The sequence below is a fragment of the Paraburkholderia sp. Ac-20336 genome (assembly GCF_017105025.1).
GTDB lineage: Bacteria > Pseudomonadota > Gammaproteobacteria > Burkholderiales > Burkholderiaceae > Paraburkholderia.
In genome coordinates, this window is the sequence record NZ_JAAGPS010000022.1 from 1 (window position 1) to 56705 (window position 56705).

At 63.6% G+C, this 56705-nt stretch carries 54 protein-coding genes and 2 pseudogenes; 25 read left to right on the forward strand and 31 right to left on the reverse strand.

Annotated features, from left to right (window positions below; translation table 11 throughout):
• Together GXB81_RS10100 and GXB81_RS10105 are read right to left on the reverse strand one after the other, a co-directional pair.
• A partial coding sequence (locus GXB81_RS10100; protein ID WP_205989031.1) for a hypothetical protein occupies window positions 1-625 on the reverse strand: 625 nt, incomplete at its 3' end.
• Between the two features lie 55 nt (window positions 626-680).
• Window positions 681-920, reverse strand: coding sequence for a hypothetical protein (locus tag GXB81_RS10105; RefSeq protein ID WP_205989032.1), 240 nt, complete (start codon window positions 918-920; stop codon window positions 681-683).
• Between the two features lie 275 nt (window positions 921-1195).
• Between GXB81_RS10105 and GXB81_RS10110 the strand changes: the two genes are divergently transcribed.
• The 4 genes from GXB81_RS10110 to GXB81_RS10125 all read left to right on the forward strand — a co-directional run bounded on the left by GXB81_RS10110 (window position 1196) and on the right by GXB81_RS10125 (window position 5454).
• On the forward strand, window positions 1196-1915 hold the full coding sequence (locus GXB81_RS10110; RefSeq protein WP_167038764.1) for a FadR/GntR family transcriptional regulator: 720 nt from the start codon (window positions 1196-1198) through the stop codon (window positions 1913-1915).
• Between the two features lie 99 nt (window positions 1916-2014).
• A complete protein-coding gene (locus GXB81_RS10115) occupies window positions 2015-2782 on the forward strand; it encodes an SDR family oxidoreductase (RefSeq protein WP_205989033.1) in 768 nt (255 codons plus the stop codon).
• 101 nt (window positions 2783-2883) lie between these two features.
• Window positions 2884-4182 (forward strand): MFS transporter, encoded by a 1299-nt coding sequence (locus GXB81_RS10120; RefSeq protein ID WP_205989034.1) that lies wholly within the window; start codon window positions 2884-2886, stop codon window positions 4180-4182.
• A gap of 24 nt (window positions 4183-4206) precedes the next feature.
• On the forward strand, window positions 4207-5454 hold the full coding sequence (locus GXB81_RS10125) for an enolase C-terminal domain-like protein (RefSeq protein WP_205989035.1): 1248 nt from the start codon (window positions 4207-4209) through the stop codon (window positions 5452-5454).
• A gap of 106 nt (window positions 5455-5560) precedes the next feature.
• Here GXB81_RS10125 and GXB81_RS10130 read toward each other — a convergent pair whose 3' ends face one another.
• Window positions 5561-6292 carry a PepSY-associated TM helix domain-containing protein gene (locus tag GXB81_RS10130; RefSeq protein WP_205989036.1) on the reverse strand — a complete coding sequence of 244 codons (732 nt, stop codon included), beginning with the start codon at window positions 6290-6292 and terminating at the stop codon, window positions 5561-5563.
• Window positions 6293-6346: 54 nt separating this feature from the next.
• Window positions 6347-8584, reverse strand: a complete 2238-nt coding sequence (locus GXB81_RS10135; protein WP_205989037.1) for a TonB-dependent siderophore receptor — start codon at window positions 8582-8584, stop codon at window positions 6347-6349.
• A 468-nt stretch (window positions 8585-9052) separates the two neighbouring features.
• Between GXB81_RS10135 and GXB81_RS10140 the strand changes: the two genes are divergently transcribed.
• Window positions 9053-10048 carry an aldo/keto reductase gene (locus GXB81_RS10140; RefSeq protein ID WP_167038776.1) on the forward strand — a complete coding sequence of 332 codons (996 nt, stop codon included), beginning with the start codon at window positions 9053-9055 and terminating at the stop codon, window positions 10046-10048.
• Between the two features lie 25 nt (window positions 10049-10073).
• Here the strand turns inward: GXB81_RS10140 and GXB81_RS10145 are convergent, their stop codons facing one another.
• On the reverse strand, window positions 10074-10640 hold the full coding sequence (locus tag GXB81_RS10145; protein ID WP_205989038.1) for a YbhB/YbcL family Raf kinase inhibitor-like protein: 567 nt from the start codon (window positions 10638-10640) through the stop codon (window positions 10074-10076).
• A 239-nt stretch (window positions 10641-10879) separates the two neighbouring features.
• Here GXB81_RS10145 and GXB81_RS10150 point away from each other — a divergent pair, with 239 nt between their 5' ends.
• On the forward strand, window positions 10880-11326 hold the full coding sequence (locus GXB81_RS10150; protein ID WP_205989039.1) for a hypothetical protein: 447 nt from the start codon (window positions 10880-10882) through the stop codon (window positions 11324-11326).
• A gap of 56 nt (window positions 11327-11382) precedes the next feature.
• Here GXB81_RS10150 and GXB81_RS10155 read toward each other — a convergent pair whose 3' ends face one another.
• The 4 genes from GXB81_RS10155 to GXB81_RS10170 form a co-directional block, all read right to left on the reverse strand.
• The gene (locus GXB81_RS10155) at window positions 11383-12198 is read right to left on the reverse strand and encodes an ROK family protein (protein WP_205989040.1); all 816 of its coding nucleotides are present in this window, start codon (window positions 12196-12198) and stop codon (window positions 11383-11385) included.
• A 135-nt stretch (window positions 12199-12333) separates the two neighbouring features.
• Complete coding sequence (gene zwf, locus GXB81_RS10160; protein WP_205989041.1) at window positions 12334-13953, reverse strand: glucose-6-phosphate dehydrogenase; 1620 nt, start codon at window positions 13951-13953, stop codon at window positions 12334-12336.
• An 81-nt stretch (window positions 13954-14034) separates the two neighbouring features.
• Window positions 14035-16755: a glucosidase gene (locus GXB81_RS10165; RefSeq protein WP_205989042.1), complete on the reverse strand. Its 2721-nt coding sequence runs from the start codon at window positions 16753-16755 to the stop codon at window positions 14035-14037.
• Window positions 16756-16806: 51 nt separating this feature from the next.
• Window positions 16807-18816 (reverse strand): amylo-alpha-1,6-glucosidase, encoded by a 2010-nt coding sequence (locus tag GXB81_RS10170; protein WP_205989070.1) that lies wholly within the window; start codon window positions 18814-18816, stop codon window positions 16807-16809.
• An 811-nt stretch (window positions 18817-19627) separates the two neighbouring features.
• Between GXB81_RS10170 and GXB81_RS10175 the strand changes: the two genes are divergently transcribed.
• Window positions 19628-20017 (forward strand): hypothetical protein, encoded by a 390-nt coding sequence (locus GXB81_RS10175; RefSeq protein ID WP_205989043.1) that lies wholly within the window; start codon window positions 19628-19630, stop codon window positions 20015-20017.
• Between the two features lie 413 nt (window positions 20018-20430).
• Here the strand turns inward: GXB81_RS10175 and GXB81_RS31750 are convergent, their stop codons facing one another.
• Both GXB81_RS31750 and GXB81_RS10185 read right to left on the reverse strand, forming a co-directional pair.
• Window positions 20431-20556: a hypothetical protein gene (locus GXB81_RS31750; protein WP_275691441.1), complete on the reverse strand. Its 126-nt coding sequence runs from the start codon at window positions 20554-20556 to the stop codon at window positions 20431-20433.
• Between the two features lie 150 nt (window positions 20557-20706).
• Window positions 20707-21951 (reverse strand): aromatic ring-hydroxylating dioxygenase subunit alpha, encoded by a 1245-nt coding sequence (locus tag GXB81_RS10185; RefSeq protein WP_205989045.1) that lies wholly within the window; start codon window positions 21949-21951, stop codon window positions 20707-20709.
• A gap of 294 nt (window positions 21952-22245) precedes the next feature.
• Here GXB81_RS10185 and GXB81_RS31375 point away from each other — a divergent pair.
• Window positions 22246-22338: pseudogene (locus GXB81_RS31375) on the forward strand (IS5/IS1182 family transposase); the annotation flags it as partial.
• Window positions 22339-22510: 172 nt separating this feature from the next.
• Window positions 22511-22918 (forward strand): DUF1493 family protein, encoded by a 408-nt coding sequence (locus tag GXB81_RS10195; RefSeq protein WP_167038792.1) that lies wholly within the window; start codon window positions 22511-22513, stop codon window positions 22916-22918.
• Window positions 22919-22929: 11 nt separating this feature from the next.
• Here the strand turns inward: GXB81_RS10195 and GXB81_RS10200 are convergent.
• Window positions 22930-23106 (reverse strand): annotated as a pseudogene (locus GXB81_RS10200) (transposase); the annotation flags it as partial.
• Window positions 23107-23243: 137 nt separating this feature from the next.
• The gene (locus GXB81_RS10205; protein ID WP_205989047.1) at window positions 23244-24053 is read right to left on the reverse strand and encodes a class I SAM-dependent methyltransferase; all 810 of its coding nucleotides are present in this window, start codon (window positions 24051-24053) and stop codon (window positions 23244-23246) included.
• A 356-nt stretch (window positions 24054-24409) separates the two neighbouring features.
• On the opposite strand from GXB81_RS10205, the gene GXB81_RS10210 reads away from it, so the two are divergent.
• Window positions 24410-25669, forward strand: coding sequence for a multidrug effflux MFS transporter (locus GXB81_RS10210; protein WP_205989048.1), 1260 nt, complete (start codon window positions 24410-24412; stop codon window positions 25667-25669).
• A gap of 64 nt (window positions 25670-25733) precedes the next feature.
• Here GXB81_RS10210 and GXB81_RS10215 read toward each other — a convergent pair whose 3' ends face one another.
• Complete coding sequence (locus tag GXB81_RS10215; RefSeq protein WP_205989049.1) at window positions 25734-26477, reverse strand: hypothetical protein; 744 nt, start codon at window positions 26475-26477, stop codon at window positions 25734-25736.
• A gap of 371 nt (window positions 26478-26848) precedes the next feature.
• Between GXB81_RS10215 and GXB81_RS10220 the strand changes: the two genes are divergently transcribed.
• The gene (locus GXB81_RS10220; RefSeq protein ID WP_167038800.1) at window positions 26849-27265 is read left to right on the forward strand and encodes a DUF4279 domain-containing protein; all 417 of its coding nucleotides are present in this window, start codon (window positions 26849-26851) and stop codon (window positions 27263-27265) included.
• Between the two features lie 98 nt (window positions 27266-27363).
• Here GXB81_RS10220 and GXB81_RS10225 read toward each other — a convergent pair whose 3' ends face one another.
• Together GXB81_RS10225 and GXB81_RS10230 are read right to left on the reverse strand one after the other, a co-directional pair.
• The gene (locus tag GXB81_RS10225) at window positions 27364-28674 is read right to left on the reverse strand and encodes an MFS transporter (RefSeq protein WP_167038802.1); all 1311 of its coding nucleotides are present in this window, start codon (window positions 28672-28674) and stop codon (window positions 27364-27366) included.
• 289 nt (window positions 28675-28963) lie between these two features.
• On the reverse strand, window positions 28964-30055 hold the full coding sequence (locus GXB81_RS10230) for a tartrate dehydrogenase (RefSeq protein ID WP_167038804.1): 1092 nt from the start codon (window positions 30053-30055) through the stop codon (window positions 28964-28966).
• Between the two features lie 124 nt (window positions 30056-30179).
• Here GXB81_RS10230 and GXB81_RS10235 point away from each other — a divergent pair, with 124 nt between their 5' ends.
• The 8 genes from GXB81_RS10235 to GXB81_RS10270 all read left to right on the forward strand — a co-directional run bounded on the left by GXB81_RS10235 (window position 30180) and on the right by GXB81_RS10270 (window position 35973).
• On the forward strand, window positions 30180-31106 hold the full coding sequence (locus GXB81_RS10235) for a LysR substrate-binding domain-containing protein (protein WP_205989050.1): 927 nt from the start codon (window positions 30180-30182) through the stop codon (window positions 31104-31106).
• A gap of 161 nt (window positions 31107-31267) precedes the next feature.
• Window positions 31268-31702 carry a hypothetical protein gene (locus GXB81_RS10240; protein ID WP_205989051.1) on the forward strand — a complete coding sequence of 145 codons (435 nt, stop codon included), beginning with the start codon at window positions 31268-31270 and terminating at the stop codon, window positions 31700-31702.
• 13 nt (window positions 31703-31715) lie between these two features.
• Complete coding sequence (locus GXB81_RS10245) at window positions 31716-31958, forward strand: RNase A-like domain-containing protein (protein ID WP_205989052.1); 243 nt, start codon at window positions 31716-31718, stop codon at window positions 31956-31958.
• Entirely contained in the window at window positions 31951-32241 is a 291-nt protein-coding gene (locus GXB81_RS10250) for a contact-dependent growth inhibition system immunity protein (protein WP_167282467.1), read from the forward strand. The genes GXB81_RS10245 and GXB81_RS10250 overlap by 8 nt, the downstream gene beginning before the upstream one ends.
• A gap of 125 nt (window positions 32242-32366) precedes the next feature.
• Entirely contained in the window at window positions 32367-33665 is a 1299-nt protein-coding gene (locus GXB81_RS10255) for a TAXI family TRAP transporter solute-binding subunit (RefSeq protein ID WP_205989053.1), read from the forward strand.
• 121 nt (window positions 33666-33786) lie between these two features.
• On the forward strand, window positions 33787-34896 hold the full coding sequence (locus GXB81_RS10260) for a DMT family transporter (protein ID WP_205989054.1): 1110 nt from the start codon (window positions 33787-33789) through the stop codon (window positions 34894-34896).
• 185 nt (window positions 34897-35081) lie between these two features.
• On the forward strand, window positions 35082-35285 hold the full coding sequence (locus GXB81_RS10265) for a DUF3562 domain-containing protein (protein ID WP_167038815.1): 204 nt from the start codon (window positions 35082-35084) through the stop codon (window positions 35283-35285).
• A gap of 226 nt (window positions 35286-35511) precedes the next feature.
• On the forward strand, window positions 35512-35973 hold the full coding sequence (locus tag GXB81_RS10270) for a GNAT family N-acetyltransferase (protein WP_167282473.1): 462 nt from the start codon (window positions 35512-35514) through the stop codon (window positions 35971-35973).
• Window positions 35974-36086: 113 nt separating this feature from the next.
• On the opposite strand, the gene GXB81_RS10275 is transcribed toward GXB81_RS10270, so the two are convergent.
• From GXB81_RS10275 to GXB81_RS10340, 14 genes are all read right to left on the reverse strand, one after another.
• Entirely contained in the window at window positions 36087-37490 is a 1404-nt protein-coding gene (locus GXB81_RS10275) for an MFS transporter (protein ID WP_167038819.1), read from the reverse strand.
• Between the two features lie 25 nt (window positions 37491-37515).
• The gene (locus tag GXB81_RS10280) at window positions 37516-38781 is read right to left on the reverse strand and encodes an FAD-dependent oxidoreductase (RefSeq protein ID WP_205989055.1); all 1266 of its coding nucleotides are present in this window, start codon (window positions 38779-38781) and stop codon (window positions 37516-37518) included.
• Window positions 38774-39739 (reverse strand): VOC family protein, encoded by a 966-nt coding sequence (locus GXB81_RS10285; RefSeq protein ID WP_205989056.1) that lies wholly within the window; start codon window positions 39737-39739, stop codon window positions 38774-38776. Before GXB81_RS10285 ends, GXB81_RS10280 begins: the two co-directional genes overlap by 8 nt.
• Before the next feature lie 22 nt (window positions 39740-39761).
• Entirely contained in the window at window positions 39762-41252 is a 1491-nt protein-coding gene (locus GXB81_RS10290) for an aldehyde dehydrogenase (protein WP_205989071.1), read from the reverse strand.
• Between the two features lie 43 nt (window positions 41253-41295).
• On the reverse strand, window positions 41296-42126 hold the full coding sequence (locus GXB81_RS10295; protein WP_205989057.1) for an aspartate dehydrogenase: 831 nt from the start codon (window positions 42124-42126) through the stop codon (window positions 41296-41298).
• Window positions 42119-43777, reverse strand: a complete 1659-nt coding sequence (locus GXB81_RS10300) for a thiamine pyrophosphate-binding protein (RefSeq protein WP_205989058.1) — start codon at window positions 43775-43777, stop codon at window positions 42119-42121. The genes GXB81_RS10295 and GXB81_RS10300 overlap by 8 nt, the downstream gene beginning before the upstream one ends.
• A complete protein-coding gene (locus tag GXB81_RS10305; protein ID WP_205989059.1) occupies window positions 43770-44579 on the reverse strand; it encodes an SDR family oxidoreductase in 810 nt (269 codons plus the stop codon). The genes GXB81_RS10300 and GXB81_RS10305 overlap by 8 nt, the downstream gene beginning before the upstream one ends.
• Window positions 44579-45454: an IclR family transcriptional regulator gene (locus GXB81_RS10310; protein WP_167038833.1), complete on the reverse strand. Its 876-nt coding sequence runs from the start codon at window positions 45452-45454 to the stop codon at window positions 44579-44581. The genes GXB81_RS10305 and GXB81_RS10310 overlap by 1 nt, the downstream gene beginning before the upstream one ends.
• 23 nt (window positions 45455-45477) lie before the next feature.
• On the reverse strand, window positions 45478-46356 hold the full coding sequence (locus tag GXB81_RS10315) for an alpha/beta fold hydrolase (RefSeq protein WP_205989060.1): 879 nt from the start codon (window positions 46354-46356) through the stop codon (window positions 45478-45480).
• An 83-nt stretch (window positions 46357-46439) separates the two neighbouring features.
• Window positions 46440-46988, reverse strand: coding sequence for a cupin domain-containing protein (locus GXB81_RS10320; RefSeq protein ID WP_167038837.1), 549 nt, complete (start codon window positions 46986-46988; stop codon window positions 46440-46442).
• A 26-nt stretch (window positions 46989-47014) separates the two neighbouring features.
• A complete protein-coding gene (locus GXB81_RS10325; protein ID WP_167038840.1) occupies window positions 47015-47782 on the reverse strand; it encodes an SDR family oxidoreductase in 768 nt (255 codons plus the stop codon).
• The gene (locus GXB81_RS10330; protein ID WP_167038842.1) at window positions 47775-48866 is read right to left on the reverse strand and encodes an aromatic ring-hydroxylating dioxygenase subunit alpha; all 1092 of its coding nucleotides are present in this window, start codon (window positions 48864-48866) and stop codon (window positions 47775-47777) included. Before GXB81_RS10330 ends, GXB81_RS10325 begins: the two co-directional genes overlap by 8 nt.
• A gap of 48 nt (window positions 48867-48914) precedes the next feature.
• Window positions 48915-49226 carry a recombinase-like helix-turn-helix domain-containing protein gene (locus tag GXB81_RS10335; RefSeq protein WP_167038843.1) on the reverse strand — a complete coding sequence of 104 codons (312 nt, stop codon included), beginning with the start codon at window positions 49224-49226 and terminating at the stop codon, window positions 48915-48917.
• Between the two features lies 1 nt (window position 49227).
• Complete coding sequence (locus GXB81_RS10340) at window positions 49228-49542, reverse strand: non-heme iron oxygenase ferredoxin subunit (protein WP_167038845.1); 315 nt, start codon at window positions 49540-49542, stop codon at window positions 49228-49230.
• A gap of 445 nt (window positions 49543-49987) precedes the next feature.
• On the opposite strand from GXB81_RS10340, the gene GXB81_RS10345 reads away from it, so the two are divergent.
• Window positions 49988-51061 carry a porin gene (locus GXB81_RS10345; protein WP_167282486.1) on the forward strand — a complete coding sequence of 358 codons (1074 nt, stop codon included), beginning with the start codon at window positions 49988-49990 and terminating at the stop codon, window positions 51059-51061.
• 107 nt (window positions 51062-51168) lie between these two features.
• Here the strand turns inward: GXB81_RS10345 and GXB81_RS10350 are convergent, their stop codons facing one another.
• Complete coding sequence (locus GXB81_RS10350) at window positions 51169-52140, reverse strand: IclR family transcriptional regulator (protein WP_205989061.1); 972 nt, start codon at window positions 52138-52140, stop codon at window positions 51169-51171.
• Between the two features lie 222 nt (window positions 52141-52362).
• Here GXB81_RS10350 and GXB81_RS10355 point away from each other — a divergent pair, with 222 nt between their 5' ends.
• From GXB81_RS10355 to GXB81_RS10375, 5 genes are all read left to right on the forward strand, one after another.
• Complete coding sequence (locus tag GXB81_RS10355) at window positions 52363-52668, forward strand: hypothetical protein (RefSeq protein ID WP_205989062.1); 306 nt, start codon at window positions 52363-52365, stop codon at window positions 52666-52668.
• Window positions 52669-52774: 106 nt separating this feature from the next.
• Window positions 52775-54487, forward strand: a complete 1713-nt coding sequence (locus GXB81_RS10360) for an acid phosphatase (RefSeq protein WP_205989063.1) — start codon at window positions 52775-52777, stop codon at window positions 54485-54487.
• Between the two features lie 219 nt (window positions 54488-54706).
• On the forward strand, window positions 54707-55069 hold the full coding sequence (locus GXB81_RS10365; RefSeq protein WP_167038856.1) for a DUF3564 domain-containing protein: 363 nt from the start codon (window positions 54707-54709) through the stop codon (window positions 55067-55069).
• A gap of 448 nt (window positions 55070-55517) precedes the next feature.
• Window positions 55518-56267, forward strand: coding sequence for a DNA/RNA non-specific endonuclease (locus GXB81_RS10370; protein ID WP_205989064.1), 750 nt, complete (start codon window positions 55518-55520; stop codon window positions 56265-56267).
• Window positions 56260-56520 (forward strand): hypothetical protein, encoded by a 261-nt coding sequence (locus GXB81_RS10375; RefSeq protein WP_167038860.1) that lies wholly within the window; start codon window positions 56260-56262, stop codon window positions 56518-56520. The genes GXB81_RS10370 and GXB81_RS10375 overlap by 8 nt, the downstream gene beginning before the upstream one ends.
• Window positions 56521-56705: the final 185 nt, after the last annotated feature.

Below are 56705 nucleotides of genomic sequence, written 5' to 3' on the forward strand. Positions count from 1 at the left end.
CGGCCACCATGCTGTCGATCATGATCGGAGTGCCGCCGTAACCTGATTTCTGTAGAAGATCGACTGCCAGTTCCCTGACCTTTTCGAATTCACTTTCCAGTGACTGCGTGCTGGACAGATAGCCTGGCGGCCTAACCCTGCCAGTACGCCAGAGATTGAGCACCCAGACGTACTGCGCGATGGCTATGCGTTTGATACTCGCCAGCATCAAGGGATCGTCAGGTATGGTGGTTTTTCTGGCGAGCTCAACTGCGACAAGTCCATCATCGCTATCTGCGACTACAGCGCCCGGCCACTGATCGATCCGTGTATCCGGGAAATTGTCTGGATGTTGCTGCGCCATCGCGTAGCTCCAGAACCATTGCTGGCAATGTCGCGACTCGTGGTAAATCGTATCGACAAATGCCTTGAGCGTTCTGAAGCGCAGATAGCGTTGACCCGCATCCTCGTCCGCTAACCGGCTCATAAGAATGAGGTCTTTAAGATCATTGAGATACAGGAGCAGACTCCAGTTCGCGGAATCAAAGAAGCCCTGCTCGGAGGCTGAACTTTGCGCTACATCCAGGGAGATTGCCTGAGGTACCGCTTTCCCTGGCATACCCCCAGCCTCCGGTCGATCGGTCATCGCCTTCGTAATGAGCGGCTTTATCGCTTCAATCAGAAAGTCTTGTCCCGATCGGTCAATCGGCCACCTGAGCACCTTCTCCGGCCCCCCCTTTCCCAAAGAAAGTATTCCCCCACTGAATCTTCTCGAACAGCGACTCCACCGCAAACGCGTAATCCCTGGCAACCGGAAACATAAGCTTCCCCTTGCGCTCCGGATCCAGGTCAGAAAAGCGCATCCCCCAGCGCTCGGCCGAGCAGAGTGCATAGGTCGGGATTCTGCCGGCGCTGGTGAGGCCTGGCTGATTGATCTCCACGATATGGTTGCCAACCTTGTGTGTGCGTCTAGCGGGCATTCCTGGCTTTCTCCTGTCAATCGGATTTCGTGCTGACGCCCTTGGCGCGACGGGCGAACCCACAGTATCGAAAGCCCCCACCCCACGGTCTATAGGAATTGGACTAATTTTTATCTCAAGTAAGCAATCAACCTGACGAGCCACGCCCCCACCTCTCGCCAGGGTCAACCCTGATTGCGAGGAAAATGCACCACGCTTATCTTTCTACATCATACGTATGACATAGAGAAGGTAGCATGGCGACCCTGCATCGACAGGTTCTCAATCAGATGGGCGAGCAAATCTGCTCCGGCAAATTCGCTCCGGGCGACGTTCTTCCGTCCGAACCAGAACTGGCCGAACAACTGCAGGTGAGCCGGATCACGATCCGCGAGACCATGAAGTCGCTGTCGGCAAAGGGCATGCTTCAGGTCCGGCGCCGGTACGGCACGGTCGTCCTGCCCCGGTCGCAGTGGCAATTGTTCGATCCGGACGTGATGACCTGGCGGGCTCGCGCGAGTAGCGCCGATGCGAGCCTGATCCAGGACCTGATGGAATTGCGTCTGATCATCGAGCCCAATGCGGCCAGGCTCGCCGCCTTGCGCGCCACGGCTGAAGACAAAAAAGCCATCCGCCGCGCCTATAACGCGATGGAGCGGGCGGTTGCCGGCCACGGCGAATATGTGCCGGCCGACCTCGCATTTCATGGCGCGATTCTCACCGCTTGCCACAACCAGTTCGTCGAACAGATGCAGAACGCGCTATCGGCGATTCTGCGCACGAGCTTCGAATTGAGTTCCGAAATCGCCGGCGGCCCCGCGCGTTCGCTGCCGATGCACGAGGCCCTGTGCGTCGCGATCGAGCAAGGCGACGGCGTTGCCGCCGAACAGGCGGTGCTCACGCTGATCCGGCGCGCGGAACAGGATTTCGAGGATCGGGCCAAACTCGCATCGACGGTGAACGGCAAGCCGGCCTGAGCCGATTCGCCTCTACGACGACGCATGCATCGCGCCCGCATAACGGGCCGCGAGGGGCGCCCGTACGCCCGGTTTCGACACATTGAAAAGGAAGATGAGATGACCCAGCTTTTTGACTTGACCGGGCGCACCGCGCTCGTGACCGGCTCGGCCCGCGGTATCGGCTTCGCGCTCGCGGAAGGTCTCGCGACGGCCGGCGCGCGCGTCGTACTGAACGGCACGCGCGCGGACACGGTGGCGGACGCGGTCGAGCGTCTCGCCGCGAAAGGATTGGACGTGCAGGGGCGCGCCTTCGACGTGACCGACGAAGCAGCAGTCGTGGCGGCCTTCGAGGCGTGGGACGCGGCAGGCGTGCAGATCGACATCCTCATCAACAACGCGGGCATTCAGTTTCGCAAGCCGCTCGTCGAACTCGAACTCGCCGATTGGCAACGCGTGGTCGACACCAATCTGACGAGCGCGTTCATCGTCGCGAAGCATGCCGCGAAGCGCATGATCGCGCGCGGCACCGGCGGCAAGATCGTCAATATCGGCTCGCTGACGAGCGAAGCGGCGCGCGCAACCGTCGGCGCCTATACCGCGGCCAAAGGCGGCATCAAGATGCTGACGCGCGCCATGAGCGCCGAGTGGGCGTCGTCGAACATTCAGGCGAACGCGATCGGGCCGGGCTACATCCTGACCGACATGAACAAGCCGCTGATCGAAAATGCGAGTTTCGATGCGTGGGTGAAGAGCAGCAACCCGTCCCAACGCTGGGGCAAGCCGGAAGAACTCGTCGGCACTGCGGTCTATCTGTCGTCGCCGGCATCGAGCTACGTGAACGGGCAAATCATCTTCGTCGACGGCGGCTGGCTCGCCGTACTCTGAAGCGGAACACCTTCGGAAAACCCCATCAGGACAGGACACGACTCACCCGAGCGGGTGAGTCGACCATTTAATTAGTATGCCGCATTAATCCAGGAGACATCATGGAAGACGTCAAACCCGTTGCAACACAAAGGTGGTGGTATCTCATGCCCATCATCTTCATCACGTACAGTCTCGCCTATCTCGACCGCGCCAATTACGGTTTCGCCTCGGCGGCCGGCATCGACAAGGACCTCGGCATTTCGCACGGCATGTCGTCACTGATCGGCTCGCTGTTCTTTCTCGGCTATTGCCTGTTTCAGGTGCCCGGCGCGATCTATGCGCAGCGCCACAGTGTCAGGAAGCTGATTTTCTTCAGCCTGATCCTGTGGGGAATCTGCGCGGCCGCAACCGGCGTGGTGAGCAACATTCCGATGCTGATGGCGCTGCGCTTCGTCCTCGGCGTGGTCGAGGCCGCCGTGATGCCGTCGATGCTGCTCTACATCAGCCGGTGGTTTACGCGCAGCGAACGCTCGCGCGCGAACACCTATCTGATCCTCGGCAACCCGGTAACGGTGCTGTGGATGTCGGTGGTATCGGGCTACCTCGTGCATAGCTTCGGATGGCGCGAGATGTTCGTGCTCGAAGGCATGCCCGCGCTGGTCTGGGCCATCGTGTGGTGGTTCACGGTCCGGGACCGTCCCGCCGACGCGCCCTGGATGAGCGACGCCGAAAAGGCCGAACTCGAAAGGCGCCTCGTCGCCGAGCAGGCCCATATCGCGCCGGTGCGCGACTACAAGGCAGCCTTCCGTTCGCCGACGGTTCTGAAGTTCTGCTCGATTCATGCGCTGTGGAGCGTCGGCGTGTACGGCTTCATCATGTGGCTGCCGTCGATCCTCAAGATGGCAGCGCAAATCGACATCGTCTCGGTCGGCTGGCTCGCGGCCGTGCCCTATGTCGGCGCCATCGTGCTGATGCTGATTGCGTCCTGGCTCTCGGACAAGACCCGCAATCGCAAACTGTTCGTCTGGCCGCTGCTGTTGACGGGCACGCTCGCGCTGGTCGCATCGTTCCTGATCGGCAGCGCGCATTTCTGGATTTCGTTCTGGCTGCTCGTCGTGGCAGGCGCCACGATGTACGCACCATATGGACCGTTCTTCGCGCTCGTGCCGGAACTGATTCCCGGCAACGTGCTCGGCGGCGCGATCGGCTTCATCAATGCGAGCGGCGCACTCGGCGCATTCCTCGGCGCGTGGCTGGTCGGCTACCTGAACGGCGCGACCGGCAGCCCCGCCGCTTCCTATGTCTTCATGGCGGTCACGCTGCTGTTGTCCGTGATCCTGACGATGCTGCTTCCCGGCGCTCCGGCGCAACGCGCACAGCGCGACGGGGCACTGCCGGCCGCCACGGAAACCCACTAACTCCGCCGCTACCGAGAAACTGAAATGGCTACGCTTATTACCGATGTCAAGGTTATCCTGACCGCACCCGAAGGCATCAACCTGATCGTCGTGAAGGTCGAGACGAATCAGCCAGGCTTATATGGCCTTGGATGCGCGACGTTCGCGTACCGTCACCTTGCCGTCAAGTGTCTGATCGAGGAGTATTTGCGGCCGTTGCTGATCGGCCGCGACGCCGAAGCGATCGAGGAAACATGGCAACTGATGCACCAGAACGCGTACTGGCGCAATGGCCCGATCGAAAACAACGCGATTTCCGGCGTGGACATGGCGCTGTGGGACATCAAGGGCAAGATGGCGAACCTGCCGCTGTACCAGCTTTTCGGCGGCAAATGCCGCGAGGGCGTGCCCATCTACCGTCACGCCGACGGCCGCGATCTCAGCGAGCTTTGCGAGAACATCCAGAAGTACCGCGAGCAGGGCATCACGCATATTCGCTGCCAGAGCGGCGGCTATGGCGGCGGCGTGTATGGCAAGGCGCCATCGACCGCACCGGCCGGCGCCCTCGATGGCGTGTATCTGGATAGCCGGAAGTACCAGCGCGAAACGCTCAAGTTGTTCGACGGCATCCGCAGCCGGGTCGGCTTCGACGTCGAACTGTGTCACGACGTGCACGAAAGGCTGAAGCCGGTCGAGGCCATCCGGTTCGCGCGCGAACTCGAACAATACGAACTGTTCTTCCTCGAAGACACCATCGCGCTGGAAGAAGGCGAATGGATGCGCCAGTTACGGGAAAAGACCACGACGCCGTTGGCACAAGGCGAACTCTTCAACAATCCTTATGAATGGCGCTTCCTGATTACCGAACGTTTGATCGACTTCATTCGGGTCCATCTGAGCCAGATCGGCGGCATCACGGCGGGCCGCAAATTGCAGATCTTCGCCGAGCAGTTCGGCGTGAGAACGGCCTGGCATGGTCCCGGCGATATGTCGCCGCTCGCGCATGCGGCGAACATCCATATCGATCTGGCGTCGCGCAATTTTGGCGTTCAGGAGTGGTCGGGAACCGAGCCGCCGAATTTCGTGATTCAGGAACTGAAGGGACCGAAGGCCGCATTGCTCGACGTATTCCCGGGCTTGCCCGAATTCAGGAACGGTCACGTGTACGCCAACGACAAGCCGGGACTCGGCGTGGACATCGACGAAGCACAAGCTGCCCAATATCCGTGCGAAAACACGGTCACGACGTGGACTCAAACGCGCTTGCGCGACGGGGCCCTGCAAACGCCATGATGCAACAACGTAGGTAAGCGCGTGCGACGAGCCCGGATAAACGGGCTCGACGCGCTTCGGAAACATCGAACATAGCCTGCGCTGCATAGCCAGGCCATGCGCGCATTTACATCATGCCCATGCACACGGCAGCCGCAATCGATCCAAGCACGAGCACCGCGCCGACGGTCTTGCGCCTGTTCAACTCGGTCCACAGCAACACGCCGGTCAGCGACAGCAGAATGATGCTGCCCGCGAGCGTATCGATCAACAACACCCAGCCAACGCTCAGGCCGACGCCCTTGTGCAGGTTCGTCAACATCGCGAGGAAGGTGTTGGCGCTGCGCTTGACCGTCACATAGTTATTGCCGACCCAGTACTCGGCCGAGGTATTCTCCTTCGGCGACGCGAAATTCAGTTGCCAGTGCTCGGGCTGCATCACGTTACGATCGCCCCACGCAACCGGATGCCCTGACTCCTTCTGCACGCGGCCCGGATTGCCCGCGATTTTCAACTCATGCCTGAGCCACTTCGCGAGTTCGCGCGGCGACTCGGGCGCCGGTTGCGGCAACGGCACCTGCACGACGGACACCTGCGGCTCGCCGGTCGATACCCTGAGGGGCCCGCCGCGATGGTTCAGAAAGAACCCGGTCGTGCCGAACAGCAGACCGAGCGCGGCGCCCCACAAGCCGATCCAGCCATGCACCTTGCGCAGCCATTTGATGAACGTCGCGCGACGCGAGCGCTGCCGGCGCAGCTTCAGTTCATCGCCATCGAGCCGCCGCGGTTCGTGCGCTTCGTGCGTCTCGTATTCGCCGACGGCGGGCGGTTGAAGGTCGATTGTGTCCGATACGCTCACGTTTCACTCCAGGTACGCAACAGATTGTGATGGCTCAGCGATGCGCTTGCCGCGTCAGAAGCGGTAATCGAACGTCGCGAGCAGCGTGCGGCCGATGCCCGGCACCGAACGTCCGCCATCGGACGGAATCAGCGCATCGAAGTAGTACTTGTTGGTCAGGTTCAGCAGGTTCAGGCGCACGTCGAATTTCTTCGCGTGATAGGCAGCGGTTGCGTCCCAGCGCGTATAGCCCGGCACCTTCACGTAGTTCGTGTTCGACGCATAACGCGGCGACATATAGATCGGACCGCCGCCGATTTCCCAGTGCGGCGTGATCGCATAAGTCGTCCAGAGCGTCAGCGTGTTGCGCGGCGTATTGGCCGGCGTGTGACCCTGAGTGCCGTCGGCGGCCTTCAGGATGATCGCGTCCATATAGGTGTAGCCGCCGAAAATCTGCCACTTGTCGGTGAGGTGCCCGGTCACGCCCGCCTGAAAACCGTCCACGCGAATGTCGCCGGCCAGCGAGTATTCGGTCGGCGAGACCTGGGTGCGCGCGTTGTCCATCTCTTCGCGGAACAGCGCCGAGGTCAGCGAAATGTTGCCGCCGAACAGGTCCCACTTGCCGCCCACTTCATACGACTTCGTCGATTCCGGCGCGAGGTTCTGCGTGAGGTTCGTCACCGTCAGCGTTTCGAGCGACGGGTTGAACGACGTGCCGTACGATACGTAGTACGACTGCCAGTCGGTCGGCTGATAGATCACGCCGGCGCGCACGCTCGTGAAGTAGTTGGTCTGACTCGCGTAAGCCGGCGCACTGATCGTGTTATGAATCTCGGCCGAAAAGCGATCCCAGCGCAGACCGCCGATCACCTTCCATTGCGGCGTCAGCGTGATCGTATCGTTCAGGTAGGCGGCAATTTCGTTCGCACTCGAATCGGCATAGTTGCCGACCGTGGTCGTCACGTTCGACGGCGTGCCCATGATCGGCGGATTGAGCATCGGCACGATCGGCAGATTGTTGCGCGTATAGGCCTGGTTCGTATAGCTGTCGTGGCCCACTTCGACACCGGCGATCACGTCGTGTTTGATCGGCCCGGTATTGAATTTGTATTCGAGCATCGTGTCGTTGTAGATCGCGTGATTCTCGATCACGCGGTCATGACTCTGCAGCTTGATGAACAACTGCGAGGGAGACAGCGTCGTGAAGTTGCCGTTGGTCAGCGCGGTGGCCGACGGCGAACCGGGCAGCACCGCTTGCGGCGCGGTTTCGCGCGCGTCGGTCATCGAGTGCGAGAGCTGCGTCTGGTTGGTCAGCGTGAGGTCGTCGGAGAACTTGTGCTTGATCGCCGCCGTGAAGATCTGCACGTCCTGGATCGTGCGGTCGCTCGTCAAACCGTAGAACGTGTTCTTCGGCACCGGCGAGGGCCGGCCGTTCAGCGCCTGGATGCCGTAGTCGGGCATGTCGTCGTTGTGCTGGATCAGCGCGGACAGCGTGATCTCGGTCGGCGTGCCGATGCCGAAGCGCACTTCCGGCGCGATGCCGAAGTCCTTGCTTTTCATGACGTCGCGCGTCGAGCCGAGGCTCTGGCCGAATGCGTTCAGGCGGATCGCCGAGGTGTCGGTGAGCTTGTGGTTCACGTCGACGGTCGAGCGATAGCGGTCGTCGGTGCCGATCATGCCGGAGACTTCCGCCGAATCCGTCAGGTTCGCCTTCTTGCTGACCTGGTTGATGACGCCGCCGGTCGAGCCGCGGCCGAACAGCATCGACGACGGGCCGTACAGCACTTCGAGCGATTCGAGATCGAACGTGTCGCGGTAGTACTGGTTGCGATCGCGGAAGCCGTCGAGATAGATGTCGTTTTGCGCGGTGAAGCCGCGCAGGTTGATGTTGTTGCCGATCTGCCCGCCTTCGGCCGCGCCGATCGTCACCCCCGGCGCGTTGCGCAGCGCGTCCGTAAACGACGTCGCGCCTTGCGAGGCGAGCAGGTCGCGATTGATCACGGTGACGGTCTGCGGAATGTCGCGCAACGCGGTCGGCGTTTTCGCGCCGACGCTCGAGCGCTCGGCCTGGAAGTCCTGCTGAACGGCTTGCCCCTGCACCCCGATGGTCGGCAGCGTCTGTCCGTCGGCGGTCGGCGCGTTGGTCGCGTTGTTCTGGGCGAGCGTCGTCGCGCTATGCGGCGCTGTTGCCGGCGCGCTCGCGGCAGCCGGTTGCAGTGCGCTTTGCGGAGCGGTCTGCGCGATCACCGGGGTCGCGAAAGGAACGGTAAAAGCTAGCGCAAGCGCTGTCGCGAGCGGCGTGTGGTTGAGCATGGATATCCCGTCAGGAATGCGCTTGTCGAATTCGCATGTCCGGCATGCAATTCATGACAAAGCCGCAATTGGCTGGCTGCCGCTCTCCATTTTTCGACCGGAGATGACGGGATGGCTGGCTTGGTTTAAATGAGAATCACTATCATTCCATATGCATGATGTGCCAGCAATCTCGACCTGTATTACTTCGCGTAAGGAATTTATTTCCACGCTTTACTAACGAAAGTATTTTGTAATTTTTAAGGCTGATCTCGCCCAGTTTTATTACGTTTAGTAATGTCTAATTCATGCCTCTCCTCACAACAGCAAGGCCTTGATTCATTCAAACATTACAAATTTACTTTCAAATAAATAACAAACGCGAGTGACGGTTGAACGCACGGGATCGCAAGTCCGTTTATCCTTTTTACAACACCGCTGTCCGGTTACGCTTATGCAGGTTTCCGTTCCCCTCTCTGGAGTCGATCTATGCAATACCGCCAATTCGGCCGCACCGGCCTGACCGTTTCGCGCCTGTGCCTCGGCACCATGACCTTCGGCCTGCAAACCGAAGAAGCGGCCTCGCACCGCATCCTCGACACGGCCGCCGATGCCGGCGTGAATTTCATCGACACCGCCGACGTCTATCCGCTCGGCAGCAGCGAGAACGTGGCCGGGCGCACCGAGGAAATCGTCGGGCGCTGGCTGAAGGGCAAGCGCGAGCGCTTCATCGTCGCGACCAAGGCGGTCGGCAAGATGGGCCCCTCGGCATGGGATCAGGGCGCCTCGCGCAAGCACCTGCTCGATGCGATCGACGCATCGCTGCACCGCCTCGGCACCGACTACGTCGACCTCTACCAGCTCCATTCCGACGACGCGAAAACGCCGCTCGACGAAACGCTCGAAGCACTCGACGTGATCGTGCGTTCGGGGAAGGCGCGCTATATCGGCGTCTCGAACTTCCTCGCCTACCGGCTCGCGCGCGCCTTGGGACGCGCGGACGTGCTGCGCGCCGCGCGTTTCGTGTCGGTCCAGCCGCGCTACAACCTGCTGTTCCGGCAGATCGAGCGCGAACTGCTGCCGCTCGCCGCCGAGGAGCAACTGGCCGTGATGCCGTATAACCCGCTCGCGGGCGGCCTGCTGACCGGCAAGCACCGTCACGACACGGCACCCACCGAAGGACGCTTCACCGGGAGCGTCGGCAAGGCCGGCGCGATGTATCAGGAGCGCTACTGGCACGAACGCGAGTTCGAGACGATCGAGCGGCTCAAGTCGATCGTCGCGCCGACCGGCGAGTCGCTCACGAAGATTTCGCTCGCATGGGTACTCGCCAATCCACTGGTCACGTCGGCGATCATCGGAGCGAGCCGCGCCGAGCAGCTGACCGACACGCTCGCGACCGTCGACTTCGTGCTCGATAGCGAAATCAAGGCACAACTCGATGAGGCGAGCGTGCAGTATCGCTGGGGGGATGCGGCGCGCTAGTTCGGCGCTTCAGCGCTGAAGTACTTCAGCGTCCATAGCGCAGCACGGTACTCGTCGCGGCGATCACATGATCCTTGATCGCCGCGAGGAACGCGTCCCGCGTCAAGCCGGCCGGCAGCGCGCTGGGCGGCAGATCGAGCGCATAGACCTGCGCGATGTAGTGATGCGGCACCTCGCCGACCGGCGGACACGGCCCGTAATAGCCGGGACCACCGGTGCGATTGGTACCCGCGACGCTGCCCGGCGGCGCTGCCTCGCCCGCAGCGAGCCCCATCGTGGTCGGCGCGATGCCGTACACGATCCAATGCACGATGCTGAGGCCCTTCGCGCCGTCGGGATCGAAAATCGTGACGGCGAAACTCTTCGTGCCGACCGGCGCGTTCTGCCATTGCAGCGCCGGCGACACGTTGCCGCCACCGCAATTGTTCGCGCTCGCGGCATGGCGCGCATCGAGCGTGCCGCCATCGGCGAGTCCAGGCGACGACAGAGCGAACGCCTGCACCGCGTAGGCATGTGCGCTCGCCCAGGCAAGCAGCGCGCAAACGCCGACTGAGGAGAGGCGCCGGACGATGTTGAGATTGCTTCGGATCATTTAAGTCTCTCTGGCTGGAAAATCGTTGAGGGCTTCGGCAGGAACGCGCACGCGCGGCGGCTTCGGCGGCCTCTCTCGCGAGAACGTTGTTTCGAGACAGAACCGCTGGCATAGTGCGCCAATCTCACACTCCACTCACTCTGTCGCCGGGCATTCCGGCCGCAGCCCTATAGGTATTGAACAATGGGTACTGAACAATGCGGGTAACGTCCTCGCTCCTTGCGGTCTTCATGATTGGCATGATCGGTACGCTGCCCGGTGCGGCCCGCGCCGGGTCGCTTCCCGGTTTCGCGGATTGCCCCGTCGCCGTCGCGGCAAAACACGGCCCCGTGCCACGCCTGACCTTCACCGACGCCCAGGCCAGGCGCTACAGCAGCGTCATCCGTGACGCCGCGCGGGGGCCGGTGAATTTCGCGGGCCACTACATTCTCGCGACATGGGGATGCGGCGCTGGATGCGTGATGGCCGCGGCCATCGACGTAAAAACAGGCCGCGTCACCTCGTTGCCGTTCACCGTTTCCGACTGGCCGATCGACGTGACCGAGCCGCTCGCCTATCGCGCCGACAGTTGCCTGCTGATCGTGCGCGGCAGTCGCAACGAAAGCGCGGAACACGGCACCTACCACTACGCATTCGACGGCAAAACGTTCAGCCTGCGCAAGACCGCGAGCGAGTTCAAACGCTAGCTAGCCAGCCCGCGCGACAACGCAACGCGAGGCACCCGCCTCGCGCAGTCCACCACTTATCGCCACTTGAACGGGCCAGTACGCTGATTCGCTTCCGGCAGCTGCCGCGTCTCGCGCACCGACAGCGGATGCCACAACCGCGCGCCGCCCTCGATCCCCGCGTCGTTCGAGACGGTCGCCACGTTCGCCGGCAATTCGAACTTGAGACGCGCCGCATTGCCGCCGCCGATCCACAGCTTGTCGTAATTCACGAGCGCATTGAGAATGCCGATCACTTTCTCGACGCGCCGATTCCAGCGCTTGTTGCCGACCTTCGCGCGCGCCGCCTCGCCGATGTATTCGTCGTAGGCCACCCCCTTCTTGCTTACCGGATGATGCGCGAGTTCGAGATGCGGCATCAGCTCGCCATCGCGAAACATCGCAGTGCCCGCGCCCGTGCCGAGCGTCAACACGAATTCGAGGCCATGCCCTTGGATCGCAGCGAAGCCCTGCATTTCGGCGTCGTTGATCATGCGCACAGGCAAGCCGCCGAGGCGCCGCGCGAGCGCATCCGCGAGCGGAATGTCGTGCCAGCCTTCGACGCCGAAATGCGGCGCGGTCAGGATGCGGTTGTTGCGCACCACGCCCGGAAAGCCGATCGACATCAGCGTGGGCGGCGCCTGCTTGACGAGCGGCGCGACGAGTTGCGCGAGCGCATCCACCAGTTGATCGGGCGTGCACGGATGCGGCGTGGCCACACGCACGCGCTCCGTTTTCATCCGGCCATCGGCATCGATGATCGCAGCCTTCAGTCCCGTACCGCCGACGTCGATCGCGAGAATGTTTTCGCCGCCGCCCTTCGAGACACTCTGTTTCGGTGTGGCCTGTTTCATTGCGCTCCGTTTTGCCGCGCTCTGCTTCACTGCACTCTTCTTTACCGCGCTCTTCTTGCGTGTCGCCACGATATCCCCCCGAATGTGGTTGATACGATTGCCTATCTGCATTGGCAGAATTGGCGGATGCCGCGCTCACTTCTTCTCCACCGCGCTTCGCTGCAATGGCCGCCATGCATGACCGTCGCGCGCGAGCAGCGCATCGGCCGCGGCCGGCCCTTCGCTGCCGGCCGCATAGCCGTGTACGGCAAGCGCGCCGCCGCGCTTCGGATGCAGCACGTCGTCGACCGCGCACCAGCTCGTCTCGATGCTGTCGGCGCGCTGGAACAGCGTGGCGTCGCCGAGCATGCAGTCGTAGAGCAGCGTTTCATAGCCGACGTTCGCGCGCTCCGCGAAGAAGTCGGCGTAATCGAACGACGACTGCACCGCGCCGACCTGCATGACCGGCCCCGGCGTCTTCACGTTGAAGTCGAAGCTCGTGCCGTGTGCGGGATCGATGCGCAGGGTCAGCACGTTCGGCGTAAGCGCATCGACCGGTGTATCGCGAAACAGACGGAACGGCACCGGCTTCAGTTGCACCGAGATTTCGGTGCGGCGCACGGCAAGCCGCTTGCCCGTGCGCAGATAGAACGGCACGCCCGCCCAGCGCCAGTTCTCGACGAACACGCGCGCCGCCGCATAGGTTTCGGTCGTGCTGCCGGGCGCGACGTCCGGCTCCTCGCGATAGCCGATGCCGGCCGGCCCTTTTTCGTACTGGCCGAACACAACGTCGTCGGGCGTGAGCGGCTGGATCGCGTCGAAGATGTCGGCCTTTTTGTCGCGCACCGCTTCGGCATCGAACGAATTGGGCGGCTCCATCGCGACCATGCCGAGCAACTGGAACAGATGGTTCGGCACCATGTCGCGAAACGCGCCGGTCTGCTCGTAAAACTTGCCGCGCCCTTCCACGCCGATCGTTTCCGCCGCGGTAATCTGCACACTCTCGATGTACTCGCGCCGCCAGATCGGCTCGAATAGCGCATTCGCGAAGCGCACCGCGAGAATGCTCTGCACGGTGTCCTTGCCGAGAAAATGATCGATGCGATACACCTGCGATTCCTGCGCGTACTGCAGGATATGCGCGTTCAGATCGCGCGCCGAGGCGAGATCGGTGCCGAACGGCTTTTCGATCACGAGACGGCGAAAGCCGCCGTTCGCGCTCTCGCCTTCCTTCAGCAAACCGGCCTTGCCGAGATGCTCGACGATCGGTTTGAAAAAGCGCGCGCCAACCGCGAGATAGAAGATCACGTTGCCACCCGGCGATTGCGCGAGTTTCTGCTTCAATTGCGCGAACGTGTCGTCGGATTCGAACTCGCCCGCCATGTATTCGAGGCGTTGCGCGACCCAGTTCCACGCGTCGTCGTCGAGCTTGCCGGCGTGGAAGGTGCTGGCTTTATCGGCGGCGAACTGCTGTAGCGACGTGTGCAGATCGTCGCGCCACGCGCCCGTTTCGCGCGCGCCATGATTGACGCCGACAATCTTCATGCCGCCGTCGAGCAGACCGTCGAGCGCGAGGTTGTAGAGCGCGGGCATCAACAAACGCTTGGTCAGATCGCCGCCCGCGCCGAAGATCACGAGCGTGCAGGGCGGCGCCGGATTCTTGCCGGCCGGCGAGGGCAACGCATCGTGCGGACTCGCGCTGACCTTGCAGCTACGCGCGGGCGTCGCGCCGGTTTGAGCGGAAGAAGCAGCGGGGGTATTCAATGGAGTCGACATGGGATTCACTCGTGCAAGCCAATGGACCGGATATAGCGATATATGAAAGACCACACGCGCACCCGCACAGTTCAATCGCGTTCACGCGACCGGCGCAAGCGCCGGCTCACCAGTGAGCGGCACGTTGCCCGAGGCGGCCATCGCGCGCGGCTGCAATAACAACGCGACGAGCCCGCTCCAGCCGGTCTGATGCGAAGCACCGACGCCACGGCCGTTATCGCCATGAAAATACTCGTGGAACAGCACCAGATCCTGCGAGCGCGGGTCCGCCTGCAACAGCGGATACGCGCCCATTACGGGCCGCTCGCCATCCCGGTTCTTCAGAAACAGCGTGGTCGCGCGGCGCGCGAGTTCGTCCGCGATCTCGGCCAGCGAGAACTTCTGCCCCGAGCCGGTCGGATATTCGACGCGAAAATCGTCGCCGTAATAGCGGTGGAATTCGTATAGCGATTCGATCAGCAGATAGTTGACCGGCATCCACACCGGCCCGCGCCAGTTCGAATTGCCGCCGAACACGCGCGTGTCCGACTCGGCCGGCAGATATTTGACGCAGAAGCTGTTGCCGTTGTGTTGAAACACGAACGGCTGATCGCGATGAAAGCGCGACAGCGCCCGCACGCCATGATCGGAAAGAAATTCGCTTTCGTCGAGCGCACGCCGCAACAATGCCTTCATGCGATGGCCGCGCAGCAGCGAGAGCAACAGCGCATTGCCCTTGCCGGGCTCGTTCCAGCGCGACACGAGCCGCGCGAGATCGGGGCGATGTTCGAGAAACCACACGAGCCGTTCGCGCAGCCCCGGCAAGCCGCCATGCAGACGCTCTTCGAGCACGTGTACCGCGAACAGCGGAATCAGCCCGACGATCGAGCGCACGCGCATCGGAATGTTGCTGCCGTCGAGCAGGCGCAGCTTATCGTAGAAGAACTCGTCCTGCCCGTCCCACAGGCCGGTCTCGCAGTCGTCGTCGCAACTCACCGCTTCCGCGATATACAGGAAGTGCTCGAAGAACTTCACGCCGATATCGACGAACACATGATTCGCGTACGCGAGTTCGAGCGCGATGCGCATGAGGTCGAGCGCATACGCGGCCATCCACGCGGTGCCGTCGGCCTGATCGAGATGACCGCCGGTCGGCAGCGGCGACGAGCGATCGAAAATGCCGACGTTGTCGAGCCCGAGAAAACCGCCCTGGAAAATATTGTGGCCGTCGGCGTCCTTGCGGTTGACCCACCACGAAAAATTCAGCAGCAGCTTGTGAAACACGAGTTCGAGGAAATCGCGATCGGCCTTGCCGGTCAGCGCGCGATCGATCTCGTACACGCGCCACGCGGACCAGGCATGCACGGGCGGATTCGCGTCGCCGAGCGCCCATTCGTAGGCGGGCAGTTGCCCGTTCGGATGCTGATAGCGGTCCTTCACGAGCAGCAGCAACTGCTTCTTCGCGAACGCGGGATCGATCAGCGCGAAGGCGGCCGCGTGAAACGCGAGGTCCCATGACGCGTACCACGGGTACTCCCACTTGTCGGGCATCGACACGATGTCCGCATTGCACAGATGCCGCCAGTCCACGTTGCGGCCGTGCTTGCGCTCGGCGGGCGGGCGCGGCTGCAACGGATCGCCGTCGAGCCAGCGCTGCACGTCGTACTGGTAGTACTGCTTCGACCACAGCATGCCCGCGAGCGCCTGGCGCTGTACGAGGCGCGCATCGGCATCGGCGATCTCGTGTTGCAACGCGCCATAGAATGCGTCGGCCTCGGCGAGGCGGCGCGCGAATACCGCATCGGCGTCGAGCGGCGCTTCATCGCCGGCCGCTTGCGTGCGCCAGCGCAGATAGACGACCGCGCGCGCATGCGGGCCGAGTTCGAGCGCCGCATGCACGCCGGCCTTGGTGCCCGCATCGTGACGGATCGCATTTGCGTCGCCGTGCACGAGGTAATCGTTGAAGCCGTCCTTGAACGGGCCCGCGCCGTCGACGTTGAAAAGACGCTTCACGTTGGTGTCGTTTTCGCAGAACAGCCACGCAAGCGGCGCATCCTTCGACCACGCGGTCACGATAATCGGCTCGTGCAAAGGATGATGGCCGACGAGATGAAGCGTGCCGTCATGATCGGCGCCCATCACGAGCTTCGGCTTGTTGCCGTTCTCCTTCCACGACCACGAATTGCGCGCCCAGATTTGCGGCAGCACGTCGAGCGAGGCGGCTTCGTCGGCGCGATTCTCGATCGTCACGCGCATCACGATGTCGTCGGGCGTATGTTTCGCGTATTCGACCTGCACGTCGAAATAGCGCGCGTCGTCGAATACGCCGGTATCGAGAATTTCGTACTCCGGCATGTCGCCGCCGCGCCGCGCGTTTTCTTCGATGAGGTCCTGGTACGGATACGCCGCATGCGGGTACTTGTAGAGCATGCGCATATACGAATGCGTGGGCGTGCCGTCGAGATAGAAGTACAGCTCCTTCACGTCCTCGCCGTGATTGCCCTGCGCATTCGTGAGGCCGAACAGGCGCTCCTTGATGATCGGGTCCTTGCGGTTCCAGAGCGCGAGCGACACGCACCAGCTCAGGCGGTCGTCGCCGAAACCGGCAAGGCCGTCCTCGCCCCAGCGGTATGCGCGGCTGCGCGCATGGTCGTGCGGGAAGGAGTCCCACGCGGTGCCGTCGGCACTGTAGTCCTCGCGCACCGTGCCCCACTGGCGCTCGCTCAGATACGGCCCCCAGCGCTGCCAGCGGCCGCACTCGGCCGAATGCAGCCGTGAACCTTCGACGGTGGCAAGCAGATTGGCAGCGCGCAGCGGTGGCATGACGGAGTCCTTGCAACAGGCCTGGCGGTCGGCCCCACATCGTAGCGCGGTTTACGCGCCGCCGCGCCCGAATCGGGCCAGCAGGTTTTCGACGCGCAGCAATTCGCCGAGCGACCACGCCTGAAACGGCGTGCCCGCCGGTGTGTGCGGTGCATCACCGTCGGCGATTTCGGACAGATGATCGAGGCCTGCGCAATCGAGATGCGCGTACAGCGGAGCGAGAAAACGCGCCCTCGCCTGAGCGAGATTCGGCGCGCTCGCGCCGTTCACGCGCAGCCATGCTTCGACGAACGGCCCGATCAGCCACAACCAGACCGTGCCCTGGTGGTAAGCGCCGTCGCGTTCGAGCGGCGAGCCGCCGTAGTGTCCGCGATAGGCGGGATCGGATGGCGCGAGCGAACGCAGGCCGAGCGGCGTGAGCAATTGCGCTTCGACCTGACCGAGCACCGCGCGCGCCGCCGCGCCTTCGAGCAGCGGAAACGGCAGACCGCCGATCGCGAAGACCTGGTTCGGCCGGATCGCGCGATCCACCGTGCCGGGTACGTGATCGACGTCGACGTTGTCGAATAGCGCCTGCGTGGCGGGGTCGACGAAGCGCTGGCGAAATGAGAGCGTGGCGCGCTCGGCCGGTTGCCGCCACCGCGGGTTCCATGCCGAGGCGATACGCAGCGCGTTGATCCACAGCGCCTGCACCTCGACCGGCTTGCCGATGCGCGGCGTGACGACCCAGTCGCCGACTTTCGCGTCCATCCACGTAAGCTGCACGCCGGGGACGCCGCAGCGCAGCAAGCCGTCGTCGGCGCAGGCGGCGATGTTGAAGCGCGTGCCGTTCGTATAGCCGGTGAGGATCGCTTCGGCCGCCTGTTGCAGATGCGCGCGCGTCGCGGCGCTCGCATGCTGCGTCGCGAGATACTCGTGCAGGGCGACGACGAACCAGAGCGACGCATCGACCGAGTTGTATTCGGGCGCGTCGCCATAATCGGGGAAGCGGTTCGGCAGCATGCCTTCCGAGAGCGTGCCGGCCCATTCGAGCAGGATCGCTTCGGCGTCGTCGAGACGGTTCGACGCGATCAGCAGGCCGCGCATCGCGATGAAGGTGTCGCGGCCCCAGTCGGTGAACCACGGAAAGCCCGCGAGCATCGTGCGGCCTTCGTTGCGCGTGACGATATAGGCATCGGCGGAACGTTGCAGGCGCGAGCCGAGTGCGTTGCGGCGTTGCTGTTCGGTTTGGGCGAGATAGGCGGCGTGAGTGGTGGCTGTGGTTTTGTCGTTGGCAATTGGGATTGATGTTGCCGTGTCCGACTTCCCCGAAGCGCTCGAAGCACTCGAAGCGCTGAGGATCATCACCGCTTCGCCGCTTGCGATGTCGAAGCTGAAGACGCCGGGCGTCGCGAGGTCTTCGCGGTAATCGAGCCCGCGCTCCTGTTCCCGCACGTAGCAGAAGTTGCGATACCAGTCGGGCGCATGCGTGTAGACGCCGTTCGTCGCCGCGCCAACGACAGGCAAACCGCCATACGGCTGCCAGCTTACGCACGACTGGTCGCCGCTGATTTGCGCGCTGAAGTTGAACGCGGGGTTCTCATGATGCAGCGCATGATAATCGCGGCCCGACAGCAACGGCCTGACCTTCAGCACGGGCACGCCAAGATCGCCGAGGCCGTTGCCTTCGAGCCGCCAGCGCAGCACTGTTGCGCCGGTTGCCTTGCTGACGAACGCTTCAGTTATCGCCACCGTCCGTGCATCGACCCGCACCCGCCACGTCGGCCACGGCACGGTATCGAAGCTATCGAGACTCCCGCGCAGGTCCGGGTAGATCACGTCCGGCCCATAGCGCTGCATGCTCAACGGAAAGCGTTGCCCGTGCGCTTCGAGCCACACCTCCACGCCATTGACGAGCACCATGCGCCCGCCCGGCGCGCGCGTCGCGCTCAACAGCAACGCGTGATAACGACACGTGCGCAGCATGCCGGCCGTGCCCGAGGCGAAACCGCCGAAGCCGTCCGCTTCCAGCCATTCGTCTTCGAGATGCGAGAGGTCGAAGGGTGATCCGATGCGTGTCATGAAGTCGGTCGCGCTCATGCGAAATCGTCGATTGGCGTAGTGTGCCAAACATTCACGCAGAGGGTGTTCACGGGACCGTTCTTCTTGCCGGTACTTTCTACTCTCGCCTCTGTCTCCACCGCGCGCCGGATCTACTGACGGGCCGACGGCATCCAGACGCAAGCCCGCGAGGAGGATTCGGACGAGGACTGCCCGCAGGTGATCATCGGTGTAAAACCAGACTGCGGCAGAGAACGCGTAACGCTCAGCAACAGTTATCGCGCATCAGTTTTTGCTGGCTGGCAAATTCTCATGGCGATCCGCGAGTGCATGTGAAATGGGAATCTCAAATAGTGCTTCTCACAGATGTTCATATGTTCGCCTCGGTCGAGAGCAATCTCGCCTCCGTCGGATATAACAGCTCTTTTTCGCACCTATTGAGGCAACCTAAGTGGCAAATCCCCATCGGCTTGGCAGCAACTTCGATCTCCCGAGGAGTGGTTACGGTGCACCCTCAGCGCATTCGACACATCAACAAGCGACTGGCAGCACTCAGAGATTTCCCACGGCGGCGCCTGCCATGGGGACGCTATCCGGATTGCCGGCGATGGAGACACGCCAGCAGACTTCCACGCGAGCTAACCCAGTCGGCCGTCATGTACAGATTTCTTCGATTGAAAATTCTCGGGTCCGTCAGGAAGCCGAAAATCTTCGCGCGGGCATTGAGAATTTTGGCGAATCTGGCCGCCGATAACCGCCTCGAGCAGCAAGACAATCCACGGAATACGAGGACTGGACGACCCGACTCGGTGCCGTAGAAGAAGTCGTGGATATGATCCAGAATCAAGTCAACGACGGGTCAATCATGCCCGGGGATGCGGTACGGGTAACAGCTGGCGAACATACCACCGGCATCATGACCGTCAGCGTCTCTCCGAAAGAGGAAGACGCAAAGGATGCTTTCTGGATCGACAACATCGTCACGCACCCTGGTGCTGCCGGAGCAGGTGAGTTGCTGATCGAAAAAGCCGTTGCGATGTCGGCAAGCAAGGGGTTTGGCGGTACCGTCAGGCTGATGGCGTTCTCGGGGCAGACTTTCTACAAATCGGTCGGCTTCAAGGATCTCGGCGGAGGGCTCATGGAACTTCGCCAGTGGTGGAGTGCCAACGAGGAACAACGGCCACTGTATAACAAGTTGATTCGCGCATTTGCGGCTCGCTAAAGCGGATGCGATTTCAACGTCCCGACGCACGACGACTGTGGGTTGGTGTGTGCCGGGACGCGTTGGCCATATGCTGTCGTCCTGCACGTGATTTGGCTTAGGCTTGACACATAAGAATCCCAAAGTGCCAAAGCTGGCCGAGTGTCATTCGTGGCAGGATCGGTTCCGTCGGATCGGATTAAATCCGCAGTAGCGCCCGGACGATGGGTAATCTCTGCCGCGCCCCAGGGGCGGAGACGACTCGGACAGGCCTTCCTCCATCCGGCGCATCATTCTCCACCTGGCTGGCGCCGGCAATCTGCAACTACGATCGAAACGCCATACGGGACAACGGCGCGGGCAATGACGGTCGGAGCCGTTTCAGCAGCCGAAGTGGCATTCCCATCGCCATCGCTCGCGGAGCAAGCAGTGCCTCAGCGCGTCTGAACCAACAGATTCAGCGCGATCGCAACGATCAAAGCCACACCGCCGATGAGGCCGAGCAATTGCAGCAGAGTGAGGGATTTACGCGAATTGGTGGGGGTTTGTTGCGTAGTCACGAGCGTTTCTTGAAGTTCGGAAAAAGCGCAATGGTACACGGGCACGCATGCGACCCGTCTCGACCGGCGCAAACTCGCGTGCAATCAAGCACCGCTTGCCCCGATCGCCACTCGCGAGCGGCGTGCAACGCACGCCGCACACTGCCCCGCTCAGGTCTTCGCAATCGGGTTGCCGTGCCGCGAATCCAGGAAGCGGATCACCGCGGTATCGCCCGTACCCGCGCCCACCACCTGATCGGGCGCCCCGCATTCGCGCAGCAGCGCGCGCAGTTCGTTGATGACCGGAAACACCTCGTGATTCCAGTCCGCGCCCTGCGCATCGTGCGCGCGCTGCTCCGCCTCGACGATCTCGCGATCCTCCTTGAAAATACGCTCGGTAAACCACACGAGCAGCGGCCACAGCAACGTCATCGCGCCCGGAATGCCGGGCTTGCGAATGGATAGCAGCCCGAACGTCCGGTTGGTGCGCTGCTCGCGATCGAGCGGCACGTAGACGATCCACAGGTCCATCACGAGCGTCTGCTCGGCATTGCGGATTTGCAGCGTCTGGTACGGATACTCGGTGCGGATCGTCATCACGTCCTTGTCGTTGTTGCCGCCGGTCTTGCGATTCTGGCCGAACACGATCGCCTCGCCGAGCGGCTGCTGCCCCTCCATGCGCGCAAACGTGTAATCGACTTCGACCCAGCCCTCGCCGCGCCGCCGTCCGACCGAACGCGCACGCATCTTGCCCATCTGCCGGCGATGCAGGAACTGATGGTTCATGTCCATCAGGTTCTCGTGCATGAACGAGTAATGGCAATTGACCGGACGGCCGAAGCGGCGCGTCCTGTACTTCGGGTCCGACACCGAGCCGAAACCGGGCAGCGGCCGCTGGTCCGCCAGCGCGGCATCGCCGGGAAACACGAAGATCAGCCCCTCGACTTCCCGGCACGGATACGAGCGCACGCCGTTCGGCAGCCGGTCGCGGCCGAGGTACGGCACGTCGATACACTTGCCCGAGCAGTCATAGGTCCAGCCGTGATAGCCGCAGCGGATCGACTCGCCATCGACGACACCCTGGTGCAGCGGCACCTGGCGATGCGCGCAGCGGTCTTCGAGCGCGAACACCTTGCCGGTCTCTGTGCGCGCGAGCACGATCGGCTCGCCGGCAAAGGTCACGCCATGCGTCTTGCCGCGCTTCACTTCGTGCGACCACGCAAGCGGATACCAATGGTCCGGGTGAATGGCAACGCGGCGCAGATCGCGCACGGGCGCCTCATGGGCGGCACGGCCGGGGGCATGCGCACCGGCTGGCGATGCGGCAGAAGCGGCATTCTGCGACGGCGCCTGAAGAGGCTCCGCGGTGACGGCCGCATCGGCGATATCGTGTTCGAGCGGGGGAACAGCATGCATGGATCAAGCCTCCGTTCGCGGGCAGATGGAAGGTTGCCGCCCCGCATATCGAGGCCGGCGTCCTTGCCAGTCTACTTGAAGCGGCTAAAGCGTGGCGTCGCTGGCGGCACACCCGGCATGACCTGGCGCAAACGCTCCGCGACGTCGACGCACACGTGTGAACGAACGACCTGCGGCGTACCGGTGCCATGAAAAAAACGGCCTGTGAGGCAACGGTGAAAAATAGTCTCGGGAAGTGGCCTTAGAGTGGCTAACACAACCGGGACATGAGGCTGAAGGCCATATCCTGACAGCATGTCCGGACGCAAAATCAGTAACGAGTTATGCGCGGCGCTGGGGCCGCTGATTCCGGTGTTCGCACCGTCGTCCAAAGGCGGGCGACGCCGAACGGTGTTTGATCCCGTTTCTTGCGTGAGGTGGATATATACAACACACCTGGCCGCTGTCGTTGGCCGAATGGTTCCGGTTCTTGACTTCATGGTGTTCGGCTATGATGCGACGCTCATCATGTATCGCACCATGAAGCGTTACAACGAGATCGTCAAACCGGCGGACAGACTTGGCGAATGATCCACAATGGGAAGCGCTCGTTGCATTCACGCGTGAAGAAATACCTTGGGCCGGAAAAACCGAGCCGCTCACACCATCAACAAGCATCAGTGACGATCTGCGCATCGATGGTGACGATGCGTTCGAATTCATCGATCAGTTTTTTGAGCGGTTCGATGTTGCGGGCGGTGAAAACTTTCCCGTTCTTCGCTACTTCGGCCCCGAAGGAAATGCGTTATTTGCCCTGCTCATCGTTCCCGTGCTTGTGGTGGCGTTCGTTCGTTTCGTGCTCAGGCTTAAGCCAGTCAACCTGTTACCCCGTAAGCCCACGCTGACTCTCGGCATGCTGCTCGATGCGATACGCGTAGGCCGATGGGATACCAAAGCCATTGAACGCGCACACAAGCCGCCCATTTAGCCTTTTGTCAGAAGTGCCTGCGGCAGGTCTTCCCATGGCATCCCCGTTTGCAGGACATACAGGATGCCATTCAAGGCCGCACGGTCATCTACCGTGCGGCGTCACCCGCCTTTGGGCGACGGTGCGAACACCGGAATCAGCGGCTCCAGCGCCGCGCATAACTCGTTACTGATTTTGCGTCTGGACATGCTGCCAGGATATGGCCTTCATAGCCTCATGTCCCGGTTGTGTTAGCTACGCTTAAGAAGCAGCCTCAGGAAACGGCCTCGATTCAGGGCTCGTTTTCAGGGCTCGTTATCCGACACGAAGCCGAAGCGGAGTCGCCTCACGCGCCACTCACCGGCCGCCGCGCGATCAACGCGATCGATTCGATCCGCTCGTCGAGCCAGCCTTCATCGTTTGCATGGGCTTCCAGCAGTACGTCGATGCGCGCAAGCAATTCATCGAGCCGCGCGCCAAGCCGTTCGCGCGACAGACTCGACATCGACATGGCCCGCGCCCGCAGCGCTTCGACCGACACGCGCCGCGTTTCGATAACCGCAATCCGTTCGAGCGCCGAAAACGCCGACTGCGCGAGCACCGTCTCGTGGCTCTCCCATGTTTCGGCCCTGCGCTGCTCGCGCGCCGGATCGTCGCTCGAATATTCATCGAGCAGCGCGCGATAGGGCGCGAGCCATGCAATCGACGCATCCGCCACGGGCGAAGTCGAGAACAACGCCAGCGCGCCCTGCGCTTCGATCAGCGCATCGAGCCGCGCGAGCGTGTCGGGCCGGTCCATCCAGTGAAATGCGCGGCCGATCACCGCGAGCCGGAACGATCCGAGCGCGGGCGACAGATCGTACGAACTGCCGTGGCGATACTCGATGTTCGGCGCGAGCCCCGCGCCGAGGCCGGCCGCGATGCGCAGCATTTCCGCTTCGGGATCGAGCGCGAGACCGGTGCCGACCCACGACGAAAACGCCACCGACAACTGCCCCGGCCCGCAGCCGAGATCGAGCAGCCGATGCGAGCCGCGCAATTCGCATGACTGCGCGACGCGCCGGATCAATTGCGGAGAATACGCGGGACGGCCCAGCAGATAGTGGGGCGCGCTGAACCTGAAGCGGTCGGGGACAAAGGGAATCGGGGCGGTCATGGCGGTTCCGTCCGGTGAGGGTGATAGCGAGGCGATCGGGAAACTCGCCGTACGGGGGTCCATTATCGGCGCACGCACCATTGCTGCGCAGTTTCGCGGGCAACGCCGAGGGCGCGCCGGCATCGGCGGCATCGAGTTCGCCCTGCGCGTTCGCCCATGCGAATCGCCACCTCGCCCGGCCGCCCCACAGGCCGCCCAATCCATTCCCCCACCAGGGAAATCCCGTCTTCCCCGCAAACCACAGGCACAATACGCACCAACCATGTGCCGCGCCTCCGCTTTCGTTCGGGATTTGTTCCAAATCCGAACACGTCCACGTCGATGCCGCGCCGCCAGAATCCCCTTTTTACGCAGTCATGACCCCCGATACCCCTACGTCCGTCCTTCCCCAGTCCGCGCCGAACTCGCCGCGCTTCCTGCTGTACATGATTTGCCTGTTCGCTTCCGCCGGGCAGCTCGCCATCGACATCTACGTGCCCGCGCTGCCCGCGATGGCGCGCTACTTCGCCACCTCGCCGCAGGCCATCCAGACGAGCGTCACCGGCTACATGATCGCTTACGCGTTCGGCCAGCTGATCTTCGGACCGGTCTCCGATGCGTACGGCCGCAAACGCGTGCTCGCTTTCGGGCTCGTGGTGTTTACGATCGGCTGTCTGCTGTCGCTCACGGCGCCGAATCTGGAAACATTCGTGTTCGCCCGCTGCCTGCAGGGCTTCGGCATCGCGACCACCAACCTGCTCTCGAAGGCGATCATCACCGATTCGTTCGCGGGCACCGCGCTGATGCACGCGTTCACGTACATGTCGATCGCGTGGGGACTCGCGCCGATCATCGCGCCGGTGATCGGCGCGCATCTGCAAACCCTGTTCGGCTGGCGCGCGTGCCTCGTCTTCCTGCTTCTCTATTCGATCGTGATGTGGGCGATGCTGTGGCGCTATCGCGAGACCTTGCCGAAGCCCGTGCATCTCGAACCGCGCACGCTGATTGCGAACGCGCGCAAGGTGATATCGAGCCCGGTGTTCCAGAGCTGCTTCCTCGCGCAAGGGTTGTGCTACAGCATCCTGCTCGTGTTCAACATCATCGGACCGTTCATGGTGCAGAACACGCTGCACCGGCCGCCGACGTTCTTCGGCTATCTCGCGCTCGGCATCGGCATGATGTATTTCCTCGGCGGCCTGTCGAACCGTCTGCACGGTCCGCGTCTGCCGAGCGCCGAGCAACGGCTGCGCATCGGCGCGCGCGTGATGGCGGGCGCCTCGCTCGCGATGCTGCTGCTCGCGCTGACGGTCGGCCTGCGCGTGTGGACGCTCTCGATACCCGTCCTGTTGATGGGCCTCTGCGCGGGCGCGATGTATCCGACGCTGATGGCCAAGGGCAATTCGCTGTTCCCGCACATCGCGGGCCTGACGAGCGCGATCCTCGGCTGTGCGCTGCTGCTCGTGTCGTCGGCGCTGATGGGACTCGCCGGCTTCGTGTCGGTACAGATTCTCACGCCGCTCGCGGTGTTCTTCGTGATCGTCGCGTTCGTCGTGGTGCTGATGGTGACGAAGCTGCTGCGCCATCTGGAGCAGGCGCGGCCGGAGGCTGCTGTGTGTGCGGCTAGTGAGGTTGCGTGAGCACCGGCACACGCGACGCAACGCAGTAAGCCACTCATCTCGCATCCAAACTGGCAGCCCGCAATCAATGAAGCGTGCCGCCCAACCGCTCGATCCTGCGCACCTGGCGCGGCAACACGATATACATCCCCCACGCCGCGATAAAAACCGCACGCAGCAGATTCTCCGCATGATGCGGCAACGCAATGGCCAAGCCGGCCATCGCGAGGCTGGCGGGCACGGCCCACGCATACGTCGTTACCCCGAGCAGCGTGGCCTGCCAGAAGCCGAAGCGGCCCGATCCGCGTATCGCATGCGCAACGAGTCCGCCGCGCACCATGTACCCTGCAAGCGGCAAGCTCGCGAGCATGTAAATCAGGAACAGCACGATCGCCGGCATTGCCGCGATCGCAAGCGACCATGCCCGTGAATTCCTCGCAAAATCAGGCGTGAGCACGTCGAATGAGAACGTCATGAGCGGCACCACCGCCCTGGGAATCAGAAAGTGAAAAGCGAACATCGAGATCACAAGGAGCAGGATGCCGGCAAGGTACTGACGCCACGCGCACGACCACCACACGTACAGACGCCGGCCGAAGCTCATGCTCCTGCCGAGACGGAAGGGCGCGCCGCCGTCCTTTAGCGCGGCAAAGCCGGCCAATACGGCAAATAGCACGACCGCTATCGCGAGAATATAAGAACTCCATACAAAGAACGCCGGATGCGTTCCGCTCGTAACCGAAGCTGGTCCCGGCGTAGAAAAATTCTGCAGATGTTGAGCGACATAGTCCGACGGGTCGAGCGCCTGCGAAGAGTCGTGCGTTGCCATCTTGTCTCCCTGTTTTGTGACGTCACGGTGCAAGGCCAGTGATTCGAAACGCAGCGCAGCGGGCAAGCCGCGAGTGCTTCCTATGCCTCAGCATAGATGCCAGGCGGCCTATTTGTCATACATTTTCGATCTGGCTGTTCCAGAGTGCTTCGGCGTCGCATGCATGATGATCGAATGAGTGAACCTCACACGCGCCGATGCGATGCACGTAGTTCACAACGAAGACGAAAACATGATCGACACCACGGCATGCACTGATGCCCCGGTTGTGTGCTTCTGAACGGGATGACCGCTTCGGCGGAGTTTTTTGGATGGTTTCATGCTGCACAATCGCAAACTTCCACGATTGGGCAAACTAACGAAATCGGCCAATGACCAACCATCCTCTGGCATATGCGACGTTTCACGTCATGGGCGATGCAGTCGTGCCCATGTTCTGGACCGAGTACTTCGGCTTGTCGCCCGACACGGCTATAGCGAAAGGAGAGCCTTTTGTGACGCCATCGGGGCGCCTGGCCGGCCCCGGTCGTGTCGGCCTGTGGGGCTCGAGCAGCAAGCGATTCATACACAGTAACGACCTCACCCCGCATCTTCGCTTTCTCGTCCAAAGACTGAATCTCGCTCGCGTCGATCTTCCACAAGTCGTCGCCGAAAAAGAGGTAAAACTGCGCTTTTTCTGCTACTGGAACACTCGAAGTGGCGACCGTGTAACGGATATCCCGCAGGATATCCGCACGATGATGGAAGCCCTTGGCGGGACCATCGAGATCGACGAGTACCGCGATTAGAATCACTGCGCGGGGCTGGCCTTGACGGCCCAGCGCGCCCCGAAAAATCGAACGCGGCGCCACTCATCCATGCGGTGGAACAGCCTGCCTGAAACGCGCTAATGCCCGTGCCGCTCCCCCATCGCCACGGCATCCTGCTTCGACTGCCGGCTCAGCATCAACGTCACGACCGCCGACACCGCCAGCGTCGCGCCGACCACATAGAGGCCCGCGGCATATCCGCCCGTCACGTTCTTGAGCCAGCCAATCGCGAACGGACCGACGAAGCCGCCGAGATTGCCGACCGAGTTGATCATCGCGATCCCCGCCGCCGCGCCCGCACCCGACAGGAACATGCTCGGCATCGCCCATAGCGGCGCCTTCGCCGCGCTGATCCCGACGTTCACGACCACGAGTGCGAGCACGATCATCAACGCCGTGCTCGCATGGCCGGCGAACACGAAGCCGACACAAGCCAGCGCGCACGGAATCACGACGTGCCACGTGCGCTCCTCGGTGCGGTCCGAGTGCCTCGCCCACAACACCATCGCGATCACCGCGAGCACGCTCGGCACGCCGGCCAGCAGCCCCGTTTCGAACGAGCCGAAACCGTATTGGCGGATAATCAGCGGCGCCCACAAGCCGAGCGTATACAGTCCCGCCGAGGTGCCGAAGTAGATCAACGCGAGCGCAAGCACGCGCGGATCGCGCAATGCGCTGAGCGCACCCGCCGTGTGGCCCGCATGCGCATGCCGCGCGTCGGCTTCGAGCTTCAGCTTCGCGATCAGCCAGTCGCGCTCTTCCGGCTGAAGCCATTGCGCTTGCGCGGGCTTGTCGGTCAGATACTTGAGCACGAAAAAGCCGAGCACGATCGCGGGCAACGCTTCGAGTATGTAGAGCATTTGCCAGTCGGCGAGTCCGGCGAGGGGCGGCAGCTTCATGATCGCGCCGGAAATCGGCGAGCCGATTGCGGTGGAGATCGGCGCGGCGGCCATGAACCACGCGGCCGCAACCGCGCGCTGGCGCGCCGGAAACCACAGGCTCAGATACAGGATGATGCCGGGAAAGAAACCCGCTTCCGCAACGCCGAGAATGAAGCGCAGCGCGTAGAAACTGTTCGGTCCGACGACGAACGCGGAGGCGAGCGACACGAGCCCCCACGACACCATCACGCGAGCGATCCAGCGGCGCGCGCCGACCTTGTGAAGGATCAGATTCGACGGCACTTCGAACAGAAAATAGCCGATGAAGAAAAGCCCACCGCCGAGTCCGAAGGCGGTCGGCGAAAGCCCGATGGCCTTGTTCATCGACAACGCGGCGAAGCCCACATTCACGCGGTCGAGAAAACTCACGAAGTACAGTAGCATGACGAACGGGATGATCCGCAGCATCAGCTTGCGGGTCACCCGGCTTTCGAGTTCGGAAGTCATTGTCTCCTCCTGCGGCACGCAGCCGTGAGCCGCGCGCGGCTTGCACGCTGGCCGGCTCCGGGTCGCGCCAGTCGGGTTGGGATGGTGTTCTGGCCGTGTCATGGCGCGGTATAGCCGCGCGTCGGCCTTGTCTGAAGCGAATACGGTCCGTGCGTTCAGGTCGCGCTCGGGTCGCGCTTAGGTCACACTTAGGCAACCGCCGGATCGAGCACCGGCCAGGCTTTGGCCGGTGCTCGATCGCGCGCTCAGGTCGCGCCTGAGGTGCGCTCCGTTCGCACCTCGCATGCACTCACGCGGCGTTCGGCACCGACGCCGCTTTCTCGATGAACGCGCAAACGGCCGCCGTCACCTGGGCGGTCGTGGCCGTGCCGCCGAGGTCGCGCGTATGCAGCGACTCGTTCGCGGTGACCGCTTCGACGGCCTGCATCACACGCTTTGCTGCGTCGAATTCGCCGAGGTGTTCGAGCAGCATCACGACCGACCAGAACGTGCCGACCGGATTCGCGAGCCCCTTGCCCATGATGTCGAACGCGGAACCGTGAATCGGCTCGAACATCGACGGATAGCGGCGCTCCGGATCGATGTTGCCGGTCGGCGCAATGCCGAGGCTGCCGGCAAGCGCGGCCGCGAGGTCGCTGAGAATATCGGCGTGCAGGTTGGTGGCGACGATCGTGTCGAGCGTCGCCGGACGATTGACCATGCGCGCGGTCGCCGCGTCGACGAGTTCCTTGTCCCACGTGACGTCCGGAAACTCCTTCGAGATCTGGAGCGCGATCTCGTCCCACATCACCATTGCGTGACGCTGCGCATTGCTCTTCGTGATGACGGTCAGCAGCTTGCGCGGACGCGACTGCGCGAGCCGGAACGCGAAGCGCATGATGCGCTCGACACCGGCGCGCGTCATGACCGACACGTCGGTCGCGGCTTCGATCGCATGGCCCTGATGCACGCGGCCGCCGACGCCCGAATATTCGCCCTCCGAATTTTCGCGGACGATCACCCAGTTCAGGTCTTCGGGCTTGCAGTACTTCAGCGGCGCGTCGATGCCGGGCAGGATGCGCGTCGGGCGCACGTTCGCGTATTGATCGAAGCCCTGGCAGATCTTCAGGCGCAACCCCCACAGCGTGATGTGATCGGGAATGTCCTTGTCGCCCGCCGAGCCGAACAGGATCGCGTCCTTGTCGCGAATCGCGTCGAGCCCGTTCTCCGGCATCATCACGCCGTGCTGGCGATGGTAGTCGCCGCCCCAGTCGAAGTTCTCGAACTCGAACGTGAAGGCGCGCGTGCTCTTCGCGAGTGTATCGAGCACCTGCGCGCCGGCCGGCACGACCTCCTTGCCGATGCCGTCGCCGGGAATGGTTGCGATGCGATAGGTTTTCATGTCTCCGTCCTGTGCTGTGTGAAGGGTGTGATCGCACTCTAGCGCTGTCTCGCGGGTAAAAACCGGTGCTAGACTCAAAGCATCTTTAACCTGCATTCACAAATAAAAGGGGGCTGAGGACGCGATGAGCGCTACCGTCCAGCCATCAGATCTGAGCTTTTTCTCGACGCTCGCCGCCTCCGGCAGCCTGAGCGCGGCCGCGCGCGAACTGGGGCTGACGGCCGCTGCGGTCAGCAAGCACCTCACGCAGATGGAGCAGCGCGCGGGCGTCGCGCTCGTCAATCGCACGACGCGCCGCATGATGCTGACGCCCGAAGGCGAGCTGTATGTCGAGCGCGCGCGGCGGATTCTCGATGAAATCGACGAACTGGCCGAACTGCTCGGCTCGGCGAAGAAGACACCGAAAGGTCTGCTGCGCGTGAACGCAACGCTCGGCTTCGGGCGCAGCCACGTCGGGCCGGCCATTTCGCGCTTCGTCGCGAAGTATCCGCAGGTGTCGGTGCAGTTGCAGCTCTCGGTCACGCCCCCGCCCCTGACCGACGACAGCTTCGACGTCTGCATCCGCTTCGGCGAGCCGCCCGATACGCGCGTGGTCGCGCGCCGCCTCGCGGCGAACCGGCGCCTGCTGTGCGCGGCACCGTCGTATATCGCGGCGCACGGCGTGCCGCAGACCGCGCATGATCTGACGCGCCACAACTGCATCGGCATCCGTCAGGGTGACGAAGCTTATGGCGTGTGGCGCCTGACTTCGGGACGGGGCGCGGCACGCAGGACGGAAGCGGTGCGCATCAAGGGCTCGCTGACCACCAACGACGGCGAGATCGCCGTGAAGTGGGCGCTCGAGGGACACGGCATCCTGATGCGCGCGGAGTGGGACATCGAGCAGTATCTCGCCGACGGCTCGCTGGTCCAGTTACTGCCCGATCACGACACGCCGAACGCGGATATCTTCGCGGTGTATTCGCCGAGGCATCAGATGTCGAATCGTATTCGCGCGTTCGTGGAGTTTATTGCGCGGGATCTGGGTGGTGAGGTGAGGGTGGCTGGGTAGGGTGGTCGGGTGAGAATGAGCGGCTGTGGTTGTGTTTTCCGAGTTGTCTTATTGATGCTGGTCTTGCGGCCCCTGAAGCTACAAGCTTCGGGGACACTTCTTCGTGCTTCCTATCGTCGCAACAAGCAATATTGCAAACGACCGCGCGGAGTATGTCGTAGATGATTATCAGGCTAATCGATCTGGTGCTTGTACTACTGCCAACCAGCGCTCTCGCATGCAATACCTCTCAGAACCTCCCAGGTCAAAACATCGACGTATATTTCGAAAGAAATTCGGCTCAGATATCGGCAGATCAAGTTTTAAAGATGGCGAATTGGGCCATCGACATGCGCCTCAGGTATCCCATTCAAGAGGTACTGTCCATCGGCGGATTGGCTGAAGCAAATGAAAAAGAACCGGAGAAATTGGCACTGCAACGGGCCGATTCGGCAAAAGCCATGTTGATGCAATTCGGTCTGACTCAGGTTCTATACGATGTTCGCGCCAGAATCTACAAGCCTCTTGTCCACTTGACCGAACCACCTGAAAAGATCAGGCGCGTTGAGATCGAATTATCCCCGGGTTGTCGTGGCAATTGCTGCGGCGAAAAGTAATGCGTCACAAGCCATGCATGAGGCAAAAGCACTCAACCCGGAATTGGGCGGACACACGCTGAAGCACGTCGACAAGGACGAAGCATGGCTCAAGGAGCAACTGAGGCGAGGCCCGTATATTCCCGCTGCATCATCATTCACAGATATCAGGCAGGCAGAGTGGGCCATCGCGGAAGCGATGCGCGCCAATGTCACGAAAATAGAGACGTGGGCAACAGTACCGCGCCACGACTTGGTACTATTCGATCATGAATGATGGAGCTTATAGCCATCTCGAACAGCTGGTCATGGCTCGATTCCATGAGGACTATTCGCTCTATGGGAATTCGATACCTGAACTGGTTCTCTCCTATAAAGCGGAAATGACCGAAGACGAAAGAATCGCGACGCTGGAAGAGATAGCCCGATTCCAGAAGGCCAATGTGAATTGTCTGGACAGGGCGTTTGACGATCTTTTTGGCTGCCATTGCGACCCGGCTCTTTGGGACCACACTACGGCCTCGTTCCTTGACGAATTGAAACATCTTCTGAGCGAGTAATCCGCGGGTTGTCGCAGCCGTGGGCGCGCCGCGTCCAGCCATCACCCACCCAAGCCGAACCTGAACCGAAACAGGTAACGATGCCGAGACCCCACCCCGCGCTTCAACGCAGTCAAAAAGCCCCCATGACGCGGGCACGCAAGCGCCTGCTGATCGTCGGCGCGATCCTGCTGATCGTCGTCCTCGGCTGGATACTCGCGCTCGTGCTTCAGCCCGCGTTCCAGCGCACGATCGTTATCACGACCGGTGCCGATGGCGGCATCTATCGCGGCTTTGCCGATCGCTACGCACCGCTGCTGAAGCACGAAGGCATCAAGCTCGACATTCGCAGCTCGTCGGGCTCGATCGAAAATTATCAGCGGCTCACCGACCCCGACAGCGCCTACGAAGTCGGCTTCATCCAGTCGGGCACGACCAACCCCAAGGACACCGACAACCTGCAAACGATCGCCGCCGTCTCGTACGAGCCGATCTGGGTGTTCTATCGCGGCGACGCGACGATCGACCTTCTCTCGCAACTGCGCGGCAAGCGCATTTCGCTCGGCGTGCCCGGCAGCGGTCTGCTCAACGTATCGCAGGTCCTGCTCGGCTATAGCGGCATCACGAGCCGGAACTCGACGCTGCTGCAAATGGATGCGAACGCTGCTTATCAAGGGCTCCAAAGCGGTCGGATCGACGCGGCGTTCTTTATCGGCAGACCCGACGCCGACATGCAGCGCACGCTGCTCACGAGCAACCTGAAGCTGATGAGCTTCGCGCAGGCCGACGCGCTCGTGCAGAAATTCCCGTCGCTCTCGAAGATCGTCCTGCCGCGCGCCTCGGCCAGCGTCGCCGACGATCTGCCGCGCGCCGACGTCACGCTGCTCGCGGCCACGGCGCTGCTCGTCTCGAAGGACACGCTGCATCCGGCGCTCCTCTATCTGCTGCTCGATGCGGCGCGCACGGTCCACGGCGGCGAGGACTACTTCACGCCGATCGGCACGTTTCCGAATCTGCACACCCAGGAATTCCCGATCTCCGACGAAAGCATCCGCTACTTCAAATCGGGCCGGCCGTTCCTGTACCGCTATCTGCCGTTCTGGCTCGCGAGTCTCATCGAACGGCGGCTGCTGATCCTGCTGCCGTTCATGGCGCTTCTGATCGGTCTCATACAGGCGCTGCCGCGCACGCTCGAAGCGCGCATGAAAAAGCGGCTCGAGGTCTGGTATCGCGAGATCAAGGCGCTCGAAGACGAGGTATGGAAAAACTTCGCGCCGACTCGCGCGCAAATCGCGCAATGGCGCGACGAGATCGAGAGCATCGACGCAAGCGCGAGCCAGATACGGATTCCGTATCGCTACTTTCAGGACGTTTACGCGCTCAAGCAGGCGATCGGCATCGTGCGCGACCGGATCGCCCACGCGGCGGAGAGGGCGCAGAAGTAGACGCTCACGCGCGCGGGCCTTGCAGCTTACGGCGCGGTAACCGCTTGCGCCCGATCCTCGCGCCGCTTCGCCAATCGCGGTATCGTGTCCGCCTTCCCCCTGCTCAAGCGCCGATCCGCCGATGCCGTCCCGCCATAGCGCCGCCTTTACCGCCCTACTCGCCGCCGCGCTGTTCGGCGCGACCACGCCGCTCGCGAAAGCGCTGCTCGATTCGCTATCGCCGTTTCTGCTGGCGGGCCTGTTCTATCTCGGCAGCGGAGTCGGCCTTGGCATCGCGATGCTGGCGCGCCGCGTGGTGCGTCGAACGACGCGTCGTTCGGCCCAGCGCTCGACATCGCCCGCCGCCGCCCAGCCAACAGAACCGCACCGCTTTCCGCTGCGCGACGTACCGTGGCTAGCCGGCGCGATCGTCGCGGGCGGCGTCGCCGGGCCCGCGCTGCTGATGCTCGGCTTGAACACCACGCCGGCCGCCACCGGCTCCCTGCTGCTGAATCTCGAAGGCGTGTTCACCGCATTGATCGCATGGATCGTATTCCGCGAAAACGTCGACCTGCCGGTGTTCGTCGGCATGCTCGCCATCGTCGCGGGCGGCGTCGTGCTGGCCTGGCAGCCCGGCGCGGCGGACCTGCCGCCGGGCGCGCTGCTGCTCGCCGGCGCATGCGCGTGCTGGGCCGTCGACAACAATCTCACCCGCAAGGTGTCGACGCACGACGCGACCTTCATCGCCTGCGTGAAGGGGCTCGTTGCGGGCCCGGTGAACGTGGCGTTGGCGTTCGCCGTTGGCGCGAGCTGGCCGCACGGCACGACCGCGTGGAGCGTCGCGCTCGCGATGCTGACCGGCTTCGCGGGATATGGCGCGAGCCTCGTGCTGTTCGTCGTCGCGCTGCGCAATCTCGGCTCCGCGCGAACCGGTGCGTACTTCTCCGTTGCGCCGCTCTTCGGCGTCACGCTGTCGTGGCTGCTCTGGCCCGAACTGCCGACTTCGCAATTCTGGGTAGCGGCCGCGCTAATGACGCTCGGCGTGTGGCTGCATGTGCGGGAACGCCACGAGCATGCGCACACGCACGAGGCGCTCGACCACACGCATCGCCATCGGCACGACGCGCATCATCAGCACGAGCACGATTTCGCATGGGACGGCGAGGAACCGCATACCCATCCGCATCACCATGCGCCGATCACGCATGCTCATAGGCATTTCCCGGATATCCACCACCGCCACACCCATTGATTTTCCGCGCGCTCCCATCGGGCAACCGTTTGCTGCGACGCAAGATAAAAATCTCTGTGGAACGGGTCGTGCGATAGGCCAATTCAATTGGCATAGTAGCGGGTCGCGTCCTGTAATGGACTCCTGCCGTTCACGTTGTGTTTACGTTCCGTCCACCCAGCCCGCCGCCCCATCCGGAGAGATCCATGTCGCAGCCTCAGCCCAATGTAGACGAACTGGTGAGAAGCATCGCCGAAGAAACCGACACGCCAGCCGAAACGGTATCCCGCCTGTATGCGGATACGCTCGCCAATTACCGGCAGGACGCGCGCGTATTCGATTACGTGCCGCTATTCGCCGCGAAGAAGGTACGCGCCCAGCTTCGTCACAACCCGGATCGCGGTCACTGAAGGCACCTTGACCGCCTGGTTGCACCCGCAGTGACAGCACCGGCGCGCGGTCACGCGCGCACCCACCCTAAAAAAACACACGCCGCGCGGAACCATTCGACCCGTGGTTCCAGATTTTGCGCGCCTCGTGGAGCTAACAATGGCGCCACGAATTTTCTATGCTGACGGTTCGATCGTTCCCGGCAGGCATGCTGTTGCCCGCCTCATTCGATAAGGAACCGCACCTATGTCCGCCCAGATCCTGATTCGCGCCGTCATCCGCGAAGATTTCGACGCATGGCTGCCGCTATGGGATGCGTACAACGCGTTCTACGGCCGCTCGGGCGAGACCGCGCTGCCGCGCGACATCACGCGCATCACCTGGCAGCGCTTCTTCGACGGCTACGAGCCGATGCACGCGTTCGTCGCCGAGCGCGACGGGCAACTGGTCGGCCTCGTGCACTTTCTCTATCACCGTCACACGACGCTGGCCGGACCGATCTGCTATCTGCAGGACCTCTACACGCTCGACACTGAGCGCGGCAAGGGCGTCGGCCGCGCGCTGATCGAAGCCGTGTATGCGCGCGCCCAGGCCGATGGCGCGGAACGCGTCTACTGGCAAACGCACGAGACGAATCAGACCGCGATGAAGCTTTACGACAAGGTCGCGGACAGGTCGGGCTTCGTCGTGTATCGCAAGGCGCTGTGACGCACCACGCGTCGCAATTCCGCAGCGAACGCAAAAAAAGCAGCCGGAAAGACGAAAGGCGCACCACAGGGTGCGCCTTTTCGTTTTCCTGAACCCACATCAGCAATGCGATATCAGGCTTCGAGTTGCTCCAGCACCTTGCCCTTGGTTTCGATGCCGAGGAAGTGCACCGCGATCGCCGCGACGAACGGCACGGCAGCGAGGATATAGAACGCCACTTCGAGATTGCCGCCGATCATCGTCTTCGACACGATGGCCGGCGCGAAGATCGCCGCGATCTTGAGCCAGGCGCCGCCCACGCCGCAACCCATCGCGCGGATGCTCGTCGGGTACAGCTCCGGCGTGTACACGTAAGCGGTGATGAAGCCACTCGCGAGGAAGCCGAGTGCGAATGCGCAGAAGGTTGCGACCACGTACACCGACGAGTCGTGCAACACGCCCGCCATCGCCAGCGACACCGCGCACAGGATGAACGAGATGTTGATGATCGGCTTGCGCCCCACCGCGTCGACCAGCAGCGCGCAGACGAGCGAGCCGACCACGCCGAGCACCGAAGCCGCCACGGCCAGGTTCAGCGCAAGCTGCAACGGCGCGTGATAGATCGTGCGGTAGATCGTCGGCAGCCAGGTGGACAGACCGTACTGGATAAAGCCGCAGGTCACCCACAGCATCGCCACGGCAATCGTGCGCTTCAGGTAGGCCGGGCCGAACAGGTCCGAGACGCTGCGCTTCGGATGGCGATTGACCATCTCGTCGAATTCGGCCGAGCTTGCCACCGGCGGCAGCGGCACCTTGGCGGCCCGTTCGAATGCGAGCACGGCGGAATCGGCTTCGGCCATCCGGTCGCGCACGGCGAGCCAGCGCGGCGATTCCGGCACGAGCTTGCGCAGCGCGAAGAACAGGATCAGCGGCATGCCGCCGATGAAGTACATCGCCGGCCAGCCGAAACGCGGCACGATCCACGCCCCCATCGCGCTCGACGCGAGCAGCCCGATCGGGAAGACGATTTCGTACAGCAGCACGAAACGCCCGCGGCCATGCGCGCGGCTGATCTCGTTGATATAGGTCGCGGCCACCGGCAATTCGCCGCCGAGTCCCAGCCCCTGGATAATGCGCAGCACGACGAATACGGCGAACGTCGGCGCAAAACCGCACGCAATACTCGTGATGCCGATGATGCCCGAGCTCAGCGCAATTGCCTTCACGCGTCCGCCGCGCTCCGCATACCACGGAAACAGGAACGCGCCGATCAGTTGTCCTATGGAGCCGGAGCCAAGCAAAAAGCCGACGTCCCACGGCGTCAGGTGCCACTTCGCAATCAGCAGCGGCAGCGTCGTCGCGATCGCGATCACGTCGAAGCCGTCGAAGAACGTCGCGAGACCGATCAGGATACGGGCGCGTACTTGCAGCGCGTTCCCCGGCAGGCGCTCGAGCCTCGCGATGATCGAGCCCTGCGTCACGGCGCCTGAAACACCGGCGCTGCTGCGGTCTCCTGTTGAGTTATCGATGGTTCTCATGCCAAGGTGCCGTCCGTAAAAATGGTTAGGCAAGCGCCGTAGAGGCGTCAGTCAGGGTGGCAAGGTCGATGATCCGGCCTTGATTCATCCACTTGCGCGAGAGCTTCAGTTCGCGCGGAGTGTTGATCGCGATCACGCCGCGAATCGTGTTGTCTTCCAGATAGAACAGCGTCGCGCGCCGCGTCGACAGATCGCCGCGCACCGCGAGTGGCGCATCGGCCGGAATGTCGCCGAGAATCTGCAGGTTCACGTCGTACTGATCGGACCAGAACCACGGAATGTCCGCATACGCTTCGAAGTTGCCGAGCAAGGCCTTGGCCACGGCAATCGCCTGGTTCTGCGCGTTGGCCCACGACTCCAGCCGCACGCGGCGCTTGAGCCATGCGCTCGGATGATTCGCCACGTCGCCGCAGGCGAAGATGCGCGGGTCGTCGGTCGCGCCGAAATGATCGACGACGATGCCGTTCTCGACCTTCACGCCCGCCGCTTCGGCAATCGCCGTGTGCGGCGTGAGACCGATGCCGGCCACCGCAAAATCGGCGTCGAGCGTCGAGCCGTCCGCGAACGTCGCGCGAATCCGCTTTGCGTCGTCCGGGTGATCTTCGAGCGCGACGAGCGAGGCGTTCAGGCGCACGTCCACGCCGTTCGCGCGATGCAGATCGAGCAGGAAGTCCGACACCAGCGGCGGCAGCGAGCGCGCGCACAGACGCGGCGCGCCTTCCACCACACAGGCTTCGACGCCGAGCTTGCGCGCGGTCGCCGCGACTTCGAGACCGATCCAGCCGCCGCCGACCACGAGCACGCGCTGGCTCGCGCGCAGCCGTTCGCCGAGCGCGACCGCTTCGTCGAGCGTGCGCAGGTAGGCGAGATGCGAGGTCTTCACGAGCGCGTCGGGCAAACGGCGCGCCGCGCCGCCGGTCGCGATCACGAGGCGGTCGTATTGCACTTCGCGGCCCGACTGCGTGCGCACGATGCGCTGTTCGCGATCGATCGAGGTCGCGCAATCGGGCTGCCATGCTTCGACGTTCAGCGCGTCGAAGTCGTCGGGCTTCACGAGGCGCACGGTTTCGATATCGGCTTCGCCGGCCAGCACGGCCTTCGAGAGCGGCGGGCGCTCGTAGGGTAGATGCACTTCGTCGGCGATCATCACGAGGCGGCCGTCGAAGCCTTCCTTGCGCAACGTCTTCACGATCCAGCCGGCCGCCTGGCCGCCGCCGATCACGACGACCGTGCGCGGCGCTTCGAGCCCCGCATGCGCGGCCTGGGCCTTTGCGGTGGCGGCGTCAGTCATTTTTGCGCTCCGTCATGAACTTGCCTTCCGGCGCCTTCGCGTCTTTCTGCCGGCGCGTATTGCCGTCGATGCCGCCTTCGATCGCCCATTCGGCGAACACGGTCGGACCCGGTTCGAATTCGCGCGGCTGCCATTCGGGCGTGAGCTGGTCTTCGTCGGCGTAGTACTCGATCAGGCCGCCGGCCGGATTCTTGAAGTACCAGAAGTACGCCGACGACACCGGATGACGTCCCGGCCCGAGCTGCGTTTCCCAGCCGCAACGGTTGATGTGCATGCCGCCGCCGAACACTTCGTGGATGTCGCGCACGGTGAACGCGACATGGTTCAGGCCGCGTTTGCCGTTCGGCAAGGCCAGCAGGAAGAGGTCGTGGTGGCCGCCGTGCGGCGCGCAGCGCATGAACGCGCCGCGGCCCGGATAGCGGTCCGAGGTCTCGAAGCCGAGCAGTTCGTGATAGAACTTTTCCTGTTCGGCGAGCTGGTTCGTGAAGAACACGACGTGGCCGACCTCGACCGGCTCCGCGCGTTCGTAGACCGGCGACGGCTGATCGACGCGCAGCGTCTTGCCCCACACGTTCGACGGCGAACCCTGCACGTCGACCGCGCGCTTGCGCGTCACTTCGACGCGAATCGCCATGCCGTTCGGGTCGATGCAGCCGAGCGCGTCTTCGGTTTCGTAGTGGCCGGGCTGGCCGGCGAAGCGGCCGCGCAGTGCGTCGAGTTCCGCCTTCGTCGCGACGCCCCACGTCACTTCGCGCAGCGTCGGGCCGTCCTCGAACGCGGGCGGCAGCGCCGCGTCGTTCGCGTCGACGACGAGCACCGTGCAGCCGTTCATCGTTTCGAAACGCGCGTGTTGGTCGTCGAACGCGGTCTCCTTGAGACCCCAGTCCGCGAAAAACCGGCGGCAGGTGGCGAGATCCGTCACGCCGTAGGTAATCTGTTCAATGCCGAGAATCGTCATAACGTGCCTCTTCCTTGCTGCCTTAGTTCGCCCACGCCAACGGCGCTTCGTTCAAGCCCCAGTAGAGGCTCTTCTGTTGCATGTATTCGCGAATGCCGAGACGGCCCTTTTCGCGTCCCATACCGCTCTCCTTCCAGCCGCTGAACGGCGTCGAGATCGAGAACAGCTTGTAGGTGTTGATCCAGATCGTGCCGGCTTCGAGCGCGCGCGCGGTGCGGTAGGCGCGCTTGTAGTCGCGCGTCCAGATGCCGGCGGCGAGGCCGAACACACTGTGGTTCGCTGCCTTGAGCAGCGCGGCTTCGTCGTCGAACGGCATCGCGACGAGCACCGGCCCGAAGATTTCCTCCTGGCAGATGCGCGCCTCGTTAGTGAGGCCGTCGAGAATCGTCGGTTGCAGATAGGTGCCCGCTTCGCGGCCGTCGCCGACCGGACGCTCGCCGCCGCACAGCAGACGGCCGCCTTCTTCGAGGCCGAGCGCGATATAACGCTCGACCGATTCGCGATGCGCCTGCGTAATCAGCGGACCCATCTGCGTGTTGTCGCGCGACGGATCGCCGACGCGCAGCTTGCGCGCGCCTTCGACGAGACGCTGCATGAATGTGCCGTAGATCGAGCGCTGCACGAACAGACGCGAGCCCGCGATGCACGCCTCGCCCGACGAGCTGAAGATGCCGTACAGCACGCCGTTGACCGCGTGATCGAGATCGGCGTCGTCGAACACGATGGTCGGCGACTTGCCGCCGAGTTCGAGCGACACCGGCATCAGCTTGTCCGCCGCGATGCGCGCGATGCCGCGGCCCACTTCGGTGCCGCCCGTAAACGACACTTTCCTCACGAGCGGATGGCGCACGAGCACGTCGCCGATCACCGAGCCCTTGCCCGGCAGCACGCTCACGACGCCCTTCGGCACGCCCGCTTCCTCGCAGATGCGCGCGAGCGCGAGCGAGACGAGCGGCGTGACTTCGGCGGGCTTCAGCACCACCGCGTTGCCGGCCGCGAGCGCCGGCGCGAGCTTCTGCGCGTCGGAGGCGATCGGCGAATTCCACGGCGTGATCGCCGCAACCACGCCGATCGGCTCGTAGAGGCTCATCGTCAGATAGTCGCCGCGCGACGGCGTGACTTCTTCGTCGAGCGTTTCGAGGCAGGCCGCGAAATAGCGGAACGTATTCGCCGCACTCGCGACCAGCACGCGCGTCTCGCCGATCGGCTTGCCGTTGTCGCGGCGCTGCAGATTCGCGAGCGCTTCGTGGCGCGCCATGATGAGGTCGGCGATGCGGTACAGGATCAGCGCGCGCTGATGCGGCTTCAGACCCGACCAGTCCGGCTTGCGCCACGCGGCGTCGGCGGCTTCGACCGCTTCGCGCGCGTCGTCGGCGCTGGCCGTCGAGATTTCCATGTTGACCGACTGATCCGCCGGATACAGGCTTTTGTACGGGTTGCCGCGCCCTTGCCGCCATTCGCCGCCGATAAAAATATCGCCGTTGGGCACGAGGCTGGTATCGAAGTGAGTCATGTCGGTCATTCCGGTTGCTTGCAGGCCGGGGGCCTGGTGGGTCTTAGATCACGCAACGCGCGGCGCGATTGCGCAGCGCGCGGATCGCGCTGTAAGCGGTCAGCGCGGACGTCTTCGGGTTGTCCGGCAGCGGCTTGCCGCTCATTTCGAGCGACATCTCGCCGAACGCGCCGCGCGCGAGGATGCGATGCACGTTGCGCGTCACGTTCGGATCGGCGATCAGCTTGACCGTCGTGTTGTCGAGGCCGAGCCCGGCGAGCGCGATGGTCGCGGCAACGTTGGCGTTCTTCGGATAGAGCCGCGCCGCATCGCGCGCGGTGCCTTCGAAGATCACCTTCTCTTCGGCGAGCGTGCGCAGGTCGCAGACCTCTTCGGCCGGCGTGCCGAGCCAGCCGATCGGCGGCTTGCGGCCCGTGTACAGCACTTCGTCGAGACCGCCGAAACGCGCCGAGGCGATCGCATCGATACCGCCGATCGCGCCCGACAGCAGCGTGACCGTCGCGTCGCCCGCATCGGCCGCAGCGGCGAGCGCGTCGAGCAGCGCGACGTCGGAGAGCGCACCGATCGACGCAACCGCGCAATCGGTGCCCGACTTCAGCAGCGGCACGATGTGATCGACGAGCGCGCTGTGGCCCGCGCATTCGAGCGCGAACTGCGGCTTCGTGCTGAGCGCCGACACCGACGACACCACGTCGACGCCCGCGCCCACCATGTCGCGCACCGACGTCAGCTGCTTCTCGGGAACGATCACATGCGAGACGCGCACGGCCGGATCGCCGGCGACCGAGCGGTACACCGCCTGGCCAATCGCGCCGAAGCCGATCATCGCGACATCAAGGGGCGCGTGATGCCCCGCGTAGCCGACCTCATGCATGTTGCGGCTCCTCTTTCTTGACCGGCGGGCCCGCGAACTGGGTCGCGAAGGTGCCGACCGACAACATGTCCACTTCGACCAGCACCGGACCGGTCTGCGCTATGCCTTCGCGGATGATCGCGGCGGCGTCGTCGAGCGACTTGATGCGGTAGTGCGGCAGCTTCAGGCTTGCGCAGAACTGTGCGAAATCCGGCTGATGCAGTTGCACGTAGCAGCGGCGGCCGCCGTATTGCGCGTCCTGGATGTTGCGGATCACGCCGTAGCACTGGTCGTTCATCAGCACGATCATCACGTTGGCGTTTTCCTGCACGGCCGTCGCGAGTTCGCCGACGTTGACCATCAAGCCGCCGTCGCCGCACAGCGCGACGGTCTTCGCCGCATTGCCCGCGAGCGCCGCGCCGATGCCCATCTGCATGCCCTGGCCGATGCCGCCGCCGAGCGCATGCACGCCCGCGCGCGGCGAGAAGATCTTCAAGAGGCGGTTGCCCCACGTGCTGTTCGAGATCGTGACGTCGCGCACCCAGTTGTAGTCGCGGCCCACGGCGTCCTGCAGCGCGTCGACGAGACGCTTGTACGGGCCCAGACCCTTGGCGACGTCGGCAACCGCGCTTTCGCGCGCGGCAGCGAGGTCCTGCGCGAACTGCGGATCGACCTTCAGCCTGCCTTCGAGCAGCGTCGCGAGTTCCTCGAGCACCGCGGAGGCGTCGCCGTGAATGAACATCTCGTTGCGATAACCGCGGTTGTCGGCCAGCGCGTCGGCGTCGATGCGATACAGCGGCTGCGGCAGCGCGAGCTTGTACTTCAGCGTTTCATTGCCGCGCAGACGCGAGCCGACCACGACGAGCGCGTCACAGGTCTTGTAGAAGCTCTCGACCGCCGAGTGCACGTTGAACGCGCCGAGCGTGGCCGGATGATCTTCCGGCAGCACGCCACGGCCCTGCACGCTCGTCACGACGCCGAAGCCGAGTGCGACCAGACGCTCGACCGCCGCGCGCGCGTGGCGCGTGCCGCCGCCGAGCCACAGCAGCGGGCGCTTCGCCTTCGTCAGTTGCTCCGCGAGTTGCGCGACGCGGTCCTTGCAATGCGTGAGCGTCGTCACGTGGGGCGCGGCGAGATCGTTCGGCCACTCGATTTCGGCCGCCTGGATGTCGATCGGAATCTCGACGCTGACCGGGCCGCTCGGCGCCGTTTGCGCGACGCGCACGGCTTCGCGGATCGTCGGCAGCGCGGTTTCGACCGAACGCACGCGGAACGCGGCCTTCGAGATCGATTGCAGCATCGAGAGCTGGTCCGGCGCTTCGTGGATATACGCGAGGTCCTGGTCGAGGTATTCGGTTTCGATCTGGCCGGTCACGTGCAGCAGTGCGGTGCCCGCCGTCAGCGCTTCGACCATCGCGCCCGCTGCATTGCCCGCCGCGGTGCCCGTGCTCGTGAACGCGACGCCGAGGCCGCCCGAGACGCGCGCAAGGCCGTCGGCCATGTTCACCGCGCCGGCTTCGCCGCGCGCGCCGACATAGCGGATCTTGCCGCGCGTGTTGATTGCGTCGAGGATCGGCATGTTGTGGATCGAGATCACGCCGAATGCGGTTTGGACGCCGCATTGCTCGAGAAAGGCGGCGATCAGTTCGCCAACGGTGGTTTTATTAGACATGTCGTGCAACGCCTCCAGAAACATCGATGTGACTGCCCGTCGTGTACGACGACAGCGTGGTAGCCAGATAAAAAAGCGCTTGAGCGGCCTCTTCGGGACGACCGAAACGGCCCAGTGGAATGTTTTTCTTGCGCGCCAGCTCGCCGGTCCAGTCTTCCCAGCTCTGGCCCGGCTGTGCCTGGGTCTCGTAGCGGCGGCGCCACTGCCCCGACTCGACGATGCCGATCAGGATCGAGTTGACGCGGATGCGCTGCGGCGCGAGTTCGACCGCGAGCGACTTCGTGAGACTCAGCAGACCCGCGCGCGCCGACGAGGTCGCCACCATGTGCGGCTCGGGCTGCAGCGCGAGCAGCGAATTCACGTTGACGATGGCCGCGTCGCGGCCGGCGCCGGCGGTGTCGTCGAGCATCGGCAGAAACGCGCGCGTCGGGCGGATCACGCCGAAGTACTTCAGGTCGAGCTCTTCGCGCCATGCGTCGTCGCTCGTGTCGGCGAAGGTCGAGACGCGCCCCTGGCCCGCGTTGTTCACGAGCATGTCGGTGCGGCCGAAGCGCTGCTGCACGGCCTGCGCGAATGCGCTCACTTCGTCGGCATCGAGCACGTTGCAGCGCTGCGCGAGCAGTTGCGCGCCGGGAAACTTCGCGACGAGCGCGGCTTGCGCTTTCGCGAGACGCTCGCTGTCGCGGCCGCAGATCGCGACCGACGCACCCGCTTGCAGAAACAGTTCGGCGGTCGCGAGACCGATGCCGGACGAACCGCCCGTCACCACCGCCACCTGTCCGGTCAAATCGATTTGGATCATCAGAGCCCCAGTGCCTTCATGTATTTGTTGCCTGCGTTCGGTCCGAGCTTCGGCCGGTAATTGAGCCGCTGCGACAGTTCTTCGGCCGCGCGGCGCACCTTGTCGACGAGCCCGCCGTCGAGCAGCGACACGTCGATCTCGCGGCGCGGGATCGTCGTCGTGATGACCGCGACGATGCGGTTCGTGTCGTTGCGCACCGGCGCACTGACCACCGAAATGCCGCGCTCGAACGACGACTCGCTGATCGCGAAGCCGCGCCGCGCGTCATCGCGAATCCGTTCGTAGAGTTCGTTGACCGTGGCCGGCGTCTGCGCGGTGAAGCGCTCCAGTTCCGGCTCGGGATAGAGCTTCTTCAGGTCGTCGAGCGTCAGGTCGCCCATCAGCACCTGGCCGTGCGTCGTCGCATAGGCGGGCAGGCGCGTGCCGACGTTGACCTTCACCGAGCTGAAAATCGGCGCATGGCTTTGCGCCTTGGCGACGAACACCACGTCGCGTCCGTCGCGAATCACGATATGGCTCGTGAGGCCGGTGTCGTCGCGCAGCCGCTCGATGATCGGCAGGCCGAGGTCGGTCAGCTCCAGCGAGCTCAGGTATTCGAAGCCGAGCCGCAGCACCGCGATGCCGAGGCGATAGTTGCGGTCCTTGTCGGCGCGTTCGAGAAAGCCGAGCGATTCGAGCGTCTGCAGCAAACGGAACACCGTCGTGCGCGGAATGTTCAGGCGGCGCGACAGTTCCGGCGCGCCGAGCACCGGCTCGCGCGGCGAGAACTCCATCAGGATGTTCAGGCCTCGTTCGAGACCGGGCACCCGGTAGCCGGAATCGCTGCTGGTTTCGTTGCGCTCGGCGTCGGGCGCATCAGGCGTATCGGGCGTCATTGCATGGCTCCGCGTTGGCTCGGTTAGATGCCGCTTGCGCGGCTGAACGTATCGATGATCGCGGTGTACGCGGCGGGTTCTTCGATATAGCCCGCATGTCCCGCGCGCGGCACGATCTGCAGGCGGGTGCGCGCGGCGAGCGCGATCTTTTCGCAGGCTTCGGGCGCGGTAATCGTGTCTTCGGCGCCGACCGCGACGTCGACGCGGCCTTCGTAGCGCGCGAGGTCGCCGGCGAGATCGGCGTTGGCGAGCAGATGCGTGGCCTGCGCGTAACCGTGCGGGATCACGCGCGCCATGTTCCAGCGCACCCATGCGCGCGCCGCGTCGTTCGCGTGAGCGGACAGCATGTTGGCGCTGCGTTTTTCGGCGAGCCCTTGCGGGCCGAGTTCGTTGAGCATCGCGAGACGCTGAGCGCGTTTCGCGTCGCGCATTTCAGCGGACGCCGCGCCGTAGCCGCCCGCGGGCGACAGCAGCAGCAGACCGGCAAGACGCTGCGGATGCGCAAGCGCGAATGCGCCGGCGATGATCGCGCCGAGCGAATGCCCGACCAGCACGCAGCGTTCGATGCCGAGCGTGTCGAGCCATTCCTTCAATACGGCCGCGTAGTCCTGAGCGAGCGGCGAAGCCGCCGCGACCGGCGTGGATGCGCCATACCCCGGCGCATCCCAGGCCAGCACGCGGCGTGTCGCGCCGAGCGCGTCGAACTGCTGCACCCACGATGCCGCGCCCGAACCGATGCCATGCAGCAGCACGAGCGGCAGCGCATCGTTGCCGGCCTGGCCGGCTTCGCGATAGCTCACGACGCGTTGCGCGGCCAGGCTGCTGTGCTGCGCCGGATAGCGCGCGAGACGCGCTTCGAGCGCGGCATGCTGATCGGCATTGGCGGACGGGACTACGGACATGATTGCCTTCGCGGGTGAAGTGAAACGACGTGAACGGCTCGACGATGGCGCGGTACTTCAATTGCGCCTCAGTGGTGCTGCGGTTACGCCTTGTTTGCAGCCAGATCGCGCTTGATCTTCGCGAGTGGCGAATCCGGCGGATACGTCGGCGTGATCGGCTTCGGCGAACCGAGCATCACGCACATCAGCGCGTCTTCCTCGCCCACGTTGATCTCCGAGCGGTACACGCCGGGCGGCACCGAGATCAGGTCGCGCTCGCCGAGCACGGCTTCCCACGTTTCGCCGTCACGCTCGCAGACCACCTTCATCTTGCCGCGCAGCACGAAGAAAATTTCTTCGACATCCATATGAATATGGCTCGGGCCGATGTTGCCGGCCGGGATCACCATCGTCGAGAACGTGAAGCCGCCTGCCGGCACGGTGTTCATGTCCTTCGCGACGCCGGTGCCGCCCGTGCCGACGTAGCGCATCTGCGCACGGCGATACTTCGGGTCGTAGTCGGCCTGGAATTTCAGCGCGTCCCAGTCGTAGCGACGCGTTTCGAAGCGCGCGACGCGGCCGTCCAGCCACTGCTGGAAGTTCGCGTCCGCGGGTTGGTCCCAGGACTTGCGTTCGTTGTCAACGTCCGCCATCTGTTTCTCCTTTCGATTCGACAAGATCAATTCATCACGAAGCCGCCGTTGACCGGCAGCAATTGGCCGGTCACAAAGCGGGCGGCATCGGACAACAGGAACAACACCGGCCCGGTTACGTCGTCGGGCACTTGTGCGCGCGTGAGCGCGCGGCCTTGCAGGTAATACTGATGGCGCTCCGCCGGCACGTAGGCGGTCGCCTCGACTTCGGTCAGGCCCGGCGCGATCGCGTTGACGGTCACGCCGTGCGCGCCGAATTCGCGCGCAAGCGAGCGCGTCATCGAGATCACGGCGCCCTTGCTCGCGACGTACGCGAGCAGCTTCGGCGCGCCCCACATCGCCGTGTCCGAGGCGATGTTGACGACGGCGCCACGGCCCGAGTCGCGCAGATACGGCAGCGCGGCGGTGCTCATGAGCCAGGTGCCGCGCACGTTGACGTTCATCACGGCGTCCCACGTATCGACCGTCAGCTCGTCCGCGAACTTGCCGCCGGAATTGGTGATTGCCGCGTTGTTGATCAGCGCGTCGAGGCCGCCGAACTGCGCCGCGCCCTGCTCGGCGAACTGCTTGACGCTGGCCGGATCGGCAAGGTCGAGCGGCAGGTAGGTCGCCGCGTGGCCCTGTTCCTTCAGCGATGCCGCGAGCGCACGGCCCGCGTCGTGCAGCACGTCGCCGAACACGACCTGGGCACCGGCTTCCACGAGCGCGCGGACGAACGCCGCGCCGAGACCGCGCGCGCCGCCCGTGACGAGAACGCGCCGGCCCTTGAGCGCTGCGAGTGCGTCGTTATGCATGGCTGTGACCGGCTTCGGTGGTGGCCGGCGCGGCAGCGGCCGCTGCCGCGCGATAGGCGTCGAGGTCGGTGACGTGCTGTTGCGCGCGTTGGCGCAGCATGCGGCGCACGCGCGTCATGCCGACGTCGTGCTGATACAGGAACTCGTGATCGCGCGCGTTCGGCGCGAGGCTTTCGAGAACGTAGCGGTCCTGTTCGAGCACGTCCCAGTGCAGACCTTCGAGACGGTTGCGATACAGGAAGCGCCATGCGTCTCGCTGCCAGCCCTGCACCTTGCGGGTACGCCAGAAGTAGACCTGGCAGTTGTCGCCCTCGACCGGCACCGCGAAGCCGATGATGCCGAAGCTGCCGCCCGGGCCGAACTTCTTCTTGTAGGGAATCGCGAGGCGCATCCACAGGGCGCCGGTTTCGCCGAGTTCGACCCAGTCGAAGTTGACGTCGCGCTGGCCGATCTTTTCGAACATCAGACCGGTTTCGGTCTTGCGCACGCGCATGTCGGCCTGCTTGTCGCCTTCGGCCATCGAGTGCGAGGTCGCGTGCAGATAGGCGCCGTGCATCGGGTCCATCACGTTGTCGATCGCGTACTGGTAATTGCACTTCCAGTTCGACATGCACAGGAAGCTGGCGTATTCCTCGCCGACCAGTTCTTCCGGCAGCACGAGCGGCACGGGTTCCTTGTGCGCTTCGTCGCCGAACCACAGGAAGATCGCACCGGCGTGTTCTTCGACCGGATACGACTTCACGCACTTCTGGCCTTCGAGCGGGCAGCTCGCGACCGCCGGCACGTTGACGACCGTGCCGCTGCCGTCCACCTGGATGCCGTGATACCAGCATGCGACGCTGCCGCCGAGATTCCAGCCGAGCGACAGACGCGCGCCACGGTGCGGGCAGCGGTCTTCGAGCGCGTGGACTTTGCCTTCCTGATCGCGCCACAGCACGATCTGGTCGCCGAGACGGGTCACGCCGATCGGCGCGTTGCCGACCTGCCAGCTCGGGGCGACCGGATACCAGTAATTGCGGAGACCTTGGTCGAGGTACGACTTGATCGGATCAGCCGTGCCTTCGGTTGTAGTGGGGGACGTCATGAAGAGACTCCAGTACGGATGCGATGAAACGTGTTCGGGAGAGCGCGCCTAGTCGGCGAGCAGGCGGAATTCGGCGGCGAGGCGCTCGGCGTTCCACTGAGTGCCTTCGGCGGTGCGGAAACCGTCGCGGTTCAGGCCATCGGCGACTTCCTGCAATTCCGTCGCACCGGCTTCGAAAACACGTTCGAGCGCATCGCCGAAGTCGTTTTCGTACTGGGTCGGCTCGGCCTTGCGGTTCTGCCAGATCATGTTGCTGCTCTCGCCCGGCTTTTCGATCAGGCCTTTACCCGCGACGTTGTTCGGTTGCGGCGCCAGCCACGGCTTCAGGAAGGGATTGAAATTCACGGCTACCTCTCGCATGTCATTCCACCTTGATCTGGATTTCTTCACCTGCGAGACGTACGGCGTACATCTTCAGGTCACGGCCGCCCGGCTCTTTCAGACACTTGCCGGTCGGGATATGGAACACGGCTTCGTGCAGCGGACATTCGACGGTGTCGCCGTCGACAAAGCCTTGCGTCAGCAACGCGTACGCGTGCGGGCAGACGTTTTCCATCGCGTAGATTTCGTCGCCCACCTTGTAGATGCCGATTTCCGTGTCGTCGAGCTTGAACTCGAGCGGGGAGTCTTCGGACAGTTCGCCGGCATGTCCGGCGCAGCGCCATTGTTCAGTCATTTCTCGCCTTCTCCTGAGCCTCTGCGTTCCATATAAGGAACATCAGTTCGTGTATGGTCAATTATAGGAGTCGTCCCGCGCGGAGAAAATAAAAAAATCGCTCCTTAGGGGAAAACACTGACTGTCGCATCGGCGATACATCGAGGCGCCGCATGCCGCGCGCAACCGCATACCACGCGGGCCTTTGATGGATATGGCCGGAGCGCAATCCGCAGAGGGACGCGCCGCCCCGCGTGCGGGTTTATACCGATCTCAAAATTTAATTTACTCGTTCGAGGCTTCACTATACTTTCCATAGGCGATACGTTTGTCCATATATGGAACGTAAGACCCACGAGGTTCTGGCAAAGAAATCAGAACGGCATCGACAACCCCAAGTACAGGTCAGCGACGGCGCATCCGGCGAGAGTCCGCGCCGCGGGATCAGGGACCAGGAGAACCAACGGTGAAGCAAATCATTGCGGCCGGCTTGACGGCAGCTTGCATGACCCCTTGCGCATGGGCGCAGAGCAGCGTGACGCTATACGGCAGCCTCGACGCCGGCGTCGCCTACATCAGCAACGTGGGCGGCAGCTCGAAGTGGATGATGGAACAGGGCAACACGCAGCCCGATCGTTGGGGCCTGAAGGGTGTCGAAGACCTCGGTAACGGCCTGAAGGCGGTGTTCCAGCTCGAAAACGGCTTCTATACGAACACCGGCGCGATGGCGAAAGCGGGCACGCTGTTCAATCGCCAGGCGTTCGTGGGCCTCTCGTCCGACTCGATCGGCACGCTGACCTTCGGCCATCAGACGCCGTTCAGCTTCGACGTGCTCGGCACGTTCAGCACCGCCTATCTGGGCGCGAGCTGGTATGCGTTCCACCCGGGCAACATCGACGCGCTCGCCAACACCGCCATCGTGCCTTACGACAACTCGGTGAAATTCCGCTCGGCGACATTCGGCGGCTTCACGGTCGGCGCGATGATGGGCCTCGGCAACCAGACCAACTTCGCGACCGGCCGCGAATACGGCTTCGCGGCAACGTATGCGAACGGCGGCTTCAAGGCAGGCGCGAGCTACTCCGACGAAAACAACCGCACGCCGTCGATCGTCACGACCGGCATCACGAGCTTCCAGGGCCAGCCGGCCGCGACCTATATGGCCGACAAGCTGCAGAACATGGGCGCGGGTCTGTCGTACCAGTTCGGCAAGGTACTCGTGCACGGCCTGTACACGCGCGTGAAGCTCGAAAGCGCCGGCCATTCGGACACCTACCAGAGCTACGACGGCGGCGCGAACTGGATGATCACGCCGTACAACACGATCGCCGGCGGCGCCGCGACCACGACGCTCGCCGGCCATCGCTGGACGCAGTTCATGATCGGCGACATCTATGCGCTGTCGAAGTCGACGCAGGTCTACGTCAACGCGCTGTATCAGCGCGCGGGTTCGAATACCGATGCGGCGTTCTTCACCGCGGGCGTGTCGAGCGGCCGCAATCAGGCGATCGTCCTGAGCGGCATCCACCACTCGTTCTGATTACCTGCCCGACGATGTGAAACGGCGAGTCCGGCTGCGCAGGGCAGCGGGACTCGCCGGAGGATCTGAAGCAAGCGCTGAAATAAGCGCGTACGGTCGGCGTGCGGTCAATGAGCCGCGACGCGCCGGCGCCGCGCCTGCATCGCGGTCGGATCGTCCGGGCGCGGACGGTAGCTGAGACGCTCGGACAGATCGAGCGCCGCCTGGCACACGGCAATGACGAGCGGTTCGCGCTCGGCGACTTCACCGATGTCGGAGCGCGGAATCGTGATCGTCAGCGCGGCGGCAATCTTGCCGCTCTGATCGCGCACCGGCGCGCTCACCACGGAAATGCCCCGCTCGAACGACGCCTCGCTCACCGCATAGCCGAGCGCCGCGCTCTCGCGCACCCGCCCGTACAGTTCTTCGACCGTCGCGGGCGTGCGCTCGGTGAAGCGCTGAAGCTGCGGTTCCGGATAAAGCTGGCGCAATTCCTCGAAACTCAGATCGCCCATCAGCACCTGGCCATGCACGGTCGCATGCGCGGGCAGGCGCGTGCCGACGTGTACCTTCACCGAACTGAACATCGGCTCGTGCGTCTGCGCCTTCGCCACGAACACGACGTCGCGCTGATCGCGGATCAGCAGATGCGTGCTGAGGCCAGTCGTGTCGCGCAGGCGTTCGAGGATCGGCGTGCCGATGTCGGTCAGTTCGAGCGAACTGAGGTACTCGAAGCCGAGCCGCAGCACCGCGACGCTCAGGCGGAAATAGCGGTCGCCGTTGGCGCGTTCGAGAAAGCCAAGCGCTTCGAGCGTCTGCAGCAGGCGAAACGTGGTGGTGCGCGGAATGCCGATCCGCTTCGACAACTCGGGCGCGCCAAGCACCGGCTCGCGCGCGCTGAATTCGGCCAGGATGCGCAGGCCGCGTTCGAGGCCCGGCACGAGATAGGTCGAGCCGCCGGTGTTTTCGTCGTCGGCGGCGCCGGTTGCGTCGACGCTCTCCGTGAGCGGCTGCGCCGCTTCGCTGTGTGCAGTCGAAACCGCCGCCGCGCGCGACTTCAGCGGTTTGCGTCCCACGCCTGTCTGGTCTTCTTTTGCCATCTTGGCTGCCATTTCTCTGCGATTCACTGTGTATAGATCGTCATCATAGCGCGAAGCATGCGGCGCCCGGCCATGCGGCCGGTTCGGCGTGCGCGGCGCGCGACGCGCACGCGTCGGGCGCATCGTGGCGCACCGATGCGGTGCTATTCTTTGTGCCGGTCCATTGCGCGGCATGCTGCACTGCCGCGCTCTCGCACCGCCCATGCGTAGGGAGAGCATGCCATGTCCGATGCCGTGCAGATTCAGGTTGCCGACTCGCATCTTTATCCGGGCTGCGCGGTGCGCATCGCGCATCTGCCCGAACCCGCGGCCGCGACTGAGGCGGCCAGCCGCGCCGAGGCGGTCGTCGAATTCGCGGACGGCTCGGGCGCGCATGCCACCTGCCACCGGCGCGCGCATGACGAACTCGAATTGACCGTCGACGGCTATGCGACACAAAAACGTCATCCCGTGGCCGCGCGCCACTGGCTACTATTTGCCGTCGACGCGACGCACAGCAGCTGGCGTGTGAAGCGTCGGCTGCCATAAGCGGTAAACCGCGAGGCCAGCCGGCCTCCGCGCACTCGCAACCGGTGTCGCGCGCGCCGCCTCGTGCGTCGCGGATGCAAGCGTCACGTCCAACCGGAACTTACCGATGACCGACCACGATCCACACCAGCCGCCGCATCTCGACAACGCCAACGGCATCGACAACGCCGCCGACACCCCCGACGATCCCGAACGCCGGCGCGTCCTCACCGGTCTCGCGGCGGTCGGCATCGGCCTCGCGCTGGCCGGCTGCAAGACCGGCGAGGGTCTTGCCGGCAACGGGCCGCCGCGCAGCGCCGCCGATCTGCGGCTCGATGCCGCGCTGCACGATCAGGTGAAGAACATCGTGGTGATCTACGCCGAGAATCGCAGCTTCGCGAACCTGTACGGCCATTACCCGGGCGTGCAGCATCCGCTCGATGCGGTCGGCGCCGAACGCTACGTGCAGCTCGACCGCGACGGCAAGACGCCGCTGCCGCGCCTGCCGGCGATCTGGGGCGGGCTCGTGCCGCAGGCGCAGGAAGTGGGCGGCAAGCGCTACATGATCGGCGAAAAGGACCTCGAGCCTCTGCACAACCGGCCGTTCCAGATTGTCGACGCGCACGGCAAGCCGCTGCCGAACGGCGTCATCACGCGCGACCTGATCCATCGCTTCTATCAGAACCAGATGCAGATCAACGCGGGACGCAACAACCAGTTCGCCGCGTGGGGCGACTCGGGCGGCCTCGTGATGGGGCACTACCGCAGCTCTGCCGACACGCTGCGTCTGTGGAATCTCGCGCAGCAATACACGCTGTGCGACAACTTCTTCATGGCCGCTTTCGGCGGCTCGTGGCTGAACCACATCTTCCTGATCTCGGCGCAGGCGCCGTACTACCCCGACATCCACAACAGCCCGGCGAAGAAAATGGTGTCGGTCCTGGACGGCGACGACCCGGCCGGCACGCGCCTGAAACTCGCGGCGAACTCGCCCGCCTCGGCGCTCGACGGTCCGCCGAAATTCGTCAACGACGGCGCGTTCACGCCCGACGGCTACGGCGTCAACACGATGGCGCCGCCGTATCAGCCGAGCAGCGTGCGTCCGGCCGAAGGCGGCGACTCGGCTTTCGCGGACCCGTCGGACCCGCGCGTGATGCCGCCGCAGCACTACGCGACGATCGGCGATCGCCTGACGGCCAGGGGTGTCGACTGGGCGTGGTATAGCGGCGCGTGGCAATACGCGCTCGATCATCGCGACACGGGTGCGGTGCCCGACTTCCAGTACCACCATCAGCCGTTCAACTACTTCGCCAATTACGCGCCGGGCACCGAGGCACGGCGCCGCTATCTGCGCGACGGCGGCCTCGGCAACGATGCGTCGACCAATCGCCTGATCGCCGATATCGATGCGGGCCGCTTGCCCACCGTCACGTTCTACAAGCCGCAAGGCGACCTGAACATGCACGCGGGTTACGCGGACGTCGAATCGGGCGACCGCCATATCGCGACGCTGATCGAGCACATCCAGCGCGGCCCGCAATGGCAGAACACGGTCGTGATCGTCACCGTCGACGAAAACGGCGGCTGGTGGGACCACGTCGCGCCGCCGGTCGGCGACCGCTGGGGTCCGGGTTCGCGCGTTCCCGCGCTGGTGATCTCGCCGCTCGCGAAGAAAGGCTACGTCGATCACACCGTGTACGACACGAACTCGATCCTGCGCTTCATCACCCGCGTGCACGGACTCGCGCCGCTCGACGGCGTGGTTGCGCGCGACAAAGCGTTTGCGAGCAACGGTCTCGCGCCGCTCGGCGATCTGACGGCTTCGCTCGATCTCGCCTGAGCGAGTGTCGGAACGTTTTCGAGGCGCGATCGAGCACGTTTTATCGAGTGTATTTCTGCTCGTTTCTTGCGCTGTTGATGTGCGCGCACGACGCCACACACGTCGTGCGCGCACTTTACTTTCGTCTTTGATTCAGGTCATGTCTTTTGCCTTGCATAACGCGCGGCGCCACCTAGACTGATAAAGCACTTCGCAAACTGCACTTTGCACGGAACTGACATGCGACTGACCATCCTGATCAACGGTTCCGATCCCACCGTAAGCCACGACTATGCTGTGCTCTGGCTCGACACCGACGAACACCGGTGGTCGAGAGAAGCGCATCAAGGGATCGACCTGCCCCCATGGGGCGAGCTACACGACGACGAAGACGGCGTAACCACGCTCTGCGCGCCGAGTGCCGATGCGCCGCTCTGTACATTGCGCGGCCTGCACGTCGATCGCAAGGAACGCGTGAGCGCGGCACAAGGCGCCGCCGCATGGACCACGTTACGCACGCATCAAGCAACCAGCGGATTCTGGCGCCTGCAGGCGGTGGACCGTCAAAAGGTCCGCGCGGAACACAGCGTATTCGGTAATTAAGTTCTAGCGCGATTTATCTGTCGCGCGCTTTCCGGTCGAAACTTCCGGCTCATACGCGAACGCCTGTTCGCAGGCACCAATCTGCGCGTACGCAAACACACACGGCTGCACGTGGCGTTGCAGCACTTAAGATGGTCTTAAGCTTGTGTACGTAGAGTCGGAAGTCCACGCATTCGGGTCGCTGCAAAGCGGCCCATTTTTTTTGCACTGCGTTTTTCCGCTGCGCTTTTCTGCTGCGTTCTGCCCCATGTTTTTGCGCTGCGTTCTGCGCGCCGCGATGCAGCAGCGAATTCGGTACCGAAGCCAAAGTACCGTTCATTCGCAGCCCGATGTTCTTCCGCTTCCGCCCGCTCCATTTCCCTGAGTTCGATGGGTCTTTCGAGGTCGCTCGATGCGAGCCGCGACGCTATACTTGCGCCCCCCGTCCATCGATCCGATCCCCCGACACATGAAGAAGTGGCTTGCCAGTCTGTTATTCGCCGTCGCCGCTCACGCGAGCGCGGCGCCTTCCTGCACCCAGCTCACGCCGAATGCGCAATGGCCCGTTCTCGCCAATCAGAAGATGGCGCCGAAAACGCGCCTGCTCTGCTATAGCGATTTCGCGGTGCTGCATTCGGGTATCACGCACGGTCCGCTGTGGTCCGCCGAGCATCTGACGCGCGATCATATCGAAGCGGCCAAAGAGATGGTCCGCACGAACAAGTTCTTCGAAGACGCGCGTTTGCCCGACGGCGAAGGCGCGACGCTCGCCGACTATAAGCGCAGCGGTTTCGATCGCGGCCATATGAGCCCGGCCGGCAATCGCTGGAACGAGCAGGCGATGGCGCAATCGTTCTCGCTTGCCAACGTCGTGCCGCAAGACCGTCAGAACAACCAACGATTGTGGTCGCGCATCGAAACCTCGGTACGCAAGATCGCGCTGTCCTACGGCGACACCTACGTCGTCACCGGTCCGATCTTCTCCGGTCAGCAGTTGCGGACGATCGGACCCACGCGCGTCTTCGTACCGACACAGTTATACAAGGTCGTCTATGTGCCGTCGCGACGGATGGCGTTCGCGGTCGTGGTCGATAATGTCTCGACCAACCGTTACGACATCCGGACGATTCACGAACTCGAAGCGGTATCGGGCATCCGTTTTCCGGGCATTCCGGAGAACCTCAAGGACCAGCGGCCAGGAGGACTGAAAGGTGTTTAAACCCTATTCGAACGATGACGACGTGCTCAACATTCAGGGCGACGCGCTCACGCTGAGCAACGGCACCACGCGCGTCGTGCTGAACGGCACGCTGGAATTGACGCGCGATCAGCGCGGGCTGAAGGCGGCGCTCGCGCTGAAGGAAGCGGTCGATGCGATCGTCGCAAATCTGCAGGCGGAGGCAAGCTTGCCGGCGAAAGTGAAGGACGAGCCGGATGCGAAACCGGGTGTGGTGCAAAATCCGTTTCAATGATGCCGGCGGTGTTCACCACGCTTTAGAATACGCTGCGAACGGGACGGAATTAAAGAAGGAATTGACATGGGACGCGCAACCAGAATTCTTTTTGTAATCGCACTGATCGTATTCCTGGCGTGCCTCGTGATTGGATTCCGCACTTTCGTATGGCACGGAGTTAACTACGAATTTGCTCCGAAATC

Coding starts and splice junctions, on each gene's coding strand:
- GXB81_RS10110 (WP_167038764.1), top strand. CDS start 1,196: ATGGCGACCCTGCATCGACAGGTTCTCAATCAGATGGGCGAGCAAATC.
- GXB81_RS10115 (WP_205989033.1), top strand. CDS start 2,015: ATGACCCAGCTTTTTGACTTGACCGGGCGCACCGCGCTCGTGACCGGC.
- GXB81_RS10120 (WP_205989034.1), top strand. CDS start 2,884: ATGGAAGACGTCAAACCCGTTGCAACACAAAGGTGGTGGTATCTCATG.
- GXB81_RS10125 (WP_205989035.1), top strand. CDS start 4,207: ATGGCTACGCTTATTACCGATGTCAAGGTTATCCTGACCGCACCCGAA.
- GXB81_RS10135 (WP_205989037.1), bottom strand. CDS start 8,584: ATGCTCAACCACACGCCGCTCGCGACAGCGCTTGCGCTAGCTTTTACC.
- GXB81_RS10140 (WP_167038776.1), top strand. CDS start 9,053: ATGCAATACCGCCAATTCGGCCGCACCGGCCTGACCGTTTCGCGCCTG.
- GXB81_RS10145 (WP_205989038.1), bottom strand. CDS start 10,640: ATGATCCGAAGCAATCTCAACATCGTCCGGCGCCTCTCCTCAGTCGGC.
- GXB81_RS10150 (WP_205989039.1), top strand. CDS start 10,880: ATGATCGGTACGCTGCCCGGTGCGGCCCGCGCCGGGTCGCTTCCCGGT.
- GXB81_RS10155 (WP_205989040.1), bottom strand. CDS start 12,198: ATGAAACAGGCCACACCGAAACAGAGTGTCTCGAAGGGCGGCGGCGAA.
- zwf (WP_205989041.1), bottom strand. CDS start 13,953: ATGTCGACTCCATTGAATACCCCCGCTGCTTCTTCCGCTCAAACCGGC.
- GXB81_RS10165 (WP_205989042.1), bottom strand. CDS start 16,755: ATGCCACCGCTGCGCGCTGCCAATCTGCTTGCCACCGTCGAAGGTTCA.
- GXB81_RS10170 (WP_205989070.1), bottom strand. CDS start 18,816: ATGACACGCATCGGATCACCCTTCGACCTCTCGCATCTCGAAGACGAA.
- GXB81_RS10175 (WP_205989043.1), top strand. CDS start 19,628: ATGATCCAGAATCAAGTCAACGACGGGTCAATCATGCCCGGGGATGCG.
- GXB81_RS10185 (WP_205989045.1), bottom strand. CDS start 21,951: ATGCATGCTGTTCCCCCGCTCGAACACGATATCGCCGATGCGGCCGTC.
- GXB81_RS10205 (WP_205989047.1), bottom strand. CDS start 24,053: ATGACCGCCCCGATTCCCTTTGTCCCCGACCGCTTCAGGTTCAGCGCG.
- GXB81_RS10210 (WP_205989048.1), top strand. CDS start 24,410: ATGACCCCCGATACCCCTACGTCCGTCCTTCCCCAGTCCGCGCCGAAC.
- GXB81_RS10215 (WP_205989049.1), bottom strand. CDS start 26,477: ATGGCAACGCACGACTCTTCGCAGGCGCTCGACCCGTCGGACTATGTC.
- GXB81_RS10220 (WP_167038800.1), top strand. CDS start 26,849: ATGACCAACCATCCTCTGGCATATGCGACGTTTCACGTCATGGGCGAT.
- GXB81_RS10225 (WP_167038802.1), bottom strand. CDS start 28,674: ATGACTTCCGAACTCGAAAGCCGGGTGACCCGCAAGCTGATGCTGCGG.
- GXB81_RS10230 (WP_167038804.1), bottom strand. CDS start 30,055: ATGAAAACCTATCGCATCGCAACCATTCCCGGCGACGGCATCGGCAAG.
- GXB81_RS10235 (WP_205989050.1), top strand. CDS start 30,180: ATGAGCGCTACCGTCCAGCCATCAGATCTGAGCTTTTTCTCGACGCTC.
- GXB81_RS10240 (WP_205989051.1), top strand. CDS start 31,268: ATGATTATCAGGCTAATCGATCTGGTGCTTGTACTACTGCCAACCAGC.
- GXB81_RS10245 (WP_205989052.1), top strand. CDS start 31,716: ATGCATGAGGCAAAAGCACTCAACCCGGAATTGGGCGGACACACGCTG.
- GXB81_RS10250 (WP_167282467.1), top strand. CDS start 31,951: ATGAATGATGGAGCTTATAGCCATCTCGAACAGCTGGTCATGGCTCGA.
- GXB81_RS10255 (WP_205989053.1), top strand. CDS start 32,367: ATGACGCGGGCACGCAAGCGCCTGCTGATCGTCGGCGCGATCCTGCTG.
- GXB81_RS10260 (WP_205989054.1), top strand. CDS start 33,787: ATGCCGTCCCGCCATAGCGCCGCCTTTACCGCCCTACTCGCCGCCGCG.
- GXB81_RS10265 (WP_167038815.1), top strand. CDS start 35,082: ATGTCGCAGCCTCAGCCCAATGTAGACGAACTGGTGAGAAGCATCGCC.
- GXB81_RS10270 (WP_167282473.1), top strand. CDS start 35,512: ATGTCCGCCCAGATCCTGATTCGCGCCGTCATCCGCGAAGATTTCGAC.
- GXB81_RS10275 (WP_167038819.1), bottom strand. CDS start 37,490: ATGAGAACCATCGATAACTCAACAGGAGACCGCAGCAGCGCCGGTGTT.
- GXB81_RS10280 (WP_205989055.1), bottom strand. CDS start 38,781: ATGACTGACGCCGCCACCGCAAAGGCCCAGGCCGCGCATGCGGGGCTC.
- GXB81_RS10285 (WP_205989056.1), bottom strand. CDS start 39,739: ATGACGATTCTCGGCATTGAACAGATTACCTACGGCGTGACGGATCTC.
- GXB81_RS10290 (WP_205989071.1), bottom strand. CDS start 41,252: ATGACTCACTTCGATACCAGCCTCGTGCCCAACGGCGATATTTTTATC.
- GXB81_RS10295 (WP_205989057.1), bottom strand. CDS start 42,126: ATGCATGAGGTCGGCTACGCGGGGCATCACGCGCCCCTTGATGTCGCG.
- GXB81_RS10300 (WP_205989058.1), bottom strand. CDS start 43,777: ATGTCTAATAAAACCACCGTTGGCGAACTGATCGCCGCCTTTCTCGAG.
- GXB81_RS10305 (WP_205989059.1), bottom strand. CDS start 44,579: ATGATCCAAATCGATTTGACCGGACAGGTGGCGGTGGTGACGGGCGGT.
- GXB81_RS10310 (WP_167038833.1), bottom strand. CDS start 45,454: ATGACGCCCGATACGCCTGATGCGCCCGACGCCGAGCGCAACGAAACC.
- GXB81_RS10315 (WP_205989060.1), bottom strand. CDS start 46,356: ATGTCCGTAGTCCCGTCCGCCAATGCCGATCAGCATGCCGCGCTCGAA.
- GXB81_RS10320 (WP_167038837.1), bottom strand. CDS start 46,988: ATGGCGGACGTTGACAACGAACGCAAGTCCTGGGACCAACCCGCGGAC.
- GXB81_RS10325 (WP_167038840.1), bottom strand. CDS start 47,782: ATGCATAACGACGCACTCGCAGCGCTCAAGGGCCGGCGCGTTCTCGTC.
- GXB81_RS10330 (WP_167038842.1), bottom strand. CDS start 48,866: ATGACGTCCCCCACTACAACCGAAGGCACGGCTGATCCGATCAAGTCG.
- GXB81_RS10335 (WP_167038843.1), bottom strand. CDS start 49,226: ATGCGAGAGGTAGCCGTGAATTTCAATCCCTTCCTGAAGCCGTGGCTG.
- GXB81_RS10340 (WP_167038845.1), bottom strand. CDS start 49,542: ATGACTGAACAATGGCGCTGCGCCGGACATGCCGGCGAACTGTCCGAA.
- GXB81_RS10350 (WP_205989061.1), bottom strand. CDS start 52,140: ATGGCAAAAGAAGACCAGACAGGCGTGGGACGCAAACCGCTGAAGTCG.
- GXB81_RS10355 (WP_205989062.1), top strand. CDS start 52,363: ATGTCCGATGCCGTGCAGATTCAGGTTGCCGACTCGCATCTTTATCCG.
- GXB81_RS10360 (WP_205989063.1), top strand. CDS start 52,775: ATGACCGACCACGATCCACACCAGCCGCCGCATCTCGACAACGCCAAC.
- GXB81_RS10365 (WP_167038856.1), top strand. CDS start 54,707: ATGCGACTGACCATCCTGATCAACGGTTCCGATCCCACCGTAAGCCAC.
- GXB81_RS10370 (WP_205989064.1), top strand. CDS start 55,518: ATGAAGAAGTGGCTTGCCAGTCTGTTATTCGCCGTCGCCGCTCACGCG.